Origin of the sequence: Nocardiopsis codii, from assembly GCF_036327455.1 — a bacterium.
Classification (GTDB): Bacteria; Actinomycetota; Actinomycetes; order Streptosporangiales; family Streptosporangiaceae; genus Nocardiopsis; species Nocardiopsis codii.
Genome location: NZ_JAUZMY010000013.1, coordinates 57,672 through 113,667 on the forward strand (window position 1 = coordinate 57,672; position 55,996 = coordinate 113,667).

At 72.2% G+C, this 55,996-nt stretch carries 55 protein-coding genes (2 of these 55 only partly in view); 14 read left to right on the plus strand and 41 right to left on the minus strand.

Annotated elements, in window-relative coordinates; all coding sequences use genetic code 11:
- From trpA to hisI, 10 genes are all read right to left on the minus strand, one after another.
- Positions 1 to 512, minus strand: the 5' portion of a protein-coding gene (gene trpA / locus Q8791_RS14745; RefSeq protein ID WP_330092264.1) for a tryptophan synthase subunit alpha. It extends 301 nt beyond the left edge of the window; the window shows 512 of its 813 coding nt (coding positions 1-512); the start codon lies at positions 510 to 512; the stop codon falls past the left edge of the window.
- On the minus strand, positions 512 to 1,729 hold the full coding sequence (gene trpB / locus Q8791_RS14750; protein WP_330092265.1) for a tryptophan synthase subunit beta: 1,218 nt from the start codon (positions 1,727 to 1,729) through the stop codon (positions 512 to 514). Before trpB ends, trpA begins: the two co-directional genes overlap by 1 nt.
- A 244-nt stretch (positions 1,730 to 1,973) precedes the next feature.
- On the minus strand, positions 1,974 to 2,780 hold the full coding sequence (trpC, locus tag Q8791_RS14755) for an indole-3-glycerol phosphate synthase TrpC (protein WP_330092266.1): 807 nt from the start codon (positions 2,778 to 2,780) through the stop codon (positions 1,974 to 1,976).
- 241 nt (positions 2,781 to 3,021) lie between these two features.
- Positions 3,022 to 3,399: a CD225/dispanin family protein gene (locus tag Q8791_RS14760; RefSeq protein WP_330092267.1), complete on the minus strand. Its 378-nt coding sequence runs from the start codon at positions 3,397 to 3,399 to the stop codon at positions 3,022 to 3,024.
- A 376-nt stretch (positions 3,400 to 3,775) separates the two neighbouring features.
- Positions 3,776 to 4,159: a CD225/dispanin family protein gene (locus Q8791_RS14765; RefSeq protein WP_330092268.1), complete on the minus strand. Its 384-nt coding sequence runs from the start codon at positions 4,157 to 4,159 to the stop codon at positions 3,776 to 3,778.
- A gap of 90 nt (positions 4,160 to 4,249) precedes the next feature.
- Positions 4,250 to 4,756, minus strand: coding sequence for a DUF2752 domain-containing protein (locus Q8791_RS14770; protein WP_330092269.1), 507 nt, complete (start codon positions 4,754 to 4,756; stop codon positions 4,250 to 4,252).
- A gap of 97 nt (positions 4,757 to 4,853) precedes the next feature.
- Positions 4,854 to 5,222, minus strand: coding sequence for a CD225/dispanin family protein (locus Q8791_RS14775; RefSeq protein ID WP_330092270.1), 369 nt, complete (start codon positions 5,220 to 5,222; stop codon positions 4,854 to 4,856).
- A 258-nt stretch (positions 5,223 to 5,480) separates the two neighbouring features.
- Positions 5,481 to 5,762, minus strand: a complete 282-nt coding sequence (locus Q8791_RS14780; RefSeq protein WP_330092271.1) for an HGxxPAAW family protein — start codon at positions 5,760 to 5,762, stop codon at positions 5,481 to 5,483.
- Positions 5,762 to 6,469 (minus strand): Trp biosynthesis-associated membrane protein, encoded by a 708-nt coding sequence (locus Q8791_RS14785; RefSeq protein ID WP_330092272.1) that lies wholly within the window; start codon positions 6,467 to 6,469, stop codon positions 5,762 to 5,764. Before Q8791_RS14785 ends, Q8791_RS14780 begins: the two co-directional genes overlap by 1 nt.
- A complete protein-coding gene (hisI, locus tag Q8791_RS14790) occupies positions 6,466 to 6,810 on the minus strand; it encodes a phosphoribosyl-AMP cyclohydrolase (protein WP_330092273.1) in 345 nt (114 codons plus the stop codon). The genes Q8791_RS14785 and hisI overlap by 4 nt, the downstream gene beginning before the upstream one ends.
- Positions 6,811 to 7,001: 191 nt before the next feature.
- Between hisI and Q8791_RS14795 the strand changes: the two genes are divergently transcribed.
- Positions 7,002 to 8,003 carry a sugar isomerase gene (locus Q8791_RS14795; RefSeq protein ID WP_330092274.1) on the plus strand — a complete coding sequence of 334 codons (1,002 nt, stop codon included), beginning with the start codon at positions 7,002 to 7,004 and terminating at the stop codon, positions 8,001 to 8,003.
- Between the two features lie 15 nt (positions 8,004 to 8,018).
- On the opposite strand, the gene Q8791_RS14800 is transcribed toward Q8791_RS14795, so the two are convergent.
- The 10 genes from Q8791_RS14800 to hisD form a co-directional block, all read right to left on the minus strand.
- The gene (locus Q8791_RS14800; RefSeq protein ID WP_330092275.1) at positions 8,019 to 9,872 is read right to left on the minus strand and encodes an ABC transporter ATP-binding protein; all 1,854 of its coding nucleotides are present in this window, start codon (positions 9,870 to 9,872) and stop codon (positions 8,019 to 8,021) included.
- Entirely contained in the window at positions 9,869 to 11,866 is a 1,998-nt protein-coding gene (locus Q8791_RS14805) for an ABC transporter ATP-binding protein (protein ID WP_330092276.1), read from the minus strand. The genes Q8791_RS14800 and Q8791_RS14805 overlap by 4 nt, the downstream gene beginning before the upstream one ends.
- 275 nt (positions 11,867 to 12,141) lie before the next feature.
- Complete coding sequence (locus tag Q8791_RS14810; RefSeq protein ID WP_330092277.1) at positions 12,142 to 12,732, minus strand: peptidoglycan-binding domain-containing protein; 591 nt, start codon at positions 12,730 to 12,732, stop codon at positions 12,142 to 12,144.
- Positions 12,733 to 12,910: 178 nt separating this feature from the next.
- Positions 12,911 to 13,684: an imidazole glycerol phosphate synthase subunit HisF gene (gene hisF / locus Q8791_RS14815; RefSeq protein WP_330092278.1), complete on the minus strand. Its 774-nt coding sequence runs from the start codon at positions 13,682 to 13,684 to the stop codon at positions 12,911 to 12,913.
- On the minus strand, positions 13,681 to 14,448 hold the full coding sequence (priA, locus tag Q8791_RS14820; RefSeq protein ID WP_330092279.1) for a bifunctional 1-(5-phosphoribosyl)-5-((5-phosphoribosylamino)methylideneamino)imidazole-4-carboxamide isomerase/phosphoribosylanthranilate isomerase PriA: 768 nt from the start codon (positions 14,446 to 14,448) through the stop codon (positions 13,681 to 13,683). The genes hisF and priA overlap by 4 nt, the downstream gene beginning before the upstream one ends.
- Positions 14,449 to 14,481: 33 nt before the next feature.
- Positions 14,482 to 15,135: an imidazole glycerol phosphate synthase subunit HisH gene (hisH, locus tag Q8791_RS14825; RefSeq protein ID WP_330092280.1), complete on the minus strand. Its 654-nt coding sequence runs from the start codon at positions 15,133 to 15,135 to the stop codon at positions 14,482 to 14,484.
- A 16-nt stretch (positions 15,136 to 15,151) separates the two neighbouring features.
- Positions 15,152 to 15,313 carry a hypothetical protein gene (locus Q8791_RS14830; protein ID WP_330092281.1) on the minus strand — a complete coding sequence of 54 codons (162 nt, stop codon included), beginning with the start codon at positions 15,311 to 15,313 and terminating at the stop codon, positions 15,152 to 15,154.
- Positions 15,314 to 15,907: an imidazoleglycerol-phosphate dehydratase HisB gene (hisB, locus tag Q8791_RS14835; protein ID WP_267945782.1), complete on the minus strand. Its 594-nt coding sequence runs from the start codon at positions 15,905 to 15,907 to the stop codon at positions 15,314 to 15,316.
- An 85-nt stretch (positions 15,908 to 15,992) separates the two neighbouring features.
- A complete protein-coding gene (locus Q8791_RS14840; RefSeq protein WP_330092282.1) occupies positions 15,993 to 17,090 on the minus strand; it encodes a histidinol-phosphate transaminase in 1,098 nt (365 codons plus the stop codon).
- 98 nt (positions 17,091 to 17,188) lie between these two features.
- Complete coding sequence (hisD, locus tag Q8791_RS14845; protein WP_330092283.1) at positions 17,189 to 18,490, minus strand: histidinol dehydrogenase; 1,302 nt, start codon at positions 18,488 to 18,490, stop codon at positions 17,189 to 17,191.
- 248 nt (positions 18,491 to 18,738) lie between these two features.
- Here hisD and Q8791_RS14850 point away from each other — a divergent pair, with 248 nt between their 5' ends.
- From Q8791_RS14850 to Q8791_RS14865, 4 genes are all read left to right on the plus strand, one after another.
- On the plus strand, positions 18,739 to 19,299 hold the full coding sequence (locus Q8791_RS14850; RefSeq protein WP_330092284.1) for a ferritin: 561 nt from the start codon (positions 18,739 to 18,741) through the stop codon (positions 19,297 to 19,299).
- Positions 19,300 to 19,462: 163 nt separating this feature from the next.
- Positions 19,463 to 20,239 (plus strand): LON peptidase substrate-binding domain-containing protein, encoded by a 777-nt coding sequence (locus Q8791_RS14855; RefSeq protein WP_330092285.1) that lies wholly within the window; start codon positions 19,463 to 19,465, stop codon positions 20,237 to 20,239.
- 206 nt (positions 20,240 to 20,445) lie between these two features.
- A complete protein-coding gene (gene ybaK / locus Q8791_RS14860) occupies positions 20,446 to 20,931 on the plus strand; it encodes a Cys-tRNA(Pro) deacylase (RefSeq protein ID WP_330092286.1) in 486 nt (161 codons plus the stop codon).
- Positions 20,932 to 21,053: 122 nt separating this feature from the next.
- Positions 21,054 to 22,916, plus strand: coding sequence for an AMP-dependent synthetase/ligase (locus Q8791_RS14865; protein WP_330092287.1), 1,863 nt, complete (start codon positions 21,054 to 21,056; stop codon positions 22,914 to 22,916).
- A 21-nt stretch (positions 22,917 to 22,937) separates the two neighbouring features.
- Here Q8791_RS14865 and Q8791_RS14870 read toward each other — a convergent pair whose 3' ends face one another.
- A complete protein-coding gene (locus tag Q8791_RS14870) occupies positions 22,938 to 23,639 on the minus strand; it encodes a hypothetical protein (RefSeq protein ID WP_330092288.1) in 702 nt (233 codons plus the stop codon).
- An 83-nt stretch (positions 23,640 to 23,722) separates the two neighbouring features.
- Here Q8791_RS14870 and Q8791_RS14875 point away from each other — a divergent pair, with 83 nt between their 5' ends.
- Complete coding sequence (locus Q8791_RS14875; RefSeq protein WP_330092289.1) at positions 23,723 to 24,253, plus strand: DinB family protein; 531 nt, start codon at positions 23,723 to 23,725, stop codon at positions 24,251 to 24,253.
- 140 nt (positions 24,254 to 24,393) lie between these two features.
- Positions 24,394 to 24,927 carry a DinB family protein gene (locus Q8791_RS14880; RefSeq protein WP_330092290.1) on the plus strand — a complete coding sequence of 178 codons (534 nt, stop codon included), beginning with the start codon at positions 24,394 to 24,396 and terminating at the stop codon, positions 24,925 to 24,927.
- A gap of 72 nt (positions 24,928 to 24,999) precedes the next feature.
- On the opposite strand, the gene Q8791_RS14885 is transcribed toward Q8791_RS14880, so the two are convergent.
- On the minus strand, positions 25,000 to 25,803 hold the full coding sequence (locus Q8791_RS14885) for a PadR family transcriptional regulator (protein WP_330092291.1): 804 nt from the start codon (positions 25,801 to 25,803) through the stop codon (positions 25,000 to 25,002).
- Positions 25,804 to 25,954: 151 nt separating this feature from the next.
- Complete coding sequence (gene dnaE, locus Q8791_RS14890; protein WP_330092292.1) at positions 25,955 to 29,518, minus strand: DNA polymerase III subunit alpha; 3,564 nt, start codon at positions 29,516 to 29,518, stop codon at positions 25,955 to 25,957.
- A gap of 416 nt (positions 29,519 to 29,934) precedes the next feature.
- On the opposite strand from dnaE, the gene Q8791_RS14895 reads away from it, so the two are divergent.
- Positions 29,935 to 31,293 carry an endonuclease/exonuclease/phosphatase family protein gene (locus Q8791_RS14895; RefSeq protein WP_330092293.1) on the plus strand — a complete coding sequence of 453 codons (1,359 nt, stop codon included), beginning with the start codon at positions 29,935 to 29,937 and terminating at the stop codon, positions 31,291 to 31,293.
- 70 nt (positions 31,294 to 31,363) lie between these two features.
- Here Q8791_RS14895 and Q8791_RS14900 read toward each other — a convergent pair whose 3' ends face one another.
- The 3 genes from Q8791_RS14900 to Q8791_RS14910 form a co-directional block, all read right to left on the minus strand.
- Positions 31,364 to 31,678, minus strand: coding sequence for a chorismate mutase (locus Q8791_RS14900; protein ID WP_330092375.1), 315 nt, complete (start codon positions 31,676 to 31,678; stop codon positions 31,364 to 31,366).
- A 358-nt stretch (positions 31,679 to 32,036) separates the two neighbouring features.
- A complete protein-coding gene (locus Q8791_RS14905; RefSeq protein WP_330092294.1) occupies positions 32,037 to 32,693 on the minus strand; it encodes a PaaI family thioesterase in 657 nt (218 codons plus the stop codon).
- Positions 32,694 to 32,839: 146 nt separating this feature from the next.
- Positions 32,840 to 33,277, minus strand: a complete 438-nt coding sequence (locus tag Q8791_RS14910) for a GNAT family N-acetyltransferase (RefSeq protein ID WP_330092295.1) — start codon at positions 33,275 to 33,277, stop codon at positions 32,840 to 32,842.
- A 65-nt stretch (positions 33,278 to 33,342) separates the two neighbouring features.
- Between Q8791_RS14910 and Q8791_RS14915 the strand changes: the two genes are divergently transcribed.
- The 4 genes from Q8791_RS14915 to Q8791_RS14930 all read left to right on the plus strand — a co-directional run bounded on the left by Q8791_RS14915 (position 33,343) and on the right by Q8791_RS14930 (position 37,321).
- Positions 33,343 to 34,194, plus strand: coding sequence for an AraC family transcriptional regulator (locus tag Q8791_RS14915; RefSeq protein WP_330092296.1), 852 nt, complete (start codon positions 33,343 to 33,345; stop codon positions 34,192 to 34,194).
- 198 nt (positions 34,195 to 34,392) lie between these two features.
- A complete protein-coding gene (locus Q8791_RS14920) occupies positions 34,393 to 35,118 on the plus strand; it encodes an AzlC family ABC transporter permease (RefSeq protein ID WP_330092376.1) in 726 nt (241 codons plus the stop codon).
- Positions 35,115 to 35,429, plus strand: coding sequence for an AzlD domain-containing protein (locus Q8791_RS14925; RefSeq protein WP_330092297.1), 315 nt, complete (start codon positions 35,115 to 35,117; stop codon positions 35,427 to 35,429). Before Q8791_RS14920 ends, Q8791_RS14925 begins: the two co-directional genes overlap by 4 nt.
- A gap of 209 nt (positions 35,430 to 35,638) precedes the next feature.
- Positions 35,639 to 37,321 carry a thiamine pyrophosphate-dependent enzyme gene (locus Q8791_RS14930; protein WP_330092298.1) on the plus strand — a complete coding sequence of 561 codons (1,683 nt, stop codon included), beginning with the start codon at positions 35,639 to 35,641 and terminating at the stop codon, positions 37,319 to 37,321.
- 126 nt (positions 37,322 to 37,447) lie between these two features.
- Here the strand turns inward: Q8791_RS14930 and Q8791_RS14935 are convergent, their stop codons facing one another.
- Positions 37,448 to 38,353 (minus strand): LysR family transcriptional regulator, encoded by a 906-nt coding sequence (locus Q8791_RS14935; RefSeq protein ID WP_330092299.1) that lies wholly within the window; start codon positions 38,351 to 38,353, stop codon positions 37,448 to 37,450.
- A gap of 73 nt (positions 38,354 to 38,426) precedes the next feature.
- On the opposite strand from Q8791_RS14935, the gene Q8791_RS14940 reads away from it, so the two are divergent.
- Complete coding sequence (locus Q8791_RS14940; RefSeq protein ID WP_330092300.1) at positions 38,427 to 39,398, plus strand: DMT family transporter; 972 nt, start codon at positions 38,427 to 38,429, stop codon at positions 39,396 to 39,398.
- 57 nt (positions 39,399 to 39,455) lie between these two features.
- Here the strand turns inward: Q8791_RS14940 and Q8791_RS14945 are convergent, their stop codons facing one another.
- The 4 genes from Q8791_RS14945 to Q8791_RS14960 all read right to left on the minus strand — a co-directional run bounded on the left by Q8791_RS14945 (position 39,456) and on the right by Q8791_RS14960 (position 41,847).
- Entirely contained in the window at positions 39,456 to 40,382 is a 927-nt protein-coding gene (locus Q8791_RS14945) for an RluA family pseudouridine synthase (RefSeq protein ID WP_330092301.1), read from the minus strand.
- The gene (lspA, locus tag Q8791_RS14950; protein ID WP_330092302.1) at positions 40,379 to 40,960 is read right to left on the minus strand and encodes a signal peptidase II; all 582 of its coding nucleotides are present in this window, start codon (positions 40,958 to 40,960) and stop codon (positions 40,379 to 40,381) included. The genes Q8791_RS14945 and lspA overlap by 4 nt, the downstream gene beginning before the upstream one ends.
- Before the next feature lie 29 nt (positions 40,961 to 40,989).
- Positions 40,990 to 41,400 carry a TraR/DksA family transcriptional regulator gene (locus Q8791_RS14955; protein ID WP_330092303.1) on the minus strand — a complete coding sequence of 137 codons (411 nt, stop codon included), beginning with the start codon at positions 41,398 to 41,400 and terminating at the stop codon, positions 40,990 to 40,992.
- Positions 41,401 to 41,586: 186 nt separating this feature from the next.
- Positions 41,587 to 41,847 (minus strand): hypothetical protein, encoded by a 261-nt coding sequence (locus Q8791_RS14960; RefSeq protein ID WP_330092304.1) that lies wholly within the window; start codon positions 41,845 to 41,847, stop codon positions 41,587 to 41,589.
- Positions 41,848 to 42,210: 363 nt separating this feature from the next.
- On the opposite strand from Q8791_RS14960, the gene ileS reads away from it, so the two are divergent.
- Entirely contained in the window at positions 42,211 to 45,411 is a 3,201-nt protein-coding gene (gene ileS, locus Q8791_RS14965) for an isoleucine--tRNA ligase (RefSeq protein ID WP_330092305.1), read from the plus strand.
- Positions 45,412 to 45,518: 107 nt separating this feature from the next.
- Here the strand turns inward: ileS and Q8791_RS14970 are convergent, their stop codons facing one another.
- From Q8791_RS14970 to murG, 10 genes are all read right to left on the minus strand, one after another.
- Complete coding sequence (locus Q8791_RS14970) at positions 45,519 to 47,360, minus strand: hypothetical protein (RefSeq protein ID WP_330092306.1); 1,842 nt, start codon at positions 47,358 to 47,360, stop codon at positions 45,519 to 45,521.
- A 71-nt stretch (positions 47,361 to 47,431) separates the two neighbouring features.
- Complete coding sequence (locus Q8791_RS14975; protein WP_330092307.1) at positions 47,432 to 48,310, minus strand: DivIVA domain-containing protein; 879 nt, start codon at positions 48,308 to 48,310, stop codon at positions 47,432 to 47,434.
- A gap of 134 nt (positions 48,311 to 48,444) precedes the next feature.
- Positions 48,445 to 48,732: a YggT family protein gene (locus Q8791_RS14980; protein WP_330092308.1), complete on the minus strand. Its 288-nt coding sequence runs from the start codon at positions 48,730 to 48,732 to the stop codon at positions 48,445 to 48,447.
- A gap of 39 nt (positions 48,733 to 48,771) precedes the next feature.
- On the minus strand, positions 48,772 to 49,299 hold the full coding sequence (locus Q8791_RS14985; protein ID WP_330092309.1) for a cell division protein SepF: 528 nt from the start codon (positions 49,297 to 49,299) through the stop codon (positions 48,772 to 48,774).
- A gap of 135 nt (positions 49,300 to 49,434) precedes the next feature.
- On the minus strand, positions 49,435 to 50,163 hold the full coding sequence (locus tag Q8791_RS14990; RefSeq protein WP_330092310.1) for a YggS family pyridoxal phosphate-dependent enzyme: 729 nt from the start codon (positions 50,161 to 50,163) through the stop codon (positions 49,435 to 49,437).
- A gap of 157 nt (positions 50,164 to 50,320) precedes the next feature.
- Positions 50,321 to 51,040 carry a peptidoglycan editing factor PgeF gene (gene pgeF / locus Q8791_RS14995; protein ID WP_330092311.1) on the minus strand — a complete coding sequence of 240 codons (720 nt, stop codon included), beginning with the start codon at positions 51,038 to 51,040 and terminating at the stop codon, positions 50,321 to 50,323.
- A gap of 146 nt (positions 51,041 to 51,186) precedes the next feature.
- Positions 51,187 to 52,662 carry a cell division protein FtsZ gene (ftsZ, locus tag Q8791_RS15000; protein WP_330092377.1) on the minus strand — a complete coding sequence of 492 codons (1,476 nt, stop codon included), beginning with the start codon at positions 52,660 to 52,662 and terminating at the stop codon, positions 51,187 to 51,189.
- A gap of 507 nt (positions 52,663 to 53,169) precedes the next feature.
- Entirely contained in the window at positions 53,170 to 53,898 is a 729-nt protein-coding gene (locus Q8791_RS15005; protein WP_330092312.1) for a cell division protein FtsQ/DivIB, read from the minus strand.
- A 26-nt stretch (positions 53,899 to 53,924) separates the two neighbouring features.
- Positions 53,925 to 55,391, minus strand: a complete 1,467-nt coding sequence (murC, locus tag Q8791_RS15010; RefSeq protein WP_330092313.1) for a UDP-N-acetylmuramate--L-alanine ligase — start codon at positions 55,389 to 55,391, stop codon at positions 53,925 to 53,927.
- Positions 55,388 to 55,996: the 3' portion of an undecaprenyldiphospho-muramoylpentapeptide beta-N-acetylglucosaminyltransferase gene (gene murG / locus Q8791_RS15015; RefSeq protein ID WP_330092314.1), read on the minus strand. 552 nt of this gene lie beyond the right edge of the window; 609 of the gene's 1,161 nt are visible here — the last part of the coding sequence; its start codon lies beyond the right edge, outside the window; the stop codon is at positions 55,388 to 55,390. The genes murC and murG overlap by 4 nt, the downstream gene beginning before the upstream one ends.

The following is a 55,996-nucleotide window of genomic DNA, read 5'->3' on the forward strand; positions in this document are numbered from 1 at the left end:
CTGCAGGTCCGGGTGGTCAGGGCGAGCCGCCGGTCGGTGGAGGACGGCGCGACCAGGAAGATCCGGTCCAGCCCCGACTCCTCGGACGCGGCGATCCACTCCCCCGCCTCCTCGGGGATGAGGTCGGGGGTGATCACCCCGGCCCCGCCCGCCTTGGCGAGGTTCGCGGCGAAGCGCTCCACCCCGTACCGCTCGATCGGGTTCCAGTACGACATGACCACGGCGGCGGCGCCGGTGGCGGCCGTCGCCTCGACGACGCGGAACACGTCGTCGGTGGTGGTTCCGGCCTCCAGCGCCCGGTCCGCGGCCCTCTGGATGGTGGGGCCGTCCATCATCGGGTCGGAGTAGGGCAGGCCGACCTCGATGACGTCGCAGCCCCCCTCCACCATGGCCTCGATCACGCGGATGGAGGAGTCCGGGTCCGGGAATCCGGCGGGCATGTAGCCGATCAGGGCCGCCCGGCCCGCTTCACGGGCCTCTGCCAGCTTGGTCTGCAGTGTCGTCGCGGTCATCACGCCTGTCCCTCCGGGTCCATGAGGCCGAAGTACGCGGCCGCGGTGTCGACGTCCTTGTCCCCGCGCCCGGAGAGGTTCACCAGGATGACGGCGTCCCTGCCGAGGCGCTCACCGAGCTTGCGGGCGCCAGCCAGGGCGTGCGCGCTCTCGATCGCCGGGATGATGCCCTCGGTGCGGCACAGCAGGCGGAAGGCCTCCATGGCCTCCGCGTCGGTGATCGGCTCGTAGCTCGCGCGGCCGGTGTCGGCGAGGTACGCGTGTTCGGGGCCGACGGCCGGGTAGTCGAGCCCCGCCGAGATGGAGTGGCTGGGCAGGGTCTGCCCGAACTCGTCCTGGAGCACGAACGTGCGCGCCCCGTGGAACACCCCGGGGCTGCCCGCGGTGATCGAGGCGGCGGTGCGGGCGGTCTCGGCGCCCTCTCCCCCGGCCTCGAAGCCGTAGAGGGCGACGCTCTCGTCGGGGATGAACGCGGCGAAGACCGCCATGGCGTTGGAACCGCCGCCCACGCAGGCGGCGACGGCGTCGGGGAGCCGTCCGACCCTCTCCAGGACCTGGGCGCGGGCCTCCTCGCCGACGACGAAGTGCAGGTCGCGCACCAGTTTGGGGAAGGGGTGCGGTCCGGCGACGGTGCCGAACAGGTAGTGGGTGCGGTCGACGTTGGCGACCCAGTCGCGGAACGCCTCGTTGATGGCGTCCTTGAGGGTGCGGCTGCCGATGGTGACGGGGACGACCTCGGCGCCGAGCATCCGCATGCGGGCGACGTTGAGCGCCTGCCGCCGGGTGTCCTCCTCGCCCATGTAGATGACGCACTCCAGGCCGAGGAGGGCGCAGGCCGTGGCCGTGGCCACACCGTGCTGTCCGGCGCCGGTCTCGGCGATGACGCGGGTCTTGCCCATGCGCTTGGTGAGCAGGGCCTGGCCGAGCACGTTGTTGATCTTGTGCGAGCCGGTGTGGTTGAGGTCCTCGCGCTTGAGGAGGATCCGGGCGCCGCCGCAGTACTCGGAGAAGTTGCGGGCCTCGCTGAGGGCGCTGGGGCGGCCCGTGTAGTCCTTCAGCAGCGCTGCCAGCTCGGCCTGGTAGTCGGGGTCGTGCTTGGCCTTCTCCCACTCGGCCTCGACCTCGTCGAGGGCGGCGATGAGCGATTCGGGGGCGAACCGGCCCCCGAAGCGGCCGTAGTGCCCGTCGTGGTCGGGCAGTGGTTGAGCATGGCTCATGGGACGGTCTCCTGGGAAGGGGCCGACGGCGGCTCTTCCCCCGGGCGTACGCCGCGGGGGTCCGCGCGTCGACCGGTGGCGCGCCGCCTTGCTCCGGCGGCGCGTGCGGACTGGTGGGTCAGCGCGGCGTCGGGAACCCGCGGCTCACGCCTGCGGATTCCCTAGAGCCATCGCCATCGGAGGCCGGGGTGTGCCATCACCGCGACCGTCCGTGCCGTCGTCTGTCCCATCGTGCGGTTCGTTCCTAGTTCCGGTCCCGCAGGGCGGGGTGGGCTCCTGCGGTCACCAGGTCGGCGACGGCCTCGCGCGGGTTCCGACCGCGGACGAGGCTCTCCCCGACGAGGACCGCGCCGGCGCCTGCACCGGCGTAGGCCAGCAGGTCGTGCGGGCCGCGGACTCCGGACTCGGCGATCTTGACGATGTCGGAGGGGATGCCGGGGGCGAGCCGGGCGAAGGTGTCCCGGTCGACCTCCAGGGTCTTGAGGCTGCGTGCGTTGACGCCGATGACGGTGGCTCCGGCGTCGACGGCGCGGGAGACCTCGTCCTCGTCGTGGACCTCGACCAGGGGCATGAGCCCCAGGGACCGGGCGCGCTCGACCAGGGAGACGAGGGCCTCCTGGGGCAGCGCCGCGACGATGAGGAGCACGGCGGAGGCGCCGAAGACGCGGGCCTCCCACAGTTGGTAGGAGCTGACGACGAAGTCCTTGCGCAGGAGCGGCGTGTCGACGGCCTGGTGGACGGTCTGGAGGTCGGCGAGGCTGCCCTTGAAGCGGCGCTCCTCGGTGAGGACGCTGATGATGGTGGCGCCCCCGGCCTCGTAGTCGCGTGCCAGGGCGGCGGGGTCGGTGATGGTGGCGAGCGGCCCCTTGGAGGGGCTGGCCCGCTTGACCTCGGCGATCACGTGGACGCCGGGCCGGCGCAGGGCGGCTTCGGCGTCCTTCGGGGTGGGCGCCGACTCGGCCTGGGCCTTGAGGCGGTCCAGGGGCAGTGCCTCCTGCCGCTCCGCCAGGTCGGCGCGTACTCCGTCGAGGATCTCGTCGAGCACGCTCACCAGTTACCGCTCCCTCATGCAGTGGTCTGTCACGGTGGTGGCTCCGGCGGGCCGGCCGCCCGCGAGGCGTGCCCGGGCGCGCCGCCGTCGCACCGTGTTGCAGGTCATCGTATCGACCTTCGGGGGTCGGGGGGTCGCCGCCCCCACCCGTTCCCCCTGTGTTCCACGGGGGATCGGGTGGGAGGGGGTCGTTCTGCCCTCTTGTGTCGGAGGTGTCCGGCGGCGGGACCCGCTGGGCCGGTCAGATCTCCGAGATGGTCAGGGCGACGATCATCACGATCATGAAAAGGGCGTAGAGGGCTCCGGGGACGAAGAACACCAGGCCGATGATGCCCATGGTCTTGGCGACCCCGGACGAGGACTCGGCTCCCCGGTAGTCGCCGGACGACCACTGGCCGTTGACCATGATGGCGAAGATCAGGCCGATGATGCCGAACACCGGGAAGCAGCTGATGATGCCCAGGATGTTCATGACGAGGTGGTTCTTGGGCGGGTCCCCTGCGGGCGGTCCGCCGTGGCCGGGAGGACCGTAGCCGGGCGGTCCGCCGTATCCCGCGGGAGGACCGTAGCCGCCGGTGGGAGGTCCGTAACCGCCGGGCGGCGGGGGGCCGTAACTCATGCTTGGTTCCACTCTTCTGGGGGGATGTCGGCAGGCCGGGGTGTTCTCCGGTCCCGCCCGTCCGGCTCGGCCTCCGGAGGTCGCGCGGGGCACGGTCCCCGGCCCCGGAGCCGCCCTGCGGCGGGCGGGAGGGACGTGCGGGGACGGTTGCGGCCGCGGCGCGGCGGCTGCCGGGACCGGGCCTGTGGGCACCGGGGGCCGGCCCCGGGCGCGGAGATCGCAGGCCGTGCGGGGCCGTCCGCGGCGTATGGCGCCGACCGTGTGCCGTCGCGCCGGCGGCCCCCCGGAAACCGGGGGGCCGCCGGCGTCGCGTCCCGCACCGCGTGCGGTGTGCCGACCGTGTCGGCGTGCCCGGCCGGGGGCCGGACCGCCCGACTCAGTAGGCGGTCGCGGACGCGGCCGCGACGACGAACATCAACACGACGAAGACGATGTAGAGGGCGGCGAGGATGAACCCGATCAGGCCGATGATCCCCATGATCTTGGCGACCTGCGCGGAGGACTCGGCTCCCGCGTAGTCGCCCGACTCCCACTTGCTGTTGACCTGGAGGGCGAAGATCAGGCCGATGATGCCGATCACGGTGCACCCGAAGATGCCCAGGATGTTGAACATCAGGTAGTTCTTGGGGGGTCCGCCGGCGGGCGGGCCTCCGTACCCCGGTGCGCCTCCGTAGCCCGAGGGCGGGCCGTACCCGCCGGTGGGAGGTCCGTAACCGCCGGAGGGCGGGCCGTAGCCCCCGGTGGGAGGTCCGTAGCTCATGGTGTCCAACCTTCCAGGACGTGGTGGTGCGTTGTCTCGTGCAGGGGGCGCTCATCCGCTCAGACGGCGGGAACGGCGTTCTGGTTCTCGCTACCAGCCCGGGAACAGCGGTGTGCCCGGGGCGAGGAACGAGAACCAGGGCAGGTTGCGCAGGATCCAGTGGGCGTTGATGACGATGAGGAGCAGCCACAGGAACCAGCCGGGCGTGAGCTTGGGCGGTTTCGTGGGCGGCCGGATCGTCCTCACGAGCCACACCGTGTAGGTCCACGCGATGTACGGCAGCAGGAGCAGCAGCAGGGGGTTCATGCTGATGGCGCCGAGGAAGTCGCCGTGCGTCGCGAGCGCGACCGCGCGCATGCTGCCGCACCCGGGACAGAACGTGCCGGTGAGCAGCAGCCACGGGCAGGTCGGGTAGTTGCCGGGCTGGTTGGGGTCGACGAAGTGCAGGAGCGTGGCCCCTGCCAGGCCGAGGACGCCCAGGCCGACGGGCCACACGACCGGGGGCAGTGCCCTGAGCCGGTGTTCGACGCGCTGGGTCCACGAGGGGGCGGGCCGCGCCTCGGGGTCGGCGGTCTCGGGTGGTTCGCTTGGGTGCACGGGATCAGCCTACGGGGTCGGGGAGGGCAGAGTTCTGCCCCCGTGGCCACAGGGCGCACGGGGGCAGACGAGGAGACGCTGTTCCTCGGACTACTGCCTAGTAGGTGTAGGCCGGGGAGGTCGCCGCGGCGCTCGCACCGAGGAGGGCCAGCAGGATGTTGGCGCCGACGCTCAGCACGATGAGGATGATGCCGAGGATGAAGGCGATCTTCGTGAACTTCTTCGCCTGGGCCTGGGCGTGCAGGGCGCCGGCCTGGTCGCCGCGGTTCCACAGGTCGTTGACCTTGGTCGCGTTGATGATCGCCGGGATGGCAAGCGGCCAGCAGCAGAAGACGGCGACGATGGCCCAGGTCAGGCCGTTGTCGGGCGGGGTGCCGCCGGGGGCGCCGTAGCCGCCGCCGGGAGGACCGTAGCCGCCGCCGGGGGGCGGGCCGGGGTGACCGGGGGGAGGGGGACCGTAACTCATGGTCGGCACAACTTTCAGGGAGAGGACAAGGGATTTCGCACGGTGTGGAGAACACACACCGGCCCAACATGGGGCAGGGTTGGGTCACCGGAACGCATACGTCGCGGGCAGAAACGAATGATGCCAGACCAAGGGGACATTCGCCGACATGCAACGACACGGTTGGCAGGTCCGGTGGAGCGAATCTACCTGCCCCATGGGACCTTCGTCCATTTCCCGTTACTCACTCGTTGTGAGCTGCGGAATCACCGAACGGGGTCAGGCCTCGGCCGCGGTGGCGGAGAGCTTCTGGGCGGCTTCCCAGTCCTCGCGGGTCTGCGGGTAGGGACGGGGCTCCTTGCGGCCGAGGCCGACCTTCTTCATGACGCCCGCGACCACGGCGAGGACGACGCTGAGGCCGAGCGCGATGAGGGTCCACATCACCAGTGCGCCGCCGAGGATGATGGCGACGGCCGCCACGGTCCAGGCCACGATCCAGGAGATCGTGAGGAACCAGGCGGAAACGGTGTTGCCGTGGTCGTCGTGGTGTTCGTCGGCCATCAGAGGTTCTCCTTAGATTCGGCTGGCCGTGCTGCCAGCGAGGCGGGTGCGGTGGCGTCCCCGGGGTCGGCGGGGTTCACGGACCGGCCGTCGTCCCCGGGTGCGTCGAGTGTGGGATCGTCACCGGCATCCAGCGATTTCCACAGGTCGGCGGGTGTCTCGGCCCGGGTCGCGCGCGGTGCGGCGTCCCGATCGTACCGGGTGCCCATGCCCGGCCAGGCAGGGGATCGCACCATCGCGAGGAGCCCGGCCAGGACCAGGAGCACGGCGCCTCCCGCGGCCATGGCGGGGCCGAGCGCGGCCAGGTGGGGGGCTGCGGCCACCTGCGCGGCGCCCCCGGCGTCGGTGGCGTTCTCCGTCACGGCCTCCAGGAGCGCGCCGGGCCTGGTGGCCCCCCACACGGCGCTCAGGGCGAGGACGCCGCCGGCGGCGACCAGGGCGCCGACCAGCCGCCGCGCCCAGCCGCGTGTGGCGTACAGGCCCGCGATACCGGCCAGCCCGGCCCATCCGATGCCGCTGGGCGCGCCGGTCAGGTCGGCGCCGGTGAGTGCGACGGGGACCGGTGGGACCGGTCCGGGAGCCGTGAGCTGGCCGGTCGCCCACTGCTGTCCGGCGGCGGCGAGCAGCAGTCCGGCGGCGGCGGCGAGGCCGAGCATGGTGAGGCCGTACTCGCGCCGGACGCGGGGGGAGAACGTGGAGGAACTCACAGCAGTCTCCCGGCGTCGAAGCACGTGCGGTCGCCGGTGTGGCAGGCGGCGCCCTCCTGGTCGACGCGGACCAGGAGTGTGTCACCGTCACAGTCCAGTGCGACCGACACCACACGCTGTGTGTGGCCCGACGTGGCGCCCTTGACCCAGTACTCGCCGCGGCTGCGCGACCAGTAGGTGGCGGCCCGGGTCGTGAGGGTGCGGTGCAGCGCCTCGTCGTCCATCCAGGCGAGCATGAGCACCTCCCCGGTGTCGTGCTGTTGTACGACGGCGGGGACGAGGCCGTCCGGGGTCCGCTTGAGTCGGGCGGCGATGGCCGGGTCGAGACTGGTGACGCTCATGCCTCCCAGGTTATGGGCGGCTGTCCAGCGGTCCGCACCGGGTGGCGCCCGGGGCGGGACGCCCCTTGGGGGCTTTCGTCCGGGGCGGTTAGAGTTCGTGCGTCCTCCACGGTTCGGTTGCCGTCGGCCGCCTGCGGCTTCCGGCCCGCTCCCCCGCCGCTTCCGTCCGCCACCTCCACCCTGGGAGTTCCGTGACCGCCGAGTCCCTGTCCGCCGACCTGGCCGGCAAGCCCGCAGCGCTGATCTCGCTCGCCACCCGCTTTCCCCGGTGGGACCCCTACGCCGCGCTTCCGGCCCTCCTGGACGACGAGCCGGCCGCCGTGCGCTTCGTGGGCCTGGGGTCGGCCCGTTACGCGTGCGAGGTGGCGGCGGCCCGGTTGCGGCGCGCGGGCATCGCGGCGAGCGCGGACCGCTCCTCGTCGGCGGAGCAGCCTCCGGCGGGCCCGGAGACGCTGGTGGTGGCGGTGTCCCTGGGGGGAGGGCAGCGGGAGCTGTACACGGTGTTGGACAGGTACGTGGCGCGGTCTCCGGTGATCGTGCTGGCCCCGTCCCCGGACATGGTGGTGGGGCACTACGCCGACCTGCTGGTGCCGCTGCACACGGGTGAGGAGGCCAGCGGGCTGGGGTGCCGCGCCTACCAGCACGCACTGGCCCTGCTCCTGCTGCTGGGGCACCGTCTGGGCGCGCCGGTGTCGGGGAGCAGTCAGAACTTCCCGGGGATGCTGCGCAGGGCGGCCAACGCCGCGAAGTCGCTGCTGGCGAGCGCACCGGAGTGGGTGCCCGAGGCGGCGCGGGTCCTGGAGTCGCCGCACGGCGTGCACCTGGTGGCCCCGGACGAGCGGATGGCGTCGGCGTCGCAGGGTGTCCAGGCCCTGCGCAAGGGGCCGGTGCGGGCCGCGTACGCGTGTGAGACGGGCGAGTGGTCGCACACCGACCGCTATCTGGCGGCCGTGACGGACTATCGGGCGCTGCTGTTCGCGGGGTCGGTCTACGACGAGCGGTTCGCCGAGCACCTGGGGCATCTGCGGGGTTCGTTCGTGGCCGTGGGCCCCACCCCCGGGCACGAGCGCGTGCCGGGGGCGGAGCTGACCGTGCGCTACCCGGGGGACTCCGACCCGGACGTGAGCCTCCTGGTGGAGCCGCTGGTGGCGGAGCTGCTGGCCGCCCACTGGTGGAGGGCGTCCCGCCGCTGACGGGACGCCCGGGGGTCAGGCGGAGGAGCTGACCCAGGAGGCGTACAGGTCGGCGTACACGCCGGGCCGTGCGACGAGTTCGTCGTGCGATCCGCTCTGGACGATGCGTCCGTCGTCGAAGACCAGGACCCGGTCGGCGGCCTCGGCGGTGGACAGGCGGTGTGCGATGGCCACGGAGGTGCGCCCCCGGGTGAGGCGGTCCAGGGCGCGCTGGATGCGGACCTCGGTGTGCGGGTCGACGGCCGAGGTGGCCTCGTCGAGGACGAGCAGGTCGGGGTCGGCGACGTAGGCGCGCACCAGGGCGACGAGCTGTCGCTCCCCCGCGGACAGGGACTCGCCGCGCTGGCCGACCGGTGTGTCCAGCCCGTGTGCGAGGGAGCCCAGCCACTCCGAGAGGCCGAGTTCGGTGACGGCCGCCTCCAGTTCGGCGTCGGTGCTCTCGGGGCGGGCGAAGCGGATGTTGTCGCCCAGGGAGCTGTCGAAGAGGAAGCCCTCCTGGGGCACCATGACGACGCGGCTGCGCAGGGAGGAGAACGCCACCTCGCGCAGGTCGGCGCCGTCCAGGCGCACGGTGCCCCGGGCGGGGTCCATGAGCCTGGTGAGGAGCTTGACGAAGGTGGTCTTGCCCGAGCCCGTCTCCCCCACGACCGCGACCCGGGTGCCCGGGGTGATCTCGACGGCGACGTCGTCCAGGACGACGGGGCCGTCGGGGTAGGAGTAGGTGACGTCGTCGAAGGTCACCCGGACGGGTCCGCGGGGCAGGACCTTGCCGGCCTCTCCCGGGTCGGCGATGTCGGGGGCCGTGTCGAGGACTCCCAGGACCCGGCGCCAGCCCGCGATGGCGTTCTGGGCCTCGTTGAAGATCTCGGTCGCCATCATCATGGGCTGGATGAACAGGGTGAGCAGGAACAGGAAGGCGATGAGCTGTCCGGCGGTCAGGTCGCCGCCCAGGCCGAGCCAGACGCCGACGAGGACCACGGCGGCGTTGCCGATCGCGGAGACGATCTCGGCGAAGGGCGAGACCGCCACGGACAGCCGCTGGGCGCGGATCTGTGAGCGGCGGGTCCTGTGCACGGTGGAGTCGATCCGCTCCGCGGTGCGCTGCTCGGTGCCGTGGGCGCGGATGACGGCGGCGCCCATGACGGTCTCGCCGATGACGCCGAGCATGTCGCCGGTGTTCTCGCGGACCTTCATGTACGCCTTGGACAGGTGCTTCTGGAGCCAGCGGACGCCGAACAGCAGGGGGAGGACGCAGACCCACACCACGAGGGTGAGTTCCCAGGAGTAGAACGCCATGAGGGTGGTCGCGACGAGGAGCTGGCCCGCGCTGACGAGCAGGAGCAGGCCGCCCCACTGCATGAAGGTGCTGATCTGGTCGACGTCGCTGGTGACGCGGGAGACCAGGGCGCCCTTGCGCTCGCTGTTCTGTGTGAGCACGGACAGGTCGTGGACGTGCCGGAACGCCTTGCGGCGCAGGGTGGCCAGGCCGGACTCGGTGGCCCGGTACAGGCGCACGTTCATCAGGTAGGACGCGACCATGGTGAGGACGAGGAGTCCGGCGCAGGTGGCCACCATGCGGGTGACGAAGGCGAGGTCGGGGCCTTCGGGCCCGGACAGCCCGTTGTCGATGATCTGCTGGACGGCGACCGGGACGACGATCTTGCCCGCCGTGGCGAAGACGGCGAACACCAGGGTCAGCCAGAGGCCCTTGGCGAACTCCGGGGAGAGCCGCAGGCCCCGCCGGACCGTGCCCATGGCGGTGTCGGTGGAGCGGTGCAGGGAGAGGAGCGGGTCGGCCGCGCCGTCCGCCTGTCGTCCCTGGTCCGGGTCGGGCCGCTGTTCGGCGCGGGTCCGGGCGGGTGCGCTCATCGGCTCGTCTCCTCGGTGGCGTGCGGGGCGGGTTCGAGTGGTCCGGGTTCCTCCGGGACGGGTTCGCGTTCGGCCTCGCTCTCGGCGGAGGCGCGTTCGTAGGCGGTGACCAGCCTGGTGTAGCCGGGAGAGGTGGTGAGGAGTTCGTCGTGGGTGCCGCGGGCCAGGACGCGGCCGCGTTCCATGTAGACGACCTCGTCGGCGAGTTCGATGGTGGCGCGGCGGTAGGCGACGACGACCACGGTGGCGGCGTCGTCGCGCTCACGCAGGCCCGCGAGGATCTGGGCCTCGATCTGCGGGTCGACCGCCGATGTCGCGTCGTCCATGATCAGCAGCCGGGGTCTGCGGACGACGGCGCGGGCCAGGGCGAGGCGCTGGCGCTGGCCGCCGGACAGGGTGGTGCCCTTCTCGCCGAGCGGGGCGTCGAGTCCGCCGTCGAGTTCCCTGATGAAGCCGTCGGCGCGGGCCAGGCGCAGTGCGGCCCACACCTGCTCGTCGTCGATGTCGCCGCCGAGGGTGATGTTGTCGCGGACGGTGTCCTCGAACACGAAGGTTCCCTGGGGCACGAGGGCGGCGTGCGCGGGGATCTGGTCGCGGGCGAGGTCGCGGAGGTCGACGCCGTCGAGGCTGATGTGGCCCGTGTCGGGGTCGACCAGGCGCATGAGGAGGGTGGTGAGCGTGGACTTGCCCGACCCGGTGGGGCCGACGAGGGCGACGGTGCGCCCGGGGGCGATGTCCAGGTCGACGCCGTTGAGGACGGTGGTGCGGGCGGTGGCGGCCTCGTCGTCCATCAGGTCGCGGCCGCCTCCGTCGGCGTCGTAGGAGTCCGCGTAGGAGAAGGTGACGCCGCGGGCGCTCAGGGCGATGCCGCGGGGGCTGTCCTCCAGGGTCCGCTCGCCGTGCTCCATGGCGCCGCCGGAGCTGAGGACGGACTGGACGCGGTCCCAGCCGACGACGCTGCGGGGCAGGTCGCCGAGGATCCACCCGAAGGAGCGGATCGGCAGGGCCAGGAGGGTGAAGAGGAAGGCGATCTGGACGAGGTCGCCGGGTTCGATGGCTCCGGTGGAGAGCCGCCACATGCCGAGGAGCAGGACGGCCAGCACTCCGAAGTTGGGCAGTGCCTCCATGACCGGGTCGAACATGGAGCGCATGCGGCCGACCTGGATGAGCGCGTCGCGGAGGCTGTGCGCGGACCGGGTGAAGCGCTCGGTCTCGGTGTCCTCCCTGCCGAGGGTCTTGACGACGAGGGCGCCGTCGAAGGACTCGTGGGCGACGCCGCTGACCTCGGCGCGCAGGGCCTGGGCACGGGAGGCCATGGGTGAGACCCGGCGTTGGAAGACGACGTTGGCCGCGGCCAGGACGGGGAAGACGACGAAGGCGACCAGGGCGAGTACCGGGTCGGTGATGAGCATGGCCGCGGCGGCGATGGCGAGCATGAAGACGCTGCCGACGGCCATGGGCAGCGGGGCGAGCGGCTGCCAGGCGGCCTCGACGTCGGCGTTGGCGTTGGAGAGCAGCTGTCCGGTGGGGTGGCGGTGGTGCCAGGACAGCGGGAGTTCGAGGTACTTGCGGGCGACGGCGCGGCGGTAGCGGGCCTGCATGCGGAACTGCATGAGGGCGGCGAGCATGCGGCGCACGGCGATGCCGGCGGCCTTGCCGAGGCCGACCGCGAGGAGCAGTGCGGCTGCGGCGGTGAGCGCGGCGGCGGTGGTGCTGCCCTGGGCGAAGGCGGGGAGGATGGTGGAGTCGGTGAGGTGGCCGAGGACGGAGGCCGAACCGACGGTGACGCCCGCGTGCAGCATGGCCCCGGCGACGGCGGCGAGGAAGATCCACGGTTCGGTGCGCGCGGCGACCCACAGGACGCGCATGCCCCGGCCGAAGACCCCGATGGCGGCGTCCGCGGCGTGGCCGCCGGGTTCGGCGCGGCCGGAGGGTTCCGGTGGCGCGGAGCCCTCCTCGGTTCCCGGATCCCTCGTGCTGGTGCCCTGCGCCATACGCCCCCCGTTCGTCTGCCTGCCGGCGCCGCCTGCGCGGCTCCGACCTCGCGCGCCGACGGCCTCCGGGCATGCCGAAGGGGACGTGGGCGCGTGTGTCGAGCCAACCTATCCAGCGGGACCGACAAGGTTCCACCGGATTGTTTCAGCGCGGTTCCCGCCGGGGCTATTCCGTGCGGCGGGGGGCGGGGCGGAGGCGGGACGCGGGTGCGCCCGGACCACCGGGGTGGTCCGGGCGCGGGGACGGTCGGAGCGGCCGTTCTCCGACCGCCTGCCTACGGCTGGTAGGTGATCAGCGCACGGAAGGTGAGGCGGCCGACGATGCCGTCGACCCCGATGCCGAAATCGCGCTGCGCGGCACGGACCGCGTTGGTGGTGCGGGTGCCGTACCGGCCGTCGACGGTCAGGCCGGCGTCGAACTTCGCGTTGAGCTCGCTCTGGATCATCTCGACGACGAGCCCGCGGCTGTTCGGGCCGAACTCACCGAAGGTGCGCTCGCGCAGCAGGAGCCAGGTCTCGTCGTCGAGCTCTCCGGTCTCGGCGAGGTGGTTCGGGTTGGCCGCCTGGTACCTCAGGATCGTCTGCTGGAGCGAGAGGTTGAAGAACCACGAGGTGGTGCTGTCCGAGCGGTAGCCGTGGTAGGCGAGCAGCTTGCGGGCCGCCTGGATGTCGACGGACCGGTCGCCCCTCTCGTAGTGCGGCCACGGCTCGGCCTCGATCTGGGCCACGACCTGGTTCGAGGTGCGGTCGAGGTCGTCGGCGGAAGCCGTGGGAGCGGTGGCGACGACGGTGGTGGCGGCGATCGCGGAGGCAGCGATCAGGGAGGCGATACGCCTACCAAAACCACCAAAGAAGTGCGGAAACATGCGAATTAAGGTCCTTCCCCCGTGGGTAATGGGAACTACAGAGACCATGCTCACACGAACCATCGGCGCGTCACCTCAACGCCACACGGAATCGACTACGTGTCGTCGCCAGAGCACGCGAAGGCCCCCGAGACGAGGTGTCCCGGGGGCCTCCTGCACCGCTGACCTGCGAAATTCCTCAGCGAACCGCGTGGCCCGCCTCTCGCAGGCTCCGCTTGACGTCGGCGACGGTGAACTCGCCGAAGTGGAAGACCGTCGCGGCCAGCACCGCGTCCGCCCCCGCCTCCACCGCCGGGGCGAAGTGCTCGACCGCCCCCGCGCCGCCGGACGCGATCAGCGGCACGTGGACACGGGCGCGCACCCCGCGGATGAGCTCCAGGTCGAACCCGGCCCTGGTGCCGTCGGCGTCCATCGAGTTGAGCAGGATCTCCCCCGCGCCCAGGTCGGCGGCGCGCTCGCACCACTCCAGGGCGTCGATCCCGGTCCCCTGGCGGCCCCCGTGGGTGGTGACCTCGAACCCGCTGGGGGTCGGCCGTCCTCCCTCGCGCACCCGCCGCACGTCGGCGGAGAGCACCAGGACCTGGCGGCCGAAGCGCTCGGCGATCTCCTCGATGAGCTCGGGCCGGGCGATCGCGGCCGTGTTCACGCCCACCTTGTCGGCGCCCGCCCGCAGCAGCCGGTCGACGTCGTCGGTGGTACGCACCCCGCCGCCCACGGTCAGCGGGATGAACACCTGGTCGGCGGTACGGCGGACCACGTCGTAGGTGGTCTCCCGGTCTCCGCTGGAGGCCGTGACGTCGAGGAAGGTGAGCTCGTCGGCGCCGGCGGCGTCGTAGGTGCCGGCCAGCTCCACCGGGTCGCCCGCGTCGCGCAGGTTCTCGAAGTTGACGCCCTTGACGACCCGCCCGGCGTCCACGTCCAGGCAGGGGATGACGCGCACGGCCAGGGTCACCGGGCCACGTCCTTCACGTCCCGCACCGTCGCCAGGGCGTCCTCCAGGGTGAACGCCCCCTCGTACAGCGCGGTGCCCATGATGGCGCCCTCGACCCCCAGCGGGACCAGGGTCGCGATCTGCCGCAGGTCGTCCAGGCTGGACACGCCGCCGCTGGCGACCACCGGCTTGTCGGTGCGCTCGCACACGGTGCGCAGCAGGTCCAGGTTCGGGCCCTTGAGGGTGCCGTCCTTGTTGACGTCGGTGACGACGTACCGGGCGCAGCCCTCCGACTCCAGGCGGTCCAGGGTCGCGAAGAGGTCGCCGCCGTCCCGGGTCCAGCCGCGCGCGGCCAGGGTCGTGCCGCGCACGTCCAGGCCGATCGCGATCCGGTCGCCGTGCTCGGCGATGATCCTGGCGCACCACTCCGGGTTCTCCAGGGCGGCGGTGCCGATGTTGACCCGGCGGCACCCGGTGGACAGGGCGGCGGCCAGCGACTCGTCGTCGCGGATGCCGCCGGACATCTCCACCTTGACGTCCAGGCGTCCAACGATGTCTCGCAGCAGGTCGCGGTTGTGGCCGCGTCCGAACGCGGCGTCCAGGTCCACCAGGTGGATCCACTCGGCCCCGGCGCTCTGCCAGGCCGTGGCGGCCTCGAAGGGGTCGCCGTACTGGCCCCCCGAACCCGCCTTGCCCTGGACGAGCTGGACGGCCTGCCCGCCCGCCACGTCCACGGCGGGAAGCAGTTCGAGTTCGGGGGACGACGTGGTGTGCTCGCCGGTCATGAAACCTTCTCGTACTCGGTGGGAAAACGTCGGTCAGAGGGTGGCGACCCAGTTGGCGAGCAGGCGGGCGCCCGCGTCGCCGGACTTCTCCGGGTGGAACTGGGTGGCGCACAGCGGGCCGTTCTCGACGGCGGCCACGAACGGCTCGCCGTGCTCGGCCCAGGTGACCCCGGGCTCGCGGATGCGCTCGTTGTGCGAGGAGAACTCCCACTCGCGCACCGCGTAGGAGTGCACGAAGTAGAAGCGCTCCCCGGGGCCGATCCCGGCGAAGAGCCGGGTGTCCTCGGGCGGCCGGACGGTGTTCCAGCCCATGTGCGGCACGATGGGCGCGCGCAGGCGGTCCACGGTCCCGGGCCACTCGCCGCAGCCCTCGGTCACCTGGTCCTCGGCCCGCGGGTCGGCCCGTTCCACGCCCTTGTCGAAGAGGACCTGCATCCCCACGCAGATGCCCAGGACGGGGCGCCCCCCGGCCACGCGCCGACCGATGATCCGGTCTCCGCCCGCCGCCCTGAGGCTGGACATGCAGGCGCTGAACGCGCCGACGCCCGGGACGACCAGGCCGTCCGCGTCCAGGGCGGCGTGCGGGTCGGAGGTGACGGTGACGTCGGCGCCGGTGCGCTCCATGGCGCGCTGCGCGGAGCGCAGGTTGCCGGAGCCGTAGTCGAAGACGACCACACGTGACGGCATTGGATCTGCCCTTCCTCTACAGGTAGCCCAGGCGCAGAGCGCCGGAGGCGGCGGCGAGCACGGTGCAGCCGGCCAGGGCGACGGCGATGAGCCTGTTGACCTTCCACATCGCGTAGGCGCCCCCGGCGAGGAACCCCGCCAGCACGACGAGGGCGATCCCCCACAGGTCGGTGTCCATCTACAGGGCGCCCTTGGTCGAGGGGATGCCGCTGACGCGCGGGTCCTTCTCGGTGGCGGAGCGCAGTGCGCGCGCCAGTGCCTTGAACTGGCACTCCACGATGTGGTGGGCGTTGCGCCCGTAGGGGACGCGGACGTGCAGGGCGACCCGCGCCTGGGCGACGAAGGACTCCAGGATGTGGCGGGTCATGGTGGTGTCGTAGTCGCGGCCGATGATCGGCGCCATGCCCTCGGGCTCGCTGTGGACCAGGTAGGGGCGGCCGGAGACGTCGACGGTCACCTCGGCCAGGGCCTCGTCGAGGGGCACCTTGGCGTCGGCGAAGCGGCGGATGCCGGCCTTGTCGCCGAGGGCCTCGCGGAAGGCGGCGCCCAGGGCCAGGGCGGTGTCCTCCATGGTGTGGTGCGAGTCGATGTGCAGGTCGCCCTCGGTGCGCACGGTCAGGTCGAACAGGCCGTGCTTGGCGAGCTGGTCGAGCATGTGGTCGAAGAACCCGACCCCGGTGGAGACGTCGGCGACGCCGGTGCCGTCCAGGTCGATCTCGACCAGGACCTTGGTTTCCTTGGTTGCGCGTTCGACGCGCCCGATGCGGCTCATGGTGACTCTCCCGGTGGTTCTGGCGGGTGTGGTGGGGCGGGGACGGTGCCCGTCCCGGCCTGTCGGCCGGGGCACGGCGGCGCGGTCAGCGTCCGGTCGCGTGGAGGAGCGCGGACCGGAACGCGGCCATCTCCTCCGGGGTGCCGACGGTGACGCGCAGCCAGCCGGGCGGGCCGACCTCGCGGATGAGGACCTGGCGGTCGAGCATCGCCTGCCACACCGCGGTGCGGTCGTCGAACTCACCGAACAGGACGAAGTTCGCGTCGGAGTCGGCCACGGCGAACCCGTGCTCGCGCAGCCAGGCGACCAGGGCGTCGCGTTCGGCACGCAGGTCGTCGACGGCGCCGAGGAGTTCGTCGGCGTGGTCGAGTGCGGTGAGCGCGACCGTCTGGGTGACGGCGGACAGGTGGTAGGGCAGGCGGACCAGCTGGAGCGCGTCGACCACGGCCGGGTGCGCGGCCAGGTAGCCGACGCGGGCCCCTGCCAGGGCGAACGCCTTGGACATGGTGCGCGAGACGATCAGCCTGGGGTGGTCCTCCAGCAGGGTGAGGGCGCTGGGGGTGCCCGTGCGGCGGAACTCGGCGTAGGCCTCGTCCACGACCACGACCCCCGGCGCCGCGTCGGCGATCCGCTCGATGTCGGCGATGTCCAGCGCTGTGCCGGTGGGGTTGTTGGGCGAGGTGAGGAAGACCACGCTGGGCCGGTGCTCGGCGATCGCGGCCAGGGCCGCCCCGGTGTCGATCCGGAAGTCGGCGTCGCGGGGCACGGACGCCCATCCCGTCCCGGTACCCCGGGAGATGATCGGGTGCATCGAGTAGGACGGCTCGAAGCCCAGGGCGACCCGGCCTGGGCCGCCGAAGGCCTGGAGGATCTGCTGGAGGATCTCGTTGGATCCGTTGGCGGCCCACACGTGGGCGCCGGTCAGACCGTGGCCGAGGTAGGCGGCCAGGCCCTCGCGCAGGCGGACCGCGTCCCGGTCGGGGTAGCGGTTGAGGCCCAGCGCGGTGGCGGCGACGGCGTCGGCCAGGGCCCTGGCCAGGCGCGGTGAGGGCGCGTGCGGGTTCTCGTTGGTGTTGAGCACCACGGGCACGTCCAGTTGGGGTGCGCCGTAGGGCGAGCGGCCCCGCAGGTCGTCGCGGAGTGGCAGGTCGTTCAGGGTGAAGCTCACGGGTTCCACGCTCATGGTCGGTTGTGGGCGGGCGGGCGTGCGGGACCCCTGCGGCCGGTGCGGCCACGCGGTCCCCCGCGCCCGGACGTCCGCCGGGTGGTCGGCCGTCGGGCTCAGGCCGTCGTCGGGTCCGTACGCGCGGCGACGGCCTCGCCGTGCGCGGGCAGGTCCTCGGCGTCGGCCAGGGTGATGACGTGATGGGCGACGTCGGCCAGCGCGTCACGGTCGTAGTCCACGATGTGCACCCCGCGCAGGAACGTCTGCACGCTCAGGCCGCCGGAGTGGCAGGCGCAGCCGCCGGTGGGCAGCACGTGGTTGGAACCCGCGGCGTAGTCGCCGAGGGAGACCGGTGAGAAGTCGCCGACGAAGACCGCGCCCGCGTTGCGCACGCGTGCGGCCCACGCGGGGGCGTCCTCGGTCATGATCTCCAGGTGTTCGGCGGCGTAGGCGTTCACGACCGCGAGCCCCTGGTCGAGGTCGTCCACCAGGACGATGCCGGACTGCGGGCCGGACAGGGCCTCGCGGACGCGGTCGCTGTGCTTGGTGGCGGCGACGCGCCGCTCCAGGTGCCGGGTGACGGCGTCGGCGAGCGCCTCGTCGGGGGTGACCAGGACGGAGGCCGCGACGACGTCGTGCTCGGCCTGGCTGACGAGGTCGGCGGCGACGTAGTCGGCGTTGGCGGTGGCGTCCGCCAGGATCGCGATCTCGGTGGGTCCGGCCTCGGCGTCGATGCCGATGACGCCCTTGAGGAGCCGTTTGGCCGCCGCCACCCAGATGTTGCCCGGGCCGGTGACCATGTCGGCGCGCTCGCACCCGCCGGCGCCGTAGGCGAACATGGCGATGGCCTGTGCGCCGCCGACCGCGTAGACCTCGTCGACGCCGAGCAGGGCGCACGCGGCGAGGATGGTCGGGTGCGGCAGGCCGCCGAAGTCGCTCTGCGGCGGTGAGGTGACCGCCAGGGAGCGCACCCCCGCCTCCTGGGCGGGGACGACGTTCATGATGACGCTGGAGGGGTAGACGGCCCGGCCGCCCGGTACGTAGAGGCCGACGCGGTCGACCGGGATCCACTTCTCGGTGACGGTGCCGCCGGGGACGACCTGCGTGGTGTGGTCGGTGCGGCGCTGGTCGCGGTGGACCTTGCGGGCGCGGCGGATCGACTCCTCCAGAGCGGCGCGCACGGCCGGGTCGAGGTCGGCCAGGGCCGCCTTGATCGTCTCGGCGGGTACGCGGATGTCCGTGAGCCGGACGCCGTCGAAGCGCTCGGTGAGCTCGATCAGCGCCTCGGTCCCCCGATGGCGTACGTCCTCGCAGATGGGACGTACGCGGTCGGCGGCTGCCGCCACGTCCAGTTCCGCGCGCGGAAGGGCTTCGCGCGGGTCGCCTTGGGTGCCTCGGAGGTCGATTCGACTGATCACGGGCCCAGTCTAGGGGGCCTCGTCCATTCGGTGGGTGGTGGTGTCCGGATGATGGACACCACACCTCCGCCACCGGCGGGTACGCGTACCAGGGGACCTGGGCGGACCACCGCCAGGAATGTCCGGAATAAGTGTCGCCTAACTTTGGGACACCTAACCTAATTAAGCTTCCGAAAGGCTTGCCTAACAAATGGCGACGCGTTTTCACGAGTTTCGCGAAACGCTTTTGTATGAGTTATCGTGGGACCATGAGTTCGAACAAGAACAGCGATAGCCACCTTTCCAAGTTCCACAGACTCCTGGTCGACCAGGTGCGGCACGAGTTCACGGCCTCGCACCAGTACGTGGCCGTCGCCGCCTGGTTCGACGACCAGGACCTGCCCCAGCTCGCGCGGGTCTTCTACGAGCAGTCCCTGGAGGAGAGGGACCACGCGATGATGATCGTGCGGTTCCTTCTCGACAGCGACATCCACTTCGCCATCCCCGCCGTGGACGAGATCGAGACCGCTTTCTCCGCTCCCCGCGACCTGGTGGCCCTCGCCCTGCGCCAGGAGCGCGAGGTGACCGACCAGTTCCAGCGCCTGGCCAAGGTCGCCCGTGACGAGGACGACTACACGGGCGAGCAGTTCCTCCAGTGGTTCATCCAGGAGCAGACGGAGGAGGTCGCCAAGATGTCGACCCTCCTCAACGTGGTGGACCGCGCGGAGGGCAACCTCTTCGACGTGGAGACCTTCGTCGCCCGCGACATGCCCAGCGAGGACAACGGCAGCCAGGGCGCTCCCGGCACCGCCGGCCCCTCGGTCTCCTGACCGCGCGGCCCGTCGATGCGGCGGGCGACCCCGTCCCACACGGCCCGGGGCCGGGCGCCCGTTCCCGAGGGGGGAACGGTGCGCGGGCCCCGGGCCGCGCCCGTGCCCGGACGCGCCGACCCGTCCGACGCCGTACCCCGCGGTGGGAAGGCATACTGGGAGCATGCCTGTGGCCCTGCCGATCTTTCCGTTGAACACCGTGCTGTTCCCCGGTATGACCGTTCCCCTGCACGTCTTCGAGCGGCGGTACCGGGCCCTGGTATCGGAACTGCTCGGCCCCACCCTTGCCCAGAGCGAGGTGACCGGACGCGACCGGGGCCCGCGCCGGTTCGGCGTGGTGTGGATCGAACTGGGGCACGAGGTCGCCGCCGAGTCGGGCCAGGGCGCCGGCGGGGCGGACACGGGGGTGCCCACCATCGGCGGCCCCGGGACCTCGCTGCCCAGGGTGGCGGCCACCGGGTGCACCGCCCTGCTGCGCAACGTCCGCACCTACGACGACGGCCGCTACGACCTGGTCGTGGAGGGCGGGGCCCGGTTCACCGTCACCGACCTGTCGGAGGTGGACGCCTCCTCGCCCGAGGTGTACTCGACCGCGTCGGTGTCGTTCCTGCCCGAACCCCTGGGTCCGGACGCCGAGGAGCACGCCGAGCACGTGCGGGACCTGTTCGGTGTCTACTCCCAGCGGTTGGCGTCGATCGGGATGTCCCCGGACCCCGCGCCCGAACTTCCCAAGGACCCCATCGCCCTCTCCTACTCCGTGGCCGCCTCGGTCGTGCTGGACCAGGCCGAGAAGCAGCGGATGCTGGAGGCGGAGGACGCCGCGACACGGCTGGCGGTGGCGGCGAGGTTCCTGCGCAGGGAGAACCGCATCGTGGCGGCCCCCTCCCTGCCCAACCTGCCGGCGGGCCCCTTCCTCAACAACGGCGTCTCGTTCAACTGACCCGGGGCGGGGGCCCGATCCGCGTCCCCGGACACCGCGGCCCCGTCCCCGCCGCGGGCCCTCCTCCGCGTCTCGCGGACGCGGGTCCGGCCGGCTGTTCGGACAGGTACGGTCGGGCGCGGCGCACCCGGGACCGGCCCGGACGCGTCGCTCGGGCCGTCGACACACATCCGCGCGTTCGCGCACAGACAGAGACCAGGAAGCCGATGAGCGCAAAAGCCACACCCGCGACCGTGGCCGCCGGACGGACCAAGACCACGTACACCCTGCACCCCTACGAGGTGGACGGCGCTTCGGAGGGCCATTCCTACGGCGCGGACGCCGCCGACGCGATCGGGGTCCCGCACGAGCACGTCTTCAAGACGCTGATCGCCGAGGTGGACGGGGTGTTCACGGTCGGGGTCGTCCCGGTGAGCACCTCGCTCGACCTCAAGGCGCTGGCCGCGGCGGTCGGCGGCAAGAAGGCCGCCATGGCCGACCCCGCCAGGGCGGAGAAGGTCACCGGCTACGTCCGCGGCGGGATCAGCCCGTTGGGCCAGCGCAAACGCCTGCGGACGGTGATCGACTCGTCGGTGACGGACCTGTCCTCCGTCTACGTCTCGGCGGGGCGGCGCGGTCTGCAGATGGAGCTGAGGCCGCGCGACCTGATCTCGCTCACCGAGGCGGTCACCGCCCCGATCGGCGTCGGCTGACCCCGTCCCCGGGCAGGGGACGCCGGGGCGGGCACACGGACGGCGATCCCCGGGGGCGGGCGGTCCCGGGGAGCCCGCGAGGACCTGTTGCCGGGCCCCCTACCCGAGGGTAGCTTTGTGACATGCGCGACATTTCATCCCCCTTTTCCTCTGTTCCCGGTATGTTCACCTCCCGCGTCGCCGCGTCCGGTGACGCCGAGGCGTTCAGCTACCCCGTCCCGGACCCGAGCGGCGCCCCCGAGAGGTGGGAGACCCTCACCTGGTCCCAGACCCTCGACCGCGTACGCGACCTCGCTCTGGGCCTGCACTCCCTGGGGGTGACCTCCCAGGCCCGGTGCGCGATCGCCTCCAGCACCCGGATGGAGTGGATCCTCGCCGACCTGGCCATCCTGTGCGCCGGCGGTGCCTCGACCACCGTCTACCCCTCCAGCACCCCGCCCGACTGCGCCTACATCGTCTCCGACTCCGGCAGCATGGTGGTCTTCGCCGAGGACGCCGCACAGGTGGCCAAACTCGTCGACCAGCGGGCACAGGTGCCCGGGGTGTCCAAGGTGGTCGTCTTCGACGGTGACGGAGACGGCGACTGGGTCATCACCCTCGCCGAGCTGGCCGCCCTGGGCGCGCGGGTCCGCGCCGAGAGACCCGGCCTGTTCGACGAGCTCGTCGAGGCCGTCCGGCCCGAGCACCTGGCCACCCTCATCTACACCTCCGGCAGCACCGGCAGGCCCAAGGGCGTGCGCCTGGACCACTCCAACTGGCTGTACGAGGCCCAGGCCATCCAGGACCTCGACGACGAGATGCGCGGACAGGGCTGGGAGATGCTCACCGCGGACGACGTCCAGTACCTGTGGCTGCCCCTGTCCCACGTCTTCGGCAAACTCATGCAGGTCAGCCAGTTGCGGATCGGTTTCCGGACGGCCGTGGACGGCCGGGTCGACAAGATCGTGGACAACCTGGCCGTCGTGCAGCCCACCTTCATGGCCGCCGCGCCGCGCATCTTCGAGAAGGTGTACAACCGGGTCGTCATGCAGGCCAAGGAGGGCGGCGCTGCCAAGTACCGGATCTTCCGATGGGCCGTGGGCGTGGGCGACCGGGTCGCCCGCCTGAAGGAGGACGGCCGGACGCCCACCGGGCTGCTGGCCGTCCAGCACCAGGTCGCCGACCGGCTCGTGTTCGCCAAACTGCGGGCGCGCTTCGGCGAGCGCCTGAAGTTCTTCGTCTCCGGCAGCGCGCCGCTCTCCCCCGACATCGGCCGGTTCTTCTACGGCGCCGGGATCATCATCCTGGAGGGCTACGGCCTCACGGAGACCAGCGCCGGGACGTTCCTCAACAGGCCGGGCTCGGTCCGCTTCGGCACGGTGGGGCTTCCCATGCCCGGTACGGAGGTCAGGATCGCCGAGGACGGCGAGATCCTCATCCGGGGCGGCTGCGTGATGCGCGGCTACCACAACCTGTCCGGGGCCACCGAGGAGGCGCTCGGCCCGGACGGCTGGTTCGCCACCGGCGACATCGGCGCCCTGGAGGACGGGCGCCTGCGGATCACCGACCGCAAGAAGGAACTGATCAAGACGTCCGGCGGCAAGTACGTGGCTCCGCAGGGCATCGAGAGCCGGTTCAAGGCCCTGTGCCCCTACGTGAGCAACCTGGTCGTGCACGGGGACAGGCGCCCCTACTGCACGGCGCTGGTGGCCCTGGACCCCGAGGCGATCGGCGTCTGGGCCGCCGAGAACGGGCTGGGCGCGCTCGACTACGCGGGCCTGACCGGGGAGCCGAGGGTCCGGGCGATGGTGCAGGAGGCTGTCGACGAACTCAACCGGGGGCTGCCCCGGCACGAGACGGTCAAGAAGTTCACCATCCTCCCCCACGACCTGTCCGTGGAGGAGGGCGAGATCACGCCCAGTCTGAAGATGCGGCGGCGGGCGATCGAGAACAAGTACCGGGGGCTCCTCGACGGCATGTACGAGGACGCGGTCCAGACGCTCTGAGGGGTCGGTGCGACCGGCAGGTCAGCGCCCGGACTCCTCCGGGCCGGGCCGGTCGTGTTCGGCCGCGACCGGTGCGCCGGGGTCGGACTGCGCCGACGGCTCCGCACCGTCCCGCGGCGCCCGCTCCGCGGCACCCTCCGCTGCCCCCTCGTCCGCCTCCGGCGCGGGGGCGCTCGGGGGCACCCCGGGCAGGTCGCGGCGGACGAGGCTGATGGCGTCGAGCAGGCCGTACTGGAGCACGAACACGAACGGCCAGGCCACGAGGAACGCGGTCGCGTCCAGGTGGAGCCCGGTCACGACCGTCGAACCGGGCTCGGCGGCGGCGACGGCGGCGTGCGCCGCGCCGTCCAGGGCCACCCCGACGCGCCAGGTGAGCACGGCGCCCGCGACCGACCCCAGGAACCCCGCGACGAGGACGACCAGGCGCAGGTCCTGGAGGCGGCGCAGAGCCAGGGGGAACTGGACCATGTAGGCCCCGTAGCCGGCGACCAGGCCCGCGAGCGCCGTCATGACGACGAAATAGCCCTCACCGGCGAACACGTCCTCGGTGGTGCCGGTGAAGACCTGCCCGTCGCCCAGCGCGGTGCCCTCCGCCCGGGGTGCGAACTGCCACCACACCAGGCCCAACAGCGCGCCCAGCAGAACCAGGGCCCCGAGGACGCACGCCCCCGCGGCCAGCTGTCGTACCGGCGCCGACGTGCCCGCGCGGTTCTGCTCCGTCATCTCCCCAACTCTCCTCGCCCCGTCCCGGTCCCACCCCGGAAAACCAGTGGATACGGGGCATAGCCGGAACGGAGAATACCGGCATGAGCGACAAGAACAGCCCTCTGACCGCACCCCGGCTCCCTCGTGTCGACCCGCCCCTGGCCGCCGACGAGCGCACCATGCTCACCAGTTATCTGGACCGGCAGCGCGCCACGGTCCATCTCAAGTGCGCCGGGCTGTCCTCCGAGCTGTCCGGCTCGGCGCCGCTCCCGACCTCTCCGCTGATGACCGCGGGCGGCCTCGTGTCCCATCTGCGGTGGGTGGAGGCGTTCTGGTTCGAGGTGGTGATGCTCAACCAGCCCGACCTCGCCCCCTACTCGCGGGAGGACCCGGACGCCGAGTTCCGGGTCGGCGCCGAGCTGCCGCTGCCCCGGCTGCTCGACGAGTACGCCGCCCAGTGCGCGCGTTCGCGCGAGATCGCCGCCCGGCTGGAGCTCGGGGCGTCGGCACGCCGTTCACGTCCGCAGCCGACCCTGCGCTGGGTTCTGCTGCACATGGTCGAGGAGACCGCCCGCCACAACGGACACCTGGACGTCCTGCGCGAACTCGCCGACGGGGTGACCGGCCGGTAGGACCCCGGGGGAGCACGAACAGGCGCCTGCGGCACGACCGCCCACGGGCGCCTTCGTCGTCTCCGGCCGCCCCCGCCCGAGCCGGGAAATGCCGGGGAAATGCGCTGGCGCGGGCGTGGCGCCGACTGGACAATACGGGGATGACAGACGAGAACACCCTCCTGAACACCCCGGGCCGTGTCGACCCGCCCATGGCCGCCGACGAGCGGACCATGCTCACGACGTGGCTGGAGTGGCACCGCGCCACGGTCCACGCCAAGTGCGTGGGCCTGTCCCCCGAGCTCGCCACCGCGACCCCGCTGCCGACGTCACCGCTGACGAGCATCGGCGCCGTCGTGTCCCACCTGCGCTGGGTGGAGCACGCCTGGTTCGAGACGCGCCTGATGGGGCTGCCCGGCAGAGGGCACGCCACCCGCGAGGACCCTGACGCCGACTGGCGGCGGGGCGGCGAGGTTCCGCTGCACCGGCTGCTCGCCGAGTACGAGGAGCAGTGCGCGCGCTCACGCGAGATCACCGACCGGCTCGACCTGGACTCCGTGGCGCTGACCGCCCGCCGAGGCGAGGAGCCCACCACCCTGCGCTGGGTGCTGGTGCACATGGTCGAGGAGACCGCCCGCCACAACGGACACCTGGACGTCCTGCGCGAACTCGCCGACGGGGTGACCGGCGAGTAGGGGCGGGGATCCCGGACGGCCGAGGGGCCCGTGAACGCGTCGCGTTCACGGGCCCCTCCCCCGTTCCCGGTCTCAGACCCCGGTGTCGTCGTCGGGCTCCGGCCCGGTGTCCTCCTCGGCCAGGATCAGGTACAGGCTGCGCCTGGTCTCGGCGAGGAGCCGCTTGGCACGGTCCAGCTGGTCGGAGGTGCCGGCCTGGGCGACCTGTGCGGCGGCCGCGGCGAGCTGGTACGCCAGACCGCTGATCTCCTCGTAGCGCGACTGGCTGTCGGCGTAGGCGTCGGCGACGGCCTCCCAGGGCGGGGTGAGCCCGGCGCCGTTCTCCTCCAGGTAGGCGATGCCCTCCTCGGTGAGCTTGTAGGGCCGGCGCCGCCCCTCACCCTCCTCCTGCGTGACGAGGCCCTCGTCCTCCAGCTGCTGGAGCATCGGGTAGACGGAGCCGGGGCTGGGCCGCCACATGCCGCCGCTGCGGTCCCGGCCCTCGCGGATGATCTCGTATCCGCTGCGCGGTTCCTCCGCGATGAGCAGCAGGATGCCCGTGCGGACGTCGCCGCGCTTGGCCCGGTGCCCGCCCCTACGGCGTCCCCCCTCGGGACCGCCGCGCGGACCGCCGGCTCCGAAGCCGCCGAACGGGCCTCCGGGACCGAAGTGGCCTCCGCCGCCCCAGGGCCCGGCCCCCGGCGGCATGCCGGGGGGCGGCGGGGGCGGGGGGCCCGGCGGGACGAACCGGGACCGGCCGTGGTCGTGCCCGTGCTCGTGCCCTCCGTGCTCGTGTCCGTGCTCGTGGTGGTGGGGTCCGTGGGGTGCCTCGGGCGGACGCCCCCAGGGGCCGCGCGCGTTCCAGGACCAGGGACCGGGAAGTGCCATAGCGCTCATGGTGCTCTCCTTCTGTCGATACAGAGCGACTGTCTTGCTCTGTTCTGATAGGTCAAAGATATATCGTTCACTTTTCCTCGGCAAGTCCCGGGCACAGAAAAATCCCCGCGGGCCGCACCACGCGGCCCACGGGGATCCTGGTCGGACGGGGTCAGTAGTCGACCGCGAACGCCCCCAGCAGGCTCTTCACCTCGCCGTTGAACTCCGGGGAGATCCGCACCGAGTAGCGGTCCACGGCGTAGATCCTCGACCGGACCGGGTTGTCCACCCTGATCCGCACCGGGGTCGCCCCCTGGTGTGTGGCCAGCACCTGGCGCAGGTCACCGACCAGTTCCGGGGTGAGGCGCTTCTCGTCCACCGTCAGCAGGACAGGCGGCTCGCCCTCGGTGATGTGCGAGATGTCCAGGATGGACATCTCCGAGGCGAACATCGACCACGTGCCGTCCCGGTCGTTCAGACGGCCCTTGACCGTGACCGCCGTGTCCTCCAGCAGCGCCTCCACGTACAGCGGGTAGGTCTTGGGGAAGAAGAGCACCTCCATGCTGGCGTCCAGGTCCTCGACCGTGGCGATCGCCCACTGGTTGCCCGCCTTGTTGGTGCGCTTGTCCACCTTGGAGATCAGCCCGGAGATCCTCACCTCGCCGCGCTCACGACCCAGGTCGCCCGCGACGATCTGCGCGATGGAGGTGTCCCGCGAACGGGCCAGGACGCGCTCGGCGCCCGCCAGCGGGTGGCTGGACACGTACAGGCCCAGCATCTCCCGCTCGAACGCCAGCTTGGTCTTGCGGTCCCACTCCTCGTCGCCCCAGTTGATGTTGAGGCCGATGGGGGTGGAGTCGCCGCCCTCCTCCGCGCCGCCGAACAGGTCGAACTGGCCGTGCGCCTCCTGCTTCTTGGAGCTGATCATGCCGTCGACCGCGGTCTCGTGGTGGCGGTACAGCTCGCGGCGCGGCTGGCCCAGCGAGTCGAAGCCGCCCGCCTTGACCAGCGACTCGATGACCCTCTTGTTGCAGGCCGCCAGCTCGATCTTGGCGAGGAAGTCCGTGAAGGACGTGTACTTGCCCTTCTCGGTGCGGGTCTTGACGACGGAGTTGACCACGTTGGCGCCGACGTTGCGGACCGCGCCCATGCCGAAGCGGATGTCCTTGCCGACGGGGGTGAAGCGCAGACCCGACTCGTTGACGTCGGGCGGCAGCACCTTGATGCCCTGCGCGCGGCACTCGGCGAGGTAGACCGCCATCTTGTCCTTGTCGTCGCTGACCGAGGTCAGCAGCGCGGCCATGTACGCGGCGGGGTAGTTGGCCTTGAGGTAGGCCGTCCAGTAGGAGACCAGCGCGTACCCGGCGGCGTGCGACTTGTTGAACGCGTACCCGGCGAAGGGGAGCATGACGTCCCACAGGGCCTGGATGGCGTCCCTGGAGAAGCCCCTCTCCATGGCGCCGGGGAAGAACTTGGCCTCCTCCTCCTCCAGCGCCTCCTTCTTCTTCTTGCCCATCGCGCGGCGCATGAGGTCGGCGCCGCCCAGCGTGTATCCGGCCAACTGCTGGGCGATGGCCATGATCTGCTCCTGATACACGATCAGGTGGAAGGTCTCCTGGAGGATCGGCTCCAGGGCGTCCTTGAGCTCCGGGTGGATCGCGGTGACGTCCTGGCGCCCGTTCGACCGGTCGGCGTAGTCGTTGTGCGCGTTCGCGGCCATCGGGCCGGGCCGGTACAGGGCGTTGACCGCCGCGATGTCACCGAACTTCTTCGGCTGCATCCGCTTGAGCAGGTTGCGCATGGCGCCGCCGTCCAGCTGGAACACGCCCAGGGTGTCGCCGCGCGAGAGGAGCTGGTAGGTCTTCTTGTCGTCCAGCGGAAGCTTGATGAGGTCGATGTCGACCCCCTCCGCCTCCTTGATGCTCTTGACCGCGTCGTCCATGATCGTCAGGTTGCGCAGGCCCAGGAAGTCCATCTTGAGCAGGCCCATGTCCTCGCACTGAGGATAGGGAAAGCCCGTGATGATGGCCCCGTCGTTGTCGCGCTTGTGCAGCGGGATGACGTCGAGCAGGGGCTCCTTGGAGAGGATGACGCCCGCCGCGTGCACGCCGGTGCCCCGGGTCAGGCCCTCGATGCCCCGTGCGGTCTCCATGACCTTGTTGACCTGCGGGTCGTTGTCGACGAGTCCGCGCAGCTCGGTCGTCTCCGAGTACCGCTCGTGCTCGGTGTTGAACACCGCGTCGAGCGGGATCTCCTTGCCGCCGACCGCGGCCGGGAACGCCTTGGTGATCTGGTCGCCCACCGAGTAGGGCATGCCCAGGATGCGGGTGGAGTCCTTCACCGCGGCCTTGGCCTTGATGGTGCCGAAGGTGAGGATCTGCGCGACCCGCTCCTCGCCGTAGAGCCGGGTGACGTACTCGATCATCTCCCCGCGCCTACGCTCGTCGAAGTCCAGGTCGACATCGGGCATGGAGACGCGCTCGGGGTTGAGGAACCGCTCGAACAGCAGGCCGTGTTCGAGCGGGTCGAGGTCGGTGATGCCCAGGACGTAGGCGATCATCGACCCGGCGGCGGAACCGCGGCCCGGGCCCAGGGCGATCTTGCTCTTGCGCGCGTACTGGCAGATGTCGGCGACCACGAGGAAGTAGGCCGGGAAGCCCATCTCGTTGATGATCGCGAGCTCGAACTCGACCCGCTTCTGGACGTCGTCGCCGGCCCCGGCGGGGTAGCGCGTCGGCAGCAGCCGCTGGACCTCCTTGGCCAGCCAGGAGGCCTGGGACTCCCCCTCCGGCACGGGGAAGACCGGCATCAGGTCGCGGTGCGCGAACACGTTGTCGTAGGCGCCCGGTTCGACGCGCTCGGCGACGAGCAGGGTGTTCTTGCAGCCCTGCTTCCACTCGTCGAAGTCGAGGATGCCGCGCATCTCGTCGGCGGTCTTGAGGTAGTAGCCCGAGCCGTTGAACCGGAAGCGCGTGGGGTCGTCCAGGTTCTTGCCCACGCCCACCGCCAGCAGCGCGTCGTGCGCCGCCGACTGGTTCTCGTACACGTAGTGGGAGTCGTTGGTCACCAGCGGCGGGATGTCGAGCTCGCGGCCGACCTTGAGGAGGCCGTCGCGAACCTCCTTCTCGATGCTCACGCCGTGGTCCATCAGCTCCAGGAAGACGTTGTCCCGGCCGAAGATGTCCTGCAGGCCCGCCGCGTACTCGATGGCCTCCTTCTCCTGGCCCAGGCGCAGGCGCGTCTGCACGCCGCCCGACGGGCAGCCGGTGCTGACGATGATGCCCTCGCTGTGCTCGGCCATCAGGTCCAGGTCCATGCGGGGCTTCATGTAGTAGCCCTCCATGGACGCCAGCGACGACATCCGGAACAGGTTGCGCAGGCCCGCCTCGTTCTGCGCCAGCATCGTCATGTGGAGGTAGCGTCCACCGCCGGAGATGTCCTTGCCGCCCTCGGAGGAGACGTCGTCCGACCCGCTGGACCGGCCCCAGAACACCCGCTTCTTGTGGAACCGCGACTCGGGCGCCACGTACGCCTCGATGCCGATGATCGGGGTGACCCCGGTCCCCTTCGACTGCTGGTAGAACTCGTAGGCGCCGAACATGTTGCCGTGGTCGGTCATCGCGACCGCCGGCATCCCCAGCCTCGCCGCCTCCTTGAAGAGGGGCTTCAGCTTCGCGGCCCCGTCCAGCATGGAGTACTCGGTGTGGACGTGCAGATGGGCGAAGGAATCGGCCATGGTTCGGGTGCCCCCATGAGGGTCGTAGGACGGGTGGTATCTCCCGAGCCTACGACTTCCCCACGACGCTCGTGCCCCCCTGTGGACAAAGTCCGCGCGGCGCCCCGCGCGAACCGGGAGCTGTGCGGCGCCCTGCCGGGGACGGCGCACGAGGGCGCGCGGCCGGCGCCGGCCGCAGGCGGTTCCGCGGTCGGGGCGCGACCGCCGTCCGCACGGCCGAGGGCCGTTCCCGGTGACGGGGACCGGCGGGGCGACCGCGTCCGGAGCCCCCGCGGAGCAGTCCCGGCAGGTGGACGGCCCCGCACCGGCCGGACGGTGGTCGGCCCGGAGCCGCCTCCGCTCCACCCCCGCCTGTTACCCTCCCGCGGTCGGGGTGGCGACACCGCTCCCCGCCGCCCCGCTGAGAGGATGCGTCCATGCGCCCGCCCGCCGCCCACCGCCCCGAACCGACGCCTCCGGAGCGGCCCCGCGCGTCCGCCGCCCGCGACCGCTCCCGGCAGACGTCCGCGGCCCGGTCCCCCCGCCACCTCCGCGCGGCCTCCACCGCCACGCTCGTCCTCGCGGCGTCCGCCCTGGTGGCGGCGCCCGCGTCCGCCGCGGAGTCCCCGTCCGTCCCCGCACCGCCCGGTCGGCACGAGGTCCGGTTCGCGACGTTCAACACCGCCCTGGAGCGCCCCGCGCAGGGGGCCCTGGCGGCGGAGCTCGCCACCCCCGACAGCGAGCAGGCCCGCAACGTGGCGGAGATCATCCAGCACGTGCGGCCGGACGTGCTGCTCGTCAACGAGTTCGACCACGACGAGGAGGGCGAGGGCGCCCGCCTGTTCCAGGACAACTACCTCTCCGTCGGCCAGAACGACGCGGAGGCCATCGACTACCCGTACGTGTACACCGCGCCGGTCAACACCGGCGTCCCCTCGGGCGCGGACCTCGACGGCGACGGCGCGGCGGTGACCGAGCCGGGCAGCCCGGGCTACGCCGAGGACGCGTTCGGCTACGGCGCCTTCCCCGGGCAGTACGGGATGGTCGTGTACTCGATGTACCCGATCGTCACCGACCGGGTGCGCACCTTCCGGACCTTCCGGTGGGCGGACATGCCGGGCGCGCTGCTGCCCACCGACCCCGGGACCGGCGAACCCTACTACTCGGAGGAGGCGCTGGAGGTCCTCCGCCTGTCCTCCAAGAGCCACTGGGACATCCCGGTCGACACGGGGTCGGGGCGCCCGGTCCATCTCCTGGCCAGCCACCCCACGCCTCCGGCCTTCGACGGCCCCGAGAGGCGCAACGTCCTGCGCAACCACGACGAGATCCGCTTCTGGGCGGACTACGTCACCCCCCGCGCGGGCTCCTACATCTACGACGACGAGGGCGGACGCGGCGGCCTGCCCGTCGGCGCGCCCTTCGTCATCGCGGGCGACCTCAACGCCGACCCCGACGACGGCGACGGCCACCCCGACGCCGTCACGCGCCTGCTGGACCATCCGGGGATCACCGACCCGCGCCCCGCCAGCCAGGGCGGCAGGGGCGCCGCCCAGCGCCAGGGCGGCGCCAACGACGTCCACGTGGGAGAGCCCGACCTCGACAGCGCCGACTTCGCGGACGAGCCGGGCCCGGGGAACCTGCGCGTGGACTACGTGCTGCCCTCGCGGATCGTCCCGGTCCGCGCGTCGGGGGTGTTCTGGCCGACCGTGGACGACAGGCTCTTCCGCCTGACCGGCGACTACCCGTTCCCCAGCTCCGACCACCGCCTGGTCTGGGTGGACCTGGTCCGCCCCTGAGCCGTCGTCCCGCTCGGGCGGGGACCCGCGGAGGCGGAGCAGGCCGGGTCCGGGGCGCCGCCCCGTCCGCTCACGCCCGCGGGTCCGCCGCCCCCGGGTCATGCGTGGCCTCCTCCTCCGCGGCGGCGAGCCCGGCGCTGATGACGCTGTCCATGATCGCGGCGATCCGGTCCGGGCCCAGCCGCGGGGCGTGCCGCGCCATCCGCTCGACGAGGGCGCGTTCGCGGCCCATGTCGCGGCCGGCGAAGTAGCCGACCGGCTTGAGCCGCTGCACCTGGGCCGCGACCAGGGCACGGCGTTCGAGGAGTGCGGCGAGCTCGGCGTCCATGCGGTCGATGCGTCCGCGCAGCAGGGCGATCTGCCCCTCCGGCGTGGACGGGGGCACGGCGGGCGGCGGTGTCGTGGGTGCTGGCTGCGGGGCGGCGGACGGGTGGTGCACGGTGCCTCCAACGGGATGTGATCCACGGATGCGGTGCGGCCGTACGTCCCGAGGGAACGGGTGTGACATGTGCGGGGCGTCGGCCGCCCGGAAAACGAAAGAGCACCGGGGCTCTCCGCCCGGGTGCTCTGCTGCCGACGTTCCCTGTTCCGCCTACGTCGAAGCGGCCGACGGGTACGTCGGCTCGCTAAAGACATGCTGGCGGTGGGTCACACCGGTCATCCTACCGTGTCCCGTCCGCACGGGGACGGGGCGGCCCGTACCGGAGTACGGGCCGCCCCGGGGGCCGTGGCGCGGACGTCCGTCAGGGCACCTCGACGCGCACCATGAGGGCGGTCGCCTCGGCCGTGACCTCGCCGTTGACGCGGATCTCACCGCTGACGTAGACCTTGCGCCGCTCGGTTCCGGTCACCCGCGCGACGACCTCCAGGGGGGTGAACAGCGGCGTGGGCTTGCGGTACTCGACCTCCAGCTTGGCCGTGAGGCCCGGCGAGGTCGCGATCGACGAGGCGGTGCCGACGGCCTGGTCGAGCATCGCGGCGATCCAGCCGCCGTGGACCAGCCCGGGCGGCCCCTGGTAGACGGTGTTGAGGGTGACCTCGCCGCGCACGCCCTCCTCGGTCCGGTCCAGGAGCAGCGGCGGAGCCGCGGGGTTGGTGTCGCCGGAGACCACGTTGGTGATGGTCCCGTACTCGGTGTCGCCGCCCTCCAGCTCGCGCTCGACCATGGTGCCGATCTGGCGGCGGGCGACGTTGAGCCTACCGGTGATGCCCTCGACCGTGGCGGCCGCCTCGGCGAGGGTGTCGGTGTCGACCTCGGTGTTGGCGACGGCGTCGACGAGGTCGTGGACACGCGCCACGAGGGAGCGGAGCTCGGCGGGGATCTCGGTGTGCTCGACCACGGGGAGGCCGAAGGCCCGGGGGTCCGGCCGTTCGGCCAGCGGCTGCGTGTTGACCGTCATGTGTTCCTCGTCGAGTCGGTGTGTGCACGGGTGACTGGGGGCACCAACGTCGAACCGAATCCTACTCGGTAGTATTCCGGCGAAACCCCTCCAACCCGTGCGCTCCCCGTCACACCGAACGGAGACGGGGAGCACCCGCCACGGCGTCAGTCCAGGTCGCGCACCATGTGCAGATGGGGGATCCCGGCGTCCAGGAACTCGTCCCCGTGCGCCGTGTAGCCGAGCCGCGCGTAGAACCCCAGGGCGTGGGTCTGCGCGTGCAGCTCCACCCTCGCGAGCCCGCGTTCGCGTGCCCTGTCCTCCACCGCCCGGACCAGCAGCGCCCCCGTACCGTTCCCCCGCCCCTTGGGCAGGACCGCCAGCCGCCCCAGGAGCCCCGCGCCGTCGCCCTGGTCCACCAGTCGGACCGTGCCCACGGGTACGCCGTCGCCCAGGGCGAGGAAGTGGTCGGCCGCGGAGTCGCGCTCGTCCCACTCCTCCTCGACGGGAACCTGCTGCTCGGAGACGAACACGGCGCCCCGGATGACGAACACGGCGGCACGGTCGCGCTCGTTGCGTGCCAGACGGATCTCGGTCGTAGTCATCCCCGAAGGTTAGCCGCGCGCGGCGGCCGGTCCGTCCGGAGGGCGCCTAACCTGTGGGTATGGGCATGCCCAGCACCACACACCCCGGCGTGGACGACCCGGGCACGGAGAGCGCGAGGTACTGGCGCTTCTCCGGGCTGCCCGGGACCGAGCTCCTCACCGCTCGCTTCGTCACCACCTCGTTCACCCGCCACACCCACCCCACCTACACCATCGGGGTGATCACCGCCGGCATCGAGGAGTACTCGCACCCCGGAGGCAAGGCGCGCGTGGGCCCGGGAGGGCTGGCGGTGGTCGCCCCCGGTGAGGTGCACACCGGCCACGCCGGGATCCCCGAGGGGTGGAACTACCGCGTGTTCTACCCCTCTCCCGAGGTCATGGTGGACATCGCCCGCGAACTGGGCATGCGCGGCACCCCGGTGTTCACCGAGTCGGGCATCCACGCGCCCGAGGTCGCCAGGGTGCTGGCCTCCGCCCACGTGGCGGCCGAGCACGGCGACCGCCTGACGTCCTCGGCCCTCGCCCGGCGGGGCCTGGGCATGCTGCTGAGCTCCCACGGCAGGGAGAGGGCCGTCGAACCCGCCCCGCACGCGGCGCGCCCGGAGGTGGCGCGGGCCAGGGAGGTCCTCTCCGCACGGCTGCTCGACCCGCCGACCCTGGACGAACTCGCCGCCCAGCTGGGGATCGGACCGTTCGCCCTGTCCCGGGCCTTCCGGGCCGCGTACGGCCTGCCCCCGCACGCCTACCTCAACCAGGTGCGGGTGGACCGGGCCAGGGCACTCCTGGTCGCCGGACGCCGGTTGGGCGAGGTCGCGGCCGAGGTCGGGTTCGCCGACCAGCCGCACCTGACCCGCCACTTCAAACGCCACCTGGGCGTGCCGCCCGGCGCCTACCAGCGCGCCCTGCTCACGTCCTGACCGGCCGCGTCCGCACACCCGCCGCGCACGGTCGGCACCCGGGGGCTCCGGGCACGCCACCCGGCGCCCCGCGACGGCGGCCGTCTCCTGCCGGTCCCGGGCCCGTCGGCAAGAACGTTCAAGACGGAGCGCGCCCCGCTCCCTAGCGTGGGCGACGTGAAATCCTTCTCTCTCCGCGCCCCGCTCCGCTCGGCGGCGGTGCGCGACAGCATGGGGATCGGCGTCGCCGTGGGCGCCGCCGGTCTCGCGTTCGGCACCGCGGCGGTGGCCGCCGGGCTCTCGCCCGCCCAGTCCGTGTTCATGAGCCTGTTCATGTTCACGGGAGCCTCGCAGTTCGCCCTGGTCGGGGTGATCGCGGGCGGCGGAAGCCTGGTCGCCGGGGTCATGGGCGCGCTGCTCCTCGGCGCCCGCAACACGCTGTACGGACTCCGGCTGGCGGACCTGCTGGGGTGGCGGGGCGCGCGCCGCGCGCTCGCCGCGCACGGGGTGATCGACGAGACCACCGCGGTCACCCTGGCCCAGCCGGACCGGGAGTCGGCGCGTACGGCGTTCGTCACGACCTACGCAGTGCTGGGCTTGTTCTGGGTGGCCACCACCCTGGTGGGTGCGCTGGCGACGGAGCGTGTGAGCGACGTCGATGCGTTCGGACTCGACGCCGTGGGCCCGGCGATCTTCCTCGCGCTGCTGTGGCCGCGGCTGCGCGAGGGCGGCGGCAGGACCTGGCTGATCGCGGTCGTCGGAGCTGGGCTGGCGCTGGCGGCCACCCCCGTGCTCCCGCCCGGGGTTCCGGTGCTGCTGGCCGCCTCCGCCGCGCTGATCGCGCTCGCCGACCGGTCCCCCGCACCGCCCGCCGCTCCCGGCTCCGAGCCCGGCTCCGGGTCGGGCACCGGCTCCGGCGCCACCGCAGAGGAGGCCCGGTCGTGACCCTGTGGACCGCGCTCGTCGTCACCGCCGTCGGCTGCTACCTCCTCAAGTACGCGGGCCTGGCCGCCCCCCGGAAGCTGCTCGACAACCCGTGGCTGCGGCGGTTCGCGACCGCCGTCCCCCTCGCCCTGCTGGCCGCGCTGATCGCGGTGGAGGCGTTCCGCGGCGAGGGCCAGGCCCTGTCCTGGGACACCGCGCGGATGGGCGGTCTGGGGGCCGCCGTCCTCGCCCTGGTCCTGAGGGCGCCGTTCCTGGTCGTGATCGTCGCGGCCGCGGCCGTCACGGCCGGTCTGCGCGCGCTGGGGCTGTGACCCTCCGGGGGCCGGGCCCGCGTCCCCGGTCCCCGGGGCGCCGCCACCGCCACCGCGCGGCGCCGCCGGATCGGCCCCGCACCACCGTCTCCCGCCTCCGCGCCCGTCCTTGACCGGCCCGTGACCGCCTGTCAGAGTCGGCCGCATGCGCCTGGCCGATCCCGGGCGCGCCGAGTGGACCTTGCGACGATGGAAGGGATCCCACCCCCATGGCCACAGCCGCCGACCGCACCCCCTCACCCACCGACACCGCCGCCCACGCGGTGGTGGAGGTCCTCGCCTCGGCCGGGATCAGACGGTGCTACACCGTCCCCGGGGAGAGCTTCCTCGAACTGGCCGACGCCATCGACCAGCACCCCCTGATGCGCCTGGTGTCGACACGGCACGAGAACGGCGCCGGATTCATGGCGGAGGCCGAGGCCAAGCTGACCGGGGTACCGGCCGTGGCCGCGGCCACCCGGGGGCCCGGCGCGTCCAACCTGGCGGTGGGCGTGCACACCGCGATGCAGGACTCGACCCCGATGATCGTGTTCCTCGGGCAGGCGGAGACCGACCGGCTGGGCCGGGAGGCCTTCCAGGAGGTGGACCTCACCGCGTTCTACGCCCCCATCACCAAGTGGTCCACCACCGTGCACCGGGCCGACCGGCTCGCGGAGGTGACCGCCAGGGCGATCCGCGTCGCGACCACCGGCCGCCCCGGACCGGTCGCGATCGCGGTGCCCGGCGACCTGTTCGGGGTGCGCGTGGGACCGCAGGCCCCGCCCCGGCCGGCGGTCGTGCCGCGCCCGCCCCTGGGAGGGGAGGCCAGGGACCGGCTGGCCGCGTGGCTGACCCGGGCGGTCCGCCCGGTGATCATCGCGGGCGGAGGCGCCCGCGCGGCCAGGGAGGACCTCGTCCGGGTGGCCGAGCGCTTCGGCGCCGGGGTGTACGCCTCATGGCGGCGCCAGGACGTGTTCCCCAACGACCACCCGCTCTACCTCGGCCACCTGGGACTGGGGTGCCCGCCCCCGGTCCTCAACGCCCTGTCCGAGGCGGACGCTGTCCTGGTGGTCGGGTGCCGGATGAGCGAGACCACCACGCAGGGGTACCGGCTTCCCGACCCCGAACGGTCCCGGGTCGCGCAGATCGACATCGATCCCGGACAGGTGGGCGCCACCGCCGACCTGTGGTTCGGGGCGGTCGCCGACGCCGGTGAGGCGTTGCGGGAGCTGGCCGGGGCGCCGGTGCAGGCGCCCTACCGGGACTGGAGTTCGGCCCGCCGGGTGTGGGTGGACAGCACGGTCCCCCCGCCCCACTCCGCGGACCACGCCGGTGCGGGGATGCACCCGTGGGCGGTGGTCGCGGGCATGCGCGCGGCCCTTCCCGAGGACGCGCTGATCACCAACGACGCCGGCAACTTCGCGTCGTTCCTGCACCGGGGCTGGTGGTTCCGGCACCCCTCCACCCAGCTGGCGCCCACCAGCGGGGCCATGGGCTACGCCGTGCCCGCGGCGGTGGCGGCCAAGATCGCCGCCCCCGGGCGGACGGTGGTGGCCGTGGCCGGTGACGGGGGCGCGCTGATGACCGGCCAGGAGCTGGAGACGGCGGTGCGGGAGGGCGCGGCCGTGACCGTGGTGGTGTTCCAGAACGGGCTGTACGGCACGATCGCCATGCACCAGGCGCGGGAGCTGGGGCGCATAGCGGGCACGCGGATCAGCGGCCCCCTCGACCTCGCCGGGTACGCCCGCTCGCTGGGCGCGCGGGGTGCGACCGTCCACACCCGGGAGGAGTTGGAGAAGGCGCTGGCGGAGGCGGTCGGCTCGGACCTGCCGACGCTGGTCGACGTCCGGACCGACCCCGAGGTGATCAGCCCGTCCGCGACCCTGTCCGGGCTGTTGGGCGGGGACCGGTAGCCCGCACGGGCCCGCCCCGTCGCCCGGCCGGGCGGCGGGACGGGGCCGCTCGTCACCGGCCCGTCCGCCCCGGGGGACGGACCGCCCGGGCGTGGCCGCGGGGCCTCCGACGGGCGGGCAGGGGCCTCAGTCCCCGTAGGCGCCGGCCGCGTCGCGCAGTGCGCGGACGGCCGCACGGATCGCCGGGCGGCGTGAGGCGTCGGTGCGCCAGAACACGTACACCTGGCGGACCAGTGCGGGCTGCACCGGCACCACCCGTACCCCGTCGGGCAGGGGACCGCGTCCCAGCCGGGGCATGACGGCGGCGCCGATCCCGGCGGCGATGAGCGCCAGCTTGGTCTGGTGCTCCTCGACGTTGTGGATGACGCGGGGCTCGCCGCCCCGTGCCCGGATCATGCCGTGCAGCCAGTCGTCGCAGATCGACCCCCGTGACCAGCTGATCCAGGGCAGGTCGAGGATCTCCTCCGGTTGGAGGAGTTCGCGGTGCGCGAGGGGGTGGTCGGCGGGCAGGGCGATGTCGCCGACGTCCTCCATCAGCGGCGCCCGGCTCATCCCCGCCGGCAGGACCAGTGGCGAGCCGACCCAGTCGATGACCATGGCGAGGTCGGCGTCGCCCCTGGCCATGGAGGGCAGGCTCTCGTGGGGCTCCTCCTCGTGGAGCTCCACCTGGAGGCCCGGGTGCGCGTCGCGCAGGGCGGTGAGCGCGTGGGGCAGGAGGCCCCGGACCGCCGTGGGGGTGGCGCTCAGGCGCAGGTGGCCGGTGACGTCGTCGCGGTGCGCCTCCAGGTCCGCCTCTGCGCGGTGGACCAGGGACAGGATCTTCGCTGTGTGCTCGACCAGGAGTTCGGCGGCGTCGGTGAGGCGGACGCCCCGGCCGTTGCGTTCGACGAGCGGCTGCCCGACCTCGCGTTCGAGCTTGGTGAGCTGCTGGGAGACGGCGGAGTTGGTGACGTGGAGGGCTTCGGCCGCGGCGCTGAGGGAGCCGTGCGTCGCGATGGTGTGCAGGACCCGGAGGCGGTCGACGCTGAGCATGTAAGCAACCCTAACCTCCGAGTTAAGAAATACGAAGTGGACCTAACACATCGGTGCGGGATAGAAACATCCCATGACCGCCGTCCTCTCCGCCGCGACCAGATCCGGCACCCCGTCACGCCTGCTCTCCGACTGGCGCGCCAAGTTCGTCCTCCTCGCCCTGATCTGGGGCATGAGCTTCCTCTTCATCAAGGTCGGGGCGAGCGCCCTCTCCCCGATGCAGCTCGCGCTCGGCCGCATGGCCGCGGGCGCGCTCCCGCTGCTGGCGGTCGTCCTGCTGCGCGGCGGACGCCTCCCCACCTCGCCCCGGCTGGTGGGGCACATGTTCGTGGCGGCGCTGCTGCTCAACACGATCCCCTTCACCCTGTTCGGGTACGCCGCACAGCTGATCCCCTCCGCGCTGATGGGGATCGTGAACGCCTCGACCCCCTTGTTCGGGGTGGTGTTCTCGATGGTGCTGCTCTCGGACGAGCGCCCCGACCGGGAGCGGATCCTCGGGCTCGGCGTCGGCTTCCTCGGCGTGCTCACCGTGTTCGGGGTGTGGAACTCGCTGGGGGAGGTGACCGTCAGCGACCGCGACTCCCTGGTCGGCATGCTGTTCGTCGTGGGCGCGACCGTCTGCTACGGCATCGGCACGCCCTACCTGCGCCGCTTCGTGGCGGGCAGCTCGCACGGGGCACTGGAGCTGAGCTCGTTGCAGCTGCTCCTCGGCTCCCTGCCGCTGGTGCTGCTCGTCCCGGCGTTCACCGAGGCTCCCACGGGCGTCACCTGGCAGGTGGTGGCGTCGGTGGCCGTCCTGGGCGTCCTCGGCACCGGTGTGGCGTACATCCTCCAGTACGCGGTCGTCCGGGAGGCCGGGGCGACCGTCGCCACCACCGTCACCTACGTGGCGCCGGTCGTGGCGATCACCGCGGGGATCGTGCTCATGGGCGAGACCCTGACCTGGAACCAGCCCCTGGGCGCGGTGGTCGTCGTCCTGGGCGCCGCCCTGTGCCAGGGCGTCCTGCGCACCCGCCACGTCACGCCGCCTGGGCCGCGGGGCTGACGGCGCGCGAAGGGGCGGCCGGGACGAGCCCGGCCGCCCCTTCGCGGAGTGGCGCCCTCAGTCCTCGCGCAGCGCGTCGACCGCCGCTTCGAGGTCGGCCGGGTAGGTGCTGGAGTACTCCACCGGACGGTGCTCGGTGGGGTGCTCGAAGCCCAGCCGGACGGCGTGCAGCCACTGGCGCCGCACGCCCAGCCGCTCGGCCAGGGTGGGGTCGGCGCCGTAGAGCAGGTCGCCCACGCACGGGTGGCGCAGCGCGGCCATGTGCACCCGGATCTGGTGGGTGCGGCCCGTCTCCAGCTTGATCTCCAGGAGGCTGGCGGCCCGGAAGGCCTCCTGGGTGTCGTAGTGCGTCACCGACGCCCTGCCGCCCGCGACCACGGCCCAGCGGCCGTCACCGGCCGGGTGCCGGTCGATGGGCGCGTCCACCGTGCCCCGGAGCGGGTCCGGGTGCCCCTGCACCAGGGTGTGGTAGCGCTTGTCGACGGTGCGCTCCTTGAACGCCCGCTTGAGCACGCTGTAGGCGGTCTCGCTCTTGGCGACCACCATGAGCCCGGTGGTGTTGGCGTCCAGCCGGTGCACGATGCCCTGGCGCTCGGCGGCGCCGCTGGTCGCCAGCTGCACACCGGAGGCCAGCAGGCCCTCCAGCACGCTGGGGCCCGTCCAGCCGACCGTCGGGTGGGCGACCACGCCGACGGGCTTGTCCACCACGATGATGTCGGTGTCCTCGTGCACGATCCGCATGCCGGGGACGGCCTCGGGGCGCGCCACGGGCGCGGTGGGGGGCGGCGGGAGGGTGATCTCCAGCCACGCCCCGGCCTGGACCCGGTCGGACTTGCCCGCCTCGGATCCGTTGACCAGCACGCTGCCGTCGATGATGAGTTCGGCGGCCCTGGTGCGGGACAGGCCGAACAGACGGGCGATGGCCGCGTCGAGCCGGTCGCCCTCGAGCCCGTCGGGCACGGGCAGGCTGCGTGTGTCGCTCACTGGCCCTTCCCTTCGGTGGTGTCGTCCTCGTCGGGCCCGGCGCCCTCGCCGTCCTTCTTCGCGGGTTCGTCCTCGACGAAGCTGCCGTCCAGGTTGAGGCCCTTGAAGGTCAGCACCACCACCAGGCAGGCGCCGACGACCACGCACGAGTCCGCGATGTTGAAGACCGGGAAGTTCCCGACGCTGATGAAGTCGACCACCGCGCCGTGGAACGGTGCGGGATCCCGGAAGAACCGGTCCAGGAGGTTGCCTGCGGCTCCGCCCATCATCAGGCCGAGCGTCAGACCCCACCAGCCGCTGCGGACCCTCAGGCCCATGTACGCGATGGCGATGACCACGACGCTGGCGATGCAGGTGAACACCCAGGTGAAGTCGGTGCCCATGGAGAACGCGGCGCCGGTGTTGTACACCAGCGTGAACTGGAGGAGGCTGCCGATGACGTCGACGCGCTCACCCTGGTGGAAGGTCGCCAGGACCCACTCCTTGGTGAGGAAGTCGACGACGATCGCGGTGATCGCGACCAGCAGCAGGAGAAGGTACCTGCGCGGGCGGACCCCGGTCTGGTCGGTCGTGGTCATGTTGCTGTCCCCGGGGGGCTCTACCTCAGTCAGCGACGCTCCTCGCGCTGTTTGCAGGTGACGCACAGGGTGGCGCGCGGAAAGGCCTGAAGTCGTGCCTTACCGATGGCCAGGCTGCATGACTCACAGACCCCGTAGGTTCCCGCGTCCATCCGTTCGATCGCCCGCTCGCTCTTGGAGAGCAGGTCACGAGTATTGTAGGCCAACGCCAGATCATGTTCGCGCTGGAAGGTCTTCGCCCCGGCGTCCGCGGGGTCGTCCCCGGCGCCGTCCACGGGGTCGGTGAGCCGCTCGGCGAGCGCGTCCTCCGTGTCCCGGACCTCCCGCCGCGCAACGTCGATCTCCTCCTCCAACCGGCGCCGGACGCCGGTCAGCTCCTCCGTGGTCCAGGGGTCCTCCCCCGGCAGGACCGGCAGCCCGGAGGCTTCGGTGGCCTTCATCGCATTCCCCTCCCCCGACGCTTCGGCACTCTCCCCCGGGACCCGCTGATCCGCGGGTCCCTCCCCTGGGCGGTGCCGCGAGTGGTGCCGCGAAGCCTAGGCAATCCCCTGGTCCAAGGCAATGATCCGGACGGTGCGCCGCCCCGGCGCGGGCCGCGCGGGAGGGGAGGCCCGCCGCGGCGGCCCCTACTCGGCGGCGGCGAAGCCGCCGTAGTCCTCGGCCAGCGCCGCCAGGTGGGGCTCGTCGAACACGGCCGGCCCCCCGTGGGGGCCGGTCAGCACCTCGATCACCCAGTCCGCGTCCTCGGCGTCGTCCTCACCAGCGAGCATGTCCCGGTGCACGCGGCACGGCTCGTAGCCCTGCTCCAGGAGCTGCTCGGCCAGCTCCGTCGCGTCGTCCTTGTCGGACAGGGTCACCAGGACCGCACCCCGCACGTCCTTCGCCACAACGGCCCCCTCGTTCCCCGAGCGCACGGCGGAAGCGCCGCGCTGCGTTATCCTGACTGCAGGTGTCGATGGGGACGAGTAGTGCTGGCCCCGACCGGACGGACCACAGCCTAGAAGGCCTGGACCGGCCAAGCGACCCGGGGGCGGTGCGAGCCCGGGGGCACGACCAGCACGAAGATCACCCCTGAACCGCCGGAGGAACGGGCCCGTCCGCGTGCGCGGCCCCAGTAGAACCGGCACAGAGCAACGAAGTGGGACCCCCGACCCCCGCACGGCGGTGCGGTCGCGGTCCAAGGAGGGTGGTACCGCGGGGCCCGTGCCTCGTCCCTCCGTCAGGAACGACCCTGATGGAAAGGTACGACGGTGGCCAACGACCCCCGGCCCGCATCCCGAGCACTGCCCCAGCTTCCCGCGCAGATCGACCTGCCGGCCATGGAGCGCGACGTCCTCGGCCGCTGGTCGAAGGATGACGTCTTCCAGCGCTCGCTCGACCAGACCCGCGGCGGCCCCAACTGGGTCTTCTACGAGGGCCCGCCCACCGCCAACGGCCAGCCCGGCGTCCACCACGTCGAGGCCCGCGCGTTCAAGGACGTGTTCCCGCGCTTCCGCACCATGCGCGGCTACCACGTCGACCGCAAGGCCGGCTGGGACTGCCACGGGCTGCCCGTGGAGGTGGCCGTGGAGAAGGAGCTCGGCCTCTCCGGCAAGAAGGACATCGAGGCCTTCGGCATCGCCGAGTTCAACGACCGCTGCCGCGAGTCCGTGCTCCGCAACGTCGACGCGTTCACCACCATGACGGAGCGCATGGGCTACTGGGTGAACATGGACGACGCCTACCGCACCATGGACCCCCAGTACGTGGAGTCGGTCTGGTGGGCCCTCAAGCAGATCTGGGACAAGGAACTCCTGGTCCGCGACTACCGGATCAGCCCGTACTGCCCGCGCTGCGGCACGACCCTGTCCGACCACGAGCTCGCCCAGGGGTACGAGACCGTCACCGACCCGTCGGTGTACGTCCGCTTCCCGGTGACGTCCGGACCGCTCGCCTCCCCCGAGCACCCGACGTCGCTGCTGGTGTGGACGACCACTCCCTGGACGCTGGTGTCCAATACCGCCGTGGCCGTCCACCCGGACGTGGAGTACGTGGTCGCCACCGACGGCGACGAGCGGCTGGTCGTGGCCCGGCCGCTGTTCGAGAAGGTCCTCGGAGAGGGCTGGGAGCTCACGGGCGAGAGCTACGAGGGCGACGAGATGGAGCGCTGGACCTACCAGCGGCCGTTCGACCTGGTGCCCTTCGACGAGCCCGCCCACTACGTGGTGCTCGCCGACTACGTCACCGTCGAGGACGGTACCGGCCTCGTCCACCAGTCCCCCGCCTTCGGCGCCGACGACATGCTCGTGTGCCGGGCCTACGGCCTTCCCGTGGTCAACCCGGTCCGCCCGGACGGCACCTTCGAGGCCGGCCTGCCGCTGGTCGGCGGGGTGTTCTTCAAGGAGGCGGACAAGACGCTGGTCCGCGACCTCAAGGACCGGGGGCTGCTCTTCCGCCACCAGGCCTACGAGCACTCCTACCCGCACTGCTGGCGCTGCCACACGGCGCTGCTGTACTACGCGGTCCCGTCCTGGTACATCCGCACCACCGCGGTCAAGGACGAGCTCCTGGCGCAGAACGCCCTCACCAACTGGGTGCCGGAGAACGTCAAGGAGGGCCGTTTCGGCGAGTGGCTGCGCGGCAACGTCGACTGGGCGCTGTCCCGCAACCGCTACTGGGGCACCCCGCTGCCGATCTGGGAGTTCCCCGACGGGCGCCAGATCTGCGTGGGCTCCCTGGAGGAGCTGGGCCGCCTCAGCGGCCAGGACCTGTCCAACCTGGACCCGCACCGGCCCTTCGTGGACGACATCGTCATCCCCGACCCGGACGCGGACCCGTCGCTGCCCGAGGAACAGCGGGTCGCACGCCGCGTCCCCGAGGTCATCGACGCGTGGTTCGACTCCGGTTCCATGCCGTTCGCCCAGTGGGGCGCGCCCCACCAGAACGAGGAGACCTTCCGGGAGAACTTCCCGGCTCAGTACATCTCCGAGGCGATCGACCAGACCCGCGGGTGGTTCTACTCGCTGCTCGCGGTGAGCACCCTGGTGTTCGGCCGCAACTCCTTCGAGAACGTGGTCGTGCTCGGCCACATCCTCGCGGAGGACGGCCGCAAGATGAGCAAGCACCTCGGCAACGTGATGGAGCCGATCTCGGTGATGGACAGGCACGGCGCCGACGCGCTGCGCTGGTTCATGCTGGCCAGCGGTTCGCCGTGGACCGCCCGCCGGGTCGGCGACTCCGCCCTGGAGGAGATCGTCCGCAAGGTGCTGCTGACCTACTACAGCACCGTGTCGTTCTTCACCCTGTACGCGAACGCCGGCGACGGCTGGGACCACTCCCGGCTGGCGGACGCCCCCGCCCCCGAGGACCGCCCGCTGCTGGACCGGTGGCTGCTCTCGGAGCTGAACGAGGTCGTCAGGGACGTCACCGAAGCGCTGGACTCGTTCGACACCACGACCGCCGGGCGCCGCCTGACGGCCTTCGTCGACGACGTGTCCAACTGGTACGTGCGCCGTTCCCGCCGCCGGTTCTGGGGCGGGGCGGACACCCCCGAGGGCGCCTCCGCGTTCGCGACGCTGTTCGAGGCCCTGGAGACCGTCACCCTGCTGATGGCTCCGATCGTGCCGTTCCTGACCGACCACGTGTGGGCGTCGGTGCGCCGGCCGGACGCCCCGGAGTCGGTGCACCTGGCGTCGTGGCCGCAGGTGCGCGAGGACTTGGTCGACACGGACCTGTCCCGGCAGATGGCGCTGGCCCGCCGCCTGGTGGAGCTGGGCCGGTCGGCCCGCGTGGACTCGGCCGTGCGGACACGGCAGCCGCTGGCCCGCGCCCTGGTGGGCGCTCCGGGCTTCGCGGACCTGCCGGAGCAGCTGCGCACCCAGGTCTCCGACGAGCTGAACGTGGAGTCGCTGGTCGCGCTCTCCTCGGTCGGCGGCGACCTGGTGGACTACATCGTCAAGCCGAACTTCCGGGCGCTGGGCAAGCGGTTCGCCAAGCGCACCCCGCTGGTGGCCAAGGCCATCGAGGCGGCCGACCCCGCGTCACTGGTCGAGCAGGTCCGCGCCAGCGGCTGGGCCCGGGTCAGTGTCGAGGACGAGCCCATCGAGGTCAGCTCCGACGAGCTGCTGGTGACCGAGCAGCCCCGCGAGGGCTGGGCGGTGGCCTCGGAGTCCGGTGAGACCGTCGCCCTGGACCTGGAGCTCACACCGCGCCTGCGCCGCGCCGGTCTGGCCCGTGAGATGGTCCGCATGATCCAGGACGCCCGGAAGAAGAGCGGCCTGGACGTGTCCGACCGGATCGAGGTGTGGTGGTCGGCCACGGACGAGGTCACCGAGCTGGCGCTCGCCGAGCACCGTGAGGCGATCGCCGGCGAGGTGCTGGCCGACGCGTTCGTCGCCGGGGAGATGGCCAGGGACCTGCACACCACCTCCTCGGAGGAGTTCGGCGTGTCCTTCGGTTTCCGCAGGGCCTAGCGTGCGCCCGGCCCGGTCCCGCCCTCCGGGGCGACCGGGACCGGGCCGGGAACGCGGACGGGCGCCGCTCCCCTTGGGGGGGGGCGGCCGTCCGCGTGCGACAGGAGTCAGTGGACCCTGTCGGAGTCCTTGTCGTCGTCGAGGTCGCCGTCCCCGTCGAGGACGGCCTCGGAGGAGACGGCGTGGTCGTCCCCTGCCTCCTCGGGCCGTACGGCCGGCTTCCCGTCGGTGGCGCCGCCCGTCGGGCCGTCCGCCCCGTCACCGTCGTCCTGGGGCCCCGGACGGACGAACACCGCGGTGGCGTCGGGGTCCGAGGCGTCGGCGACGGCGCCGCCGACGGGGACTCCGTCCTCGCCGTCCCGGTCGACGCGCTCGGCGACCGCGCCGCCGTCCTCGGGCTGCGGGAGCCGGTAGGTGAACGCGGACGTCCGGCCGGTGTCCTCGGCCTGCGCGCCGTCGCCCGCCCCGCCCACCTCTTCGGGCTCCTCGTCCGCGTCCTCGCTCCGGTCCGGTACCCGGTAGGCGAAGCCGGGCGCGTCCTCGGAGGCATCGCCGTCGGAGGCCCCGACGGCGGGGGCGTCGTCGTCCGGCACGCCGGACTCCGCGACGACCGCGTCGGCGCCTTCGGTGACGGCCGCGGACACCAGGGTGTCCTCGTAGTCCTCGTCGGGCTCCTGCGCGGCCTCCGACCAGGTGTCGTTCGCGTCCGCCCGGACGTCCGTGTCGATGCGGACCGCGGTGTCGGCGTCCGTGACCGCGTCCGTGACCGCGTCCGTGTCCGTGTCCGTGTCCGCCGAGGATGCCCGGTCCGCCCCGGAGAAGGCGTGCTCCCACTCCTCCACCGGCTCGCCGGTACCGTCCGCACCGGTGTCCGGAGCGTCGTCGGCGGTCCCGTCGGCCGTGACCGCGGGCTCCGCACCGCTGCCGGACACGGGGGCGACGGGGGCCGCGGAATCGTCCTCGTCGCGGTCGGCGCCGGTCTCCGAGTGCTCCACGACCGGTACGGTCTCCGCGGTCTCCGCGGTCGCCACGTCGTCCGCGCGGGCGCCCTCGTCGTCCTCGGTCGGGTGCATCGCCGCACCCGCTCCGGTGTCGTGTTCGGAGGGTTCCGCGTCGTCGTCCGCCGGGTCGGTCCCGTCCCCGTCGCGGGGAATCCGGTAGGCGAACGCCCCGGTGTCCGGGGGCTCGTCCGCGGGGACGTCCTCATCGGAGTCCGCGACCGCCGCCGCCAGGGCGGGTCCGTCCTCGGGAGAGGAGGCCTGTCCGGGAATGCTGTAGGAGAAGGGAGCGGCGGCCGACTCGGGCTCGCCGTACTCCGCGTCGAGGGGTCCGACGGGGGACGCGGCCTTCTCGTCCTCGCCGGTCCGGTCCGGGACCTCGGAGACCTCGACCGTGTCCTGCGCCCCGGAACCCGGTCTCCCGAACGTCCATTCCTCGGACGCGGGACCGGCTCCGCCGTCCTCCGCCGGGGTGTCCCAGCGGGCGGTGGTCTCGTCGGGGACCTGCGGCGCCGTGTCCGGTTCCGGCCACTCGTGGGCGGTCGGGGTCTGCCAGCGCGGGACGTCGTACTCCGGCTCCCCGTGCCCGGGGTCGTCCGCGACCGGGGCGGTCCAGGCGGGTGTGTCCGCGGGGGCTTCCCGTACCGGCCCGTGGGCCGGTACGGGAACGCGCCCTGCGTGCTCCGGTTCGACGTGCGGGCCCGTCGCGGTCGCCGCCGTCATGGCGGCACCGGTCGGGACGGACGACTTCCCCAAACCGTCCGTTCCGGGGCGACCCGTCCTGCTCTCGACGAGGCGTCCCTGGATGGCGCTCCCCAGGAGGAGGAGCACGCTGACGCCGGCCAGCCCGAGTGCGATGTACACCAGGACAGTCTCGGCGAAGACCAGGGCAGCCGCGATGACGGCGATGGCCGCCAGCACCGCCACGGTTGCGAGGATGCTAAGGATCACGGGTCGACCAGGGCCTTTACACGTGTGGTATCCGGAGTCTTCAGTTGTTCGGAGCCGAATGCCGCTGGTGGTCAGCGACGCTCGTGCGGAGCCTCACCCGGGTGGAAGCCACCGTGCTGGGCGGGTTCGGGCTGACCGAACGGGTTGCCGCCGGGGCCGTGCTGGAGCGCAGGCGTGCCGGCGGTCGGGGGTGCCATCGTCTGGAAGCCGCCCGTGGTGTTCGGGTTCGGCTCGACCGGCTTGCCCTCTTCGTTGAGCTCGCGCAGCTGACGCTCGAAGTAGTCCTTCAGGCGGCTGCGGTACTCGCGCTCGAAGTCCTTGAGCACGTTGACCTTGTGCTCCAGCTCCTCGCGCTGCTGCACCAGGCTGCCCATGACCTGACGGTGGCGCTCCTGCGCGTCGCGGTCGAGGTTCTCCGACCGTGCACGGGCCTCACCGATGATCTGGTCTGCCTGACGGCGGGCCTTGCCGAGGATGTCCTCGGACTCGTGGCGAGCGCGGCCAAGGGTCTCGTCCGCCTCCCGGCGGGCGTCGGAGATCGCCTGGTCGGCGGTCTGCTGGGCGAGGGCGAGGACGCGGGCGGCCGTGTCCATGTTCTCCTCACCGCCCATACCCATGTTCGCCCCAGTCATCTGCATCTGCTGCTGCTGCACGGGGGGCTGCGGCTCGACGGCCTGCGGCGGCTGCACGGGCTCCGGACGCATCTGCTCGTGCTGCGGCTCCGGCGCCTGGTCCTGGGGCTGCTGGAAGTCCTGCATACCGGCGTTGGGCACCTTGCCCCGCAGGCACTCGGCCAGCTTGCCGCGCAGTTCCTCGTTCTCCTGGATCAGGCGGTCGAGCTCGGACTCGACCTCGTCGAGAAAGGCGTCGACCTCCTCTTCGTCGTACCCGGGTCGGAGCCGGGTCGTACTGAACTGCTTGTTCCGCACATCGGCGGGTGTCAGCGGCATGTTCGTCTCCTTGGCGCGCTTGGAGTCTGTCCGTAGGGACGCTACCTGATCGTGACCTTACGGCAATCCAGATCATGACCAAGACCACATAACGGAACCGGGGCCGTGTTGCTTGCCCCTGTTCCCTTTCCCTGCTAGGCGAGGCTCCCGATGAGAGCCATCAAGATCCACACGATGATGAAGAGGACCAGCACACTCAGGTCGAGTGCGATGCTTCCCAGTCTCACCGGCTTGATGAACCGTCGCAGGAACCTCAGTGGCGGGTCGGTGATGGTGTACACGATCTCCGCGAGGACGAGGACGAACCCTGTGGGCCGCCACGTCCGGGCGAAGGACTGCACCATCTCCAGGACCACCCTCGCGATCAGCACGAAAACGAACAGCTGGAGCGCGAAAAGCAGCACTGTGACGACGATACTCACGGTCGTTCCCCGACCCAATCTCTGGACAAATGTGATGGTCTAGCTCTGATTGAAGAACCCTCGCTCGGCGATCCGGGCCTTGTCTTCGGCGGTGACCTCGACGTTGGCCGGTGACAGCAGGAACACCTTGTTGGTCACGCGTTCGATACTGCCATGCAGACCGAAGATCAGACCAGCCGCGAAGTCGACGAGACGCTTGGCGTCGCTGTCGACCATCTCGGTCAGGTTCATGATCACCGGTGTGCCCTCCCGGAAGTGCTCTCCGATCGTACGCGCCTCGTTGTAGGTGCGTGGATGGAGCGTGGTGATCCGAGCGAGGTCGGCGGTTGAGGCTGTCGTTGTCGTTCCACCGCGTCGTTCACCTGTGGCCAGGTAGTCGCCGGTGTCCGTCACTGCACTGCCCCGTGTTTCCTCGCCCCGTGGAGTGTCTGCATCGCGGTCGCGCTGCTCCTCCACGGCCTCGTCGAAATCGTCGAACTCATCATATTCGTCCGCATAGCGGTGATCGTAACGGTCGTCCTCCACGAGGCCGAGGTAGACCGCCATCTTGCGCATCGCGCCGGCCATCTCATGTCCTCCGTCGTCCCCGCGGCCTTCACCGCAGCCGACTCCTCCGTACTGGCCGTCATCCCCGCGTTCCACGGGGTGGGGCACCCTTTCGGGCGAACTCCACAGACGGGTTCCAAGGTCTATGTGGGGACATTACCCCACGATCGGTCCCCGGTTGCCGAGCAACGCCGTACCGAGTCGCAGGTGTGTCGCGCCTCGCCCGATCGCCGCTTCGAGGTCCCCGCTCATCCCCGCCGAGATCACCGTCGCCCGAGGATAACGATCACGAACACGTCCCGCCACATCGCGGAGCCGGGCGAAGGCGGCGGACGGGTCGCCCTCGCGGGGGGCCACCGCCATCACACCGCCGAGGGTCAGCGCCTCGTGCTCCTCGATGTCGGCGGCGAGCGCGAGCGCGTCCTCCGGGTCGACTCCCCCGCGCGGTCCGATGACACCGGCCCGCGAGTCGTCGTCGAGGTTGACCTGGACCAGGCAGGTGAGGCCGCGTCCGGCGGCAGCCGCCCTGTCGCCCAGCGCGCGGGCCAGCCGAGCCCTGTCGACCGAGTGCACGACGTCGGCGTAGGAGGCCACGGAGCGCGCCTTGTTGGTCTGCAGCTGTCCGACGAAGTGCCAGGTCAGTCCGAGGTCGGCGGTCTCGGCGGCCTTCGGGGCCGCTTCCTGGTCCCGGTTCTCCCCGACGTCGCGGACGCCGAGGGAGGCGAGAATCCGCACATCGTCGGCCGGATAGGTCTTGGTGACGGCGACCAGCGACACCTCGTCGGGGCTGCGACCGGCCTGCTCACAGGCCCGTTCGATCCTGGCCCGCACGGCCGCGAGGTTGGCGCGGACCTGCTCGACGCGAGCGGGGTCGACGTGTGACACGGTGTTCCTTCTCTTTCCCGGTGGGGTGGATCCCAGGATTCGGATGTGAATCGTGGGGGGCACGGTGCCAACGTATCGGTCGCGGGACCGCGGGGAGGGAACGTTGCCCGGTGATCACGGTGGTTCCGGGAACCATCCCGACGGCCCAGTGCGACAGTCAGGCCCGCCAGATGAACGAGGCGAACCGCCCGGTCGGAGCGCCGCCCCGGTGGGAGAACAGCTCCGGGCTCTCCAGGGTGCAGCGGCCGTCGGCCCGGATGTCGGCGACCCCCGCCCGCCGCAGCTGCGCGGTGACGGCTGCGAGCATGTCCACACCGGTGGTGCCCCGCCGGGTGGTGGAGACCGCCTCGGGGGTGTCCCGGGCCGTCTCGGCCTGCAGCCCCGGGGGCACCTCGTAGCACTTTCCGCAGATGGCCGGGCCGAGGAACACGGTGATCCGGTCCGCGCGGGCCCCCTGGGCGACCATCGACGCTACGAGGTTGGCGGCCACCCCGTTCGCCGTTCCGAGGCGGCCCGAGTGCGCCGCCCCCAGGACCCCGGCGTCCCCGTCGGCGGCCAGGACCGGCAGGCAGTCGGCGGCCATCGAGGCCAGGACCAGGTCGGACCGGGTCGTGACGACCCCGTCGCAGGTGCCGACTCCGCCGGGCGCGTCCGCGACGAGCACGTCGGCGCTGTGCACCTGGTTCATCCACACGACCCGGTCGATGTCGAACCCCAGGCCCTCGGCGGCGGTACGCCGGTTGGCGAGCACCGGCTCCCGCGCGTCGCCCGACCCCAGGCCCAGGTTGAGCGAGTCGTAGGGCGGGGCGCTCACACCGCCGTGCCGTTCGGTGACGGCGGCACGCACACCGTGCCCCAGATCGATGACGTTGCCCATCCGTGTGACCGCGGTCCTTCCCTCGGCCCGCCGGGGAGGGGACGGCGCGCGCTTCCCCCGGGGGCGGCGACGGCCCCGCCGCATGGGTCGGGGCCGCTGACACGTCGATGGTACCGGGACCGTGGTCCGCTGCTTCGGGAACGTCGCTACTTCAGGAACTCCGGCACGTCCAGGTCGTCCGGGTCGTCGAAGATGACCCGGCGCCGGGGCGTGGGCACGTCCCCGCGGCGCTCGGCGGTGGAGTCCGAGACGGCGTGGATGTGGCTGGTCTGGGCCTCCTCGCGCTGCGCGGGCTCCTCCTCCCGCTCGTCGGCGGCGCGCTGCTCCTCTGCGGGCTCCGCCGGGGCGGGCGCCTCGTAGGAGGAGTAGGACGCCGAACCGTGGGCCGGGGTCTCCGAGCGCGGGTCGACCGGGGCCTGCTCCTGGCGGACGGGCTCCGGCTCGGCCGGGTACTGGACCGGCGGCATCTGCGGCGGCGTCGCCTCCGGCTCGGGCTGGACCGGACGGGACGGCGTGATCCACGGCATGGAGGAGGTGGCCGACGCTCCGCTCGCGTCCGCGGAGGAGGACGCCGCCCTGGTGGGCTGCTCCCTGCGGGACGTGACGCCGCCGGTGGGGGCGACGGCCTCAGGAGGGTCCACGGGCTGGCGTTCCCGCACCACGGGACCGGTCACCTCGGGCTCGTCGAATCCCGCCGCGATGACGGTGACCCGCACCTCGTCGCCCAGGGCGTCGTCGATGACGGCGCCGAAGATGATGTTGGCCTCGGGCGCCGCCGAGTTCGCGACGAGCTGGGCCGCCTCGTTGATCTCGAACAGGCCCAAGTCGGAGCCGCCCTGAATGGACAGCAGCACACCGTGGGCGCCGTCGATGCTCGCTTCGAGCAGCGGTGAGGAGATGGCCATCTCCGCGGCGGCGACCGCCCGGTCGTCCCCGCGTGCGGAGCCGATGCCCATCAGTGCCGAACCCGCGCCGGACATGACCGACTTGACGTCGGCGAAGTCCAGGTTGATGAGGCCCGGCGTGGTGATCAGGTCGGTGATGCCCTGTACACCGGAGAGCAGGACCTGGTCCGCCGCCTTGAAGGCGTCCAGCACGCTGACCTGGCGGTCGGAGATGGACAGCAGGCGGTCGTTGGGAATCACGATGAGCGTGTCGACCTCCTCGCGGAGCATCGCTATGCCCGACTCGGCCTGGGTCGCGCGCCGCTTGCCCTCGAAGCCGAAGGGGCGGGTGACCACACCGATGGTGAGGGCTCCCAGTGAGCGGGCGATGTTGGCGACGACGGGAGCGCCCCCGGTTCCGGTGCCACCGCCCTCACCAGCGGTGACGAAGACCATGTCGGCCCCCTTGAGGACCTCCTCGATCTCCTCCCGGTGGTCCTCGGCCGCCTTGCGGCCGACATCGGGGTTGGCTCCGGCTCCCAGACCGCGGGTGAGCTCTCGGCCGACGTCGAGCTTGACGTCGGCGTCACTCATCAGCAGCGCCTGGGCATCGGTATTGATGGCGATGAACTCGACGCCTTTGAGCCCCTCTTCGATCATTCGGTTGACGGCGTTGACACCGCCGCCGCCGATGCCGACGACTTTGATGACCGCGAGGTAGTTCTGCGGTGCTGCCACGACGAGGGGCCTTTCCGCTCGCATACGCCGTACCGTCGACGCCTCCGGCGGCTCTCGCCACCCGGATACGCCTCCGGACCGGCATCCGGTTCTACAGTGTGCGTTTCGGGTCCCTGCGACGGCGTCCTCGACGCGGTTACCCGGGGACCCGGGGTCACCGGAGCCGTTGCGTTCCTGCCCGGGGAGGGCTGGCGCGATCCGCTGTAGGAGCGGAGCAAAACGGTTCCTGCGTACCCCGAAAAGCGTGTTTTGCTACTTTGTTGACGTTGGCTGTGCTTCCCGACAGTAAGCGGACCGCCGACCACGGGCAACCGATGACGAGGTCAGCCTAACGGCGTATAACGCAAGGAAGCGATGTGCGCACTCGGCGCGTCGCGTCTGGAATGTCCCCGCCGGGTGCCCGCGAGTCCGTCCGGGACCCCCTCCCGGACCCCCGCCGCTCCCCTCCGGACGTCGGATCGACTTTCGGTGCCACGCCTCTTCCTTTTCCTGGAACTGGGTACCGCTTCACCGAACGATGGCGAGATCCGGGGTTCCGACGTCGTAGACACGCCCCTCCTGCGGCGGGTGCTCGCGCAGGAGCACCCGCAGGATGGCGCTCTTGTCCGCGGTGGCCTCCGGAGTCCCCCACTCCACGAGTGAGCCGTTGCCGAGAGCGATGGTGATCGCCCCGGCGTCGGTGGCGTCGATGAGCTGGATCTGGGCGATCAGCGAGCCCGGTGCCGCCTCCACGATGTCGGCGGCGGCCCGGACCGCGTCGTTGCCCTCGATCTCCCCGGTGACGCGGACCACCGGGTGGGTGCCGGGACGGGTGCGCGAGTCCTCGATGCGCACGCCGTCGCCGTCCACGAGCCGGTACTCCTCCCCCACCCGGATGGCCAGCAGGGGCTGGCGTTCGACCACCTCGACCTCCAGGGTCGCGGGCCAGCCGCGCCGCACCGTGGCCTCCTCCACGAGGGAGAGGGACTCGGCGCGCTCGCGGCTCTGCTCGAGGTCGACCCGGACCAGGGGGGTGCCGGTGGCCACGTCCACGGCGGCCACCACGTCCTGCGACGGCACACGGTCCAGCCCGGTGACCGCGACGTCGCGGACCACGAGCAGGCGGGAGCCGAGCATCACCCAGGTGACCACACAGACCAGCGCGACCACCATCAGCGCCGCGAAGGCGAACTTCCACGGATCGGATCCGCCCCGTGGTGCGGCCTCGTCCGCCGCACCGCCCTGGTCCGCGCTCACCCGTGTCCTCTTCTTCTCTCCTGCGCCTACAGACTTCCCGTTGACTCGTCGGCGGCCTCGGCGATCGCGTCCACGATCAGCGGCCCCAGCTCGGTGACGTCGCCCGCGCCCATGGTGAGAACGATGTCCCCCGGCCGGACCAGCCCCGCCACCGTCCGCACGGACTCCTCGCGACCGGGCACGTACCGGGCCCGGTCGTGCGGAACGCGGGAGGTGATGAGTTCACCGGTGACCCCGGGCTCGGGGTCCTCCCTGGCCGCGTAGACCTCCATCACCACGGCCTCGTCCGCGAGGCCCAGCGCTGTGGCGAACTCCTCGGCGAAGATGCGGGTACGGCTGTACAGGTGCGGCTGGAACAGGGCGACCACCCTGCCACCGGACCTCGCCCGCCCGGTCTCCTCCGCGTCCTCGGCGAACGAGTCCAGCGCGGCGCGGGTGGCCCGCAGGTCCGCCTCGATCTCGGTCGGGTGGTGGGCGTAGCTGTCGTAGACGGCGACTCCCCCCGCCTCGCCCTTGGGCTCGAAGCGGCGCGCCGCTCCCGCGAAGTCCGCGATGCCCTCCACCGCGACCTCCAGGTCGTGGCCGAGCTCGTCCGCCACCGCGACGGCCGCCGCGGCGTTGAGCACGTTGTGCCGTCCCGGGACGGCGAGAGTGCCGTCGATGGGGTCCCCGCCGGCGGTGCGGATCGTGAACTCGGTGGTGAAGCCGCGGGCGCGCACCCGGGTGATCCGGTAGTCGGCGTCCTCGGCCTCGCCGTACGTCAGGACCTTCCTGCCGCGCTCGCGTGCCAGTTCGGCGACCCGCCGGGCGCCCGGGTCGTCGACCCCGACGATCAGGGTGCGGCCGACGCGGTCGACGAACGACGCGAAGTTGGCGTGGATCTCCTCGATACCGCTGTAGTTGTCGAGGTGGTCGGCCTCGACGTTGGTCACCACGGCGATCTTCGGGGAGAGCATGAGGAAGGAGCCGTCGCTCTCGTCGGCCTCCACCGCGATGACCTCGCCCAGGCCGGCGTCGGCGCCCAGGCCGGTGGTGACCAGCTTGCCGCCGATCACGTAGCCGGGGTCGACCCCCAGGTGCTGGAGCACCACGGTGACCATGGAGGTCGTGGTGGTCTTGCCGTGGGTGCCGGAGATCGCGATGCCCTCGCGGCCCAGCAGCAGCGCGCCCAGGGCCGCTGCCCTGGGCAGGACGCGCAGGCCGCGGCGGCGGGCCTCGACCAGTTCGGGGTTGTCCTCGCGGATCGCCGAGGAGACCACCAGGGTCTCGGCGGTGCCGAGGTTCCCGGCGGCGTGGCCCACGTGGACGTCCGCGCCCATCTGCTCCAGCTCGCGCAGGGTGTCGCTGTCGCGGGCGTCGCTGCCGGACACCTCCACCCCGGACTGGAGCAGGACGCGGGCGATGCCGGACATGCCCGCGCCGCCCAGGCCGATGAAGTGGGTGCGGCCGAGCTTGTCGACGGGGACCGGTTCGGTCGGACGGACCAGGCTCATCGGGCGTCCTTCCCGTCGTCGTAGTAAGCGTCCTCGGCGTCGTCGTCGGCCAGCGGCATCTCCGGGGTGGGCCGGTCGCCCCGGGCGATGGCCATCACCTCGCGGGCGAGTGCCATGTCGGCGTCGCGGCGGCCCATCCGGGCCGCGGCCTCGGACATGGCCACGACCCGGTCGGTGTCGGTGAGCAGCGGGATGAGCTGGTTGACGATCCACTCGACGGAGATCTCCGCGTTGTGAATCATCAGGCCGCCGCCCGCCTGGACGATCGGCTCGGCGTTGAGGGCCTGTTCGCCGTTGCCGATGGCCAGCGGCACGAAGGCGCCGGGCAGGCCCACGGCGGTCAGCTCGGCGCAGGTCATCGCGCCGGAGCGGCACATCGCCACGTCGGCGGCGGCGTAGGCCATGTCCATGCGGTCCACGTAGGGGACAGCCACGTAGGGCACGCCCGCCTGGGTCAGGTCCTGGGGCTCGTCGGCGTTCTTGGGGCCGACGACGTGCAGAACCTGGACGCCCCGGTCGCGGAAGGCGTCCCGGGCGGCGAAGGCGGTCTCGTTGAGGCGCTGGGCGCCCTGGGAGCCGCCGAAGATCAGCAGGGTGGGAAGGTC

Bases quoted from the DNA above. Each gene is read 5' to 3' on its own strand.
- Q8791_RS14940 (WP_330092300.1), top strand. From the start codon at position 38,427: ATGACCGCCGTCCTCTCCGCCGCGACCAGATCCGGCACCCCGTCACGC.
- Q8791_RS14840 (WP_330092282.1), bottom strand. From the start codon at position 17,090: ATGAGCGTGGAACCCGTGAGCTTCACCCTGAACGACCTGCCACTCCGC.
- Q8791_RS14805 (WP_330092276.1), bottom strand. From the start codon at position 11,866: ATGGCGCAGGGCACCAGCACGAGGGATCCGGGAACCGAGGAGGGCTCC.
- Q8791_RS14780 (WP_330092271.1), bottom strand. From the start codon at position 5,762: ATGGCCGACGAACACCACGACGACCACGGCAACACCGTTTCCGCCTGG.
- Q8791_RS14930 (WP_330092298.1), top strand. From the start codon at position 35,639: ATGGCCACAGCCGCCGACCGCACCCCCTCACCCACCGACACCGCCGCC.
- Q8791_RS14875 (WP_330092289.1), top strand. From the start codon at position 23,723: ATGAGCGACAAGAACAGCCCTCTGACCGCACCCCGGCTCCCTCGTGTC.
- pgeF (WP_330092311.1), bottom strand. From the start codon at position 51,040: ATGGGCAACGTCATCGATCTGGGGCACGGTGTGCGTGCCGCCGTCACC.
- Q8791_RS14905 (WP_330092294.1), bottom strand. From the start codon at position 32,693: ATGACGGTCAACACGCAGCCGCTGGCCGAACGGCCGGACCCCCGGGCC.
- Q8791_RS14850 (WP_330092284.1), top strand. From the start codon at position 18,739: ATGAGTTCGAACAAGAACAGCGATAGCCACCTTTCCAAGTTCCACAGA.
- dnaE (WP_330092292.1), bottom strand. From the start codon at position 29,518: ATGGCCGATTCCTTCGCCCATCTGCACGTCCACACCGAGTACTCCATG.
- murC (WP_330092313.1), bottom strand. From the start codon at position 55,391: ATGAGCCTGGTCCGTCCGACCGAACCGGTCCCCGTCGACAAGCTCGGC.
- Q8791_RS14800 (WP_330092275.1), bottom strand. From the start codon at position 9,872: ATGAGCGCACCCGCCCGGACCCGCGCCGAACAGCGGCCCGACCCGGAC.
- trpB (WP_330092265.1), bottom strand. From the start codon at position 1,729: ATGAGCCATGCTCAACCACTGCCCGACCACGACGGGCACTACGGCCGC.
- Q8791_RS14885 (WP_330092291.1), bottom strand. From the start codon at position 25,803: ATGAGCGCTATGGCACTTCCCGGTCCCTGGTCCTGGAACGCGCGCGGC.
- Q8791_RS14870 (WP_330092288.1), bottom strand. From the start codon at position 23,639: ATGACGGAGCAGAACCGCGCGGGCACGTCGGCGCCGGTACGACAGCTG.
- Q8791_RS14760 (WP_330092267.1), bottom strand. From the start codon at position 3,399: ATGAGTTACGGCCCCCCGCCGCCCGGCGGTTACGGACCTCCCACCGGC.
- Q8791_RS14810 (WP_330092277.1), bottom strand. From the start codon at position 12,732: ATGTTTCCGCACTTCTTTGGTGGTTTTGGTAGGCGTATCGCCTCCCTG.
- Q8791_RS14915 (WP_330092296.1), top strand. From the start codon at position 33,343: ATGCCCAGCACCACACACCCCGGCGTGGACGACCCGGGCACGGAGAGC.
- priA (WP_330092279.1), bottom strand. From the start codon at position 14,448: ATGACCGGCGAGCACACCACGTCGTCCCCCGAACTCGAACTGCTTCCC.
- Q8791_RS14975 (WP_330092307.1), bottom strand. From the start codon at position 48,310: ATGCCGCTGACACCCGCCGATGTGCGGAACAAGCAGTTCAGTACGACC.
- Q8791_RS14955 (WP_330092303.1), bottom strand. From the start codon at position 41,400: ATGAAGGCCACCGAAGCCTCCGGGCTGCCGGTCCTGCCGGGGGAGGAC.
- Q8791_RS14985 (WP_330092309.1), bottom strand. From the start codon at position 49,299: ATGGCCGGCGCGATGCGCAAGATGGCGGTCTACCTCGGCCTCGTGGAG.
- Q8791_RS14830 (WP_330092281.1), bottom strand. From the start codon at position 15,313: ATGGACACCGACCTGTGGGGGATCGCCCTCGTCGTGCTGGCGGGGTTC.
- ybaK (WP_330092286.1), top strand. From the start codon at position 20,446: ATGAGCGCAAAAGCCACACCCGCGACCGTGGCCGCCGGACGGACCAAG.
- Q8791_RS14895 (WP_330092293.1), top strand. From the start codon at position 29,935: ATGCGCCCGCCCGCCGCCCACCGCCCCGAACCGACGCCTCCGGAGCGG.
- Q8791_RS14775 (WP_330092270.1), bottom strand. From the start codon at position 5,222: ATGAGTTACGGTCCCCCTCCCCCCGGTCACCCCGGCCCGCCCCCCGGC.
- Q8791_RS14910 (WP_330092295.1), bottom strand. From the start codon at position 33,277: ATGACTACGACCGAGATCCGTCTGGCACGCAACGAGCGCGACCGTGCC.
- lspA (WP_330092302.1), bottom strand. From the start codon at position 40,960: ATGACCACGACCGACCAGACCGGGGTCCGCCCGCGCAGGTACCTTCTC.
- hisB (WP_267945782.1), bottom strand. From the start codon at position 15,907: ATGAGCCGCATCGGGCGCGTCGAACGCGCAACCAAGGAAACCAAGGTC.
- Q8791_RS14855 (WP_330092285.1), top strand. From the start codon at position 19,463: ATGCCTGTGGCCCTGCCGATCTTTCCGTTGAACACCGTGCTGTTCCCC.
- hisI (WP_330092273.1), bottom strand. From the start codon at position 6,810: ATGAGCGTCACCAGTCTCGACCCGGCCATCGCCGCCCGACTCAAGCGG.
- Q8791_RS14765 (WP_330092268.1), bottom strand. From the start codon at position 4,159: ATGAGCTACGGACCTCCCACCGGGGGCTACGGCCCGCCCTCCGGCGGT.
- Q8791_RS14935 (WP_330092299.1), bottom strand. From the start codon at position 38,353: ATGCTCAGCGTCGACCGCCTCCGGGTCCTGCACACCATCGCGACGCAC.
- Q8791_RS14865 (WP_330092287.1), top strand. From the start codon at position 21,054: ATGCGCGACATTTCATCCCCCTTTTCCTCTGTTCCCGGTATGTTCACC.
- hisH (WP_330092280.1), bottom strand. From the start codon at position 15,135: ATGCCGTCACGTGTGGTCGTCTTCGACTACGGCTCCGGCAACCTGCGC.
- Q8791_RS14880 (WP_330092290.1), top strand. From the start codon at position 24,394: ATGACAGACGAGAACACCCTCCTGAACACCCCGGGCCGTGTCGACCCG.